This is a genomic window from Streptomyces sp. NPDC091416 (assembly GCF_044756845.1).
In the GTDB taxonomy this organism is placed as follows: domain Bacteria; phylum Actinomycetota; class Actinomycetes; order Streptomycetales; family Streptomycetaceae; genus Streptomyces.
In genome coordinates this window covers 560,176-616,207 of the sequence record NZ_JBIVTU010000004.1, presented here as the reverse complement: position 1 = coordinate 616,207, position 56,032 = coordinate 560,176, and the positions used below count along the sequence as shown (strand labels likewise).

General features: G+C 71.6%; 53 protein-coding genes, 1 pseudogene and 1 riboswitch (2 of these 55 running past the window's edge). Of the genes and pseudogenes, 18 read left to right on the top strand and 36 right to left on the bottom strand.

The annotated features are described in order from the left end of the window. From ACIQMX_RS16265 to ACIQMX_RS16250, 4 genes are all read left to right on the top strand, one after another. Positions 1-505, top strand: partial view of a LacI family DNA-binding transcriptional regulator gene (locus ACIQMX_RS16265; RefSeq protein WP_363076300.1) — the final stretch only. Its footprint begins 590 nt before the window's first position; the window shows 505 of its 1,095 coding nt (coding positions 591-1,095); its start codon lies beyond the left edge, outside the window; the stop codon is at positions 503-505. 159 nt (positions 506-664) lie between these two features. Beyond that, positions 665-2,023 (top strand): M60 family metallopeptidase, encoded by a 1,359-nt coding sequence (locus tag ACIQMX_RS16260; RefSeq protein WP_402478440.1) that lies wholly within the window; start codon positions 665-667, stop codon positions 2,021-2,023. 23 nt (positions 2,024-2,046) lie between these two features. Beyond that, complete coding sequence (locus ACIQMX_RS16255; RefSeq protein ID WP_402478438.1) at positions 2,047-4,446, top strand: polysaccharide lyase 8 family protein; 2,400 nt, start codon at positions 2,047-2,049, stop codon at positions 4,444-4,446. A gap of 32 nt (positions 4,447-4,478) precedes the next feature. Further along, positions 4,479-6,416: a DUF2264 domain-containing protein gene (locus ACIQMX_RS16250; RefSeq protein WP_402478435.1), complete on the top strand. Its 1,938-nt coding sequence runs from the start codon at positions 4,479-4,481 to the stop codon at positions 6,414-6,416. Positions 6,417-6,438: 22 nt separating this feature from the next. Here the strand turns inward: ACIQMX_RS16250 and ACIQMX_RS16245 are convergent, their stop codons facing one another. From ACIQMX_RS16245 to ACIQMX_RS16200, 10 genes are all read right to left on the bottom strand, one after another. Next, the gene (locus tag ACIQMX_RS16245; protein WP_363076208.1) at positions 6,439-7,029 is read right to left on the bottom strand and encodes a GAF domain-containing protein; all 591 of its coding nucleotides are present in this window, start codon (positions 7,027-7,029) and stop codon (positions 6,439-6,441) included. Further along, the gene (locus ACIQMX_RS16240) at positions 7,026-7,595 is read right to left on the bottom strand and encodes an ATP/GTP-binding protein (RefSeq protein ID WP_363076298.1); all 570 of its coding nucleotides are present in this window, start codon (positions 7,593-7,595) and stop codon (positions 7,026-7,028) included. The genes ACIQMX_RS16245 and ACIQMX_RS16240 overlap by 4 nt, the downstream gene beginning before the upstream one ends. A gap of 208 nt (positions 7,596-7,803) precedes the next feature. Then, entirely contained in the window at positions 7,804-8,175 is a 372-nt protein-coding gene (locus ACIQMX_RS16235; RefSeq protein WP_363076206.1) for a DUF742 domain-containing protein, read from the bottom strand. Positions 8,176-8,177: 2 nt separating this feature from the next. After that, positions 8,178-8,612: a roadblock/LC7 domain-containing protein gene (locus ACIQMX_RS16230; protein ID WP_363076204.1), complete on the bottom strand. Its 435-nt coding sequence runs from the start codon at positions 8,610-8,612 to the stop codon at positions 8,178-8,180. Positions 8,613-8,619: 7 nt separating this feature from the next. Next, positions 8,620-10,536 carry an ATP-binding protein gene (locus ACIQMX_RS16225; RefSeq protein ID WP_402478430.1) on the bottom strand — a complete coding sequence of 639 codons (1,917 nt, stop codon included), beginning with the start codon at positions 10,534-10,536 and terminating at the stop codon, positions 8,620-8,622. Positions 10,537-10,947: 411 nt separating this feature from the next. Then, complete coding sequence (locus tag ACIQMX_RS16220) at positions 10,948-11,943, bottom strand: alpha/beta hydrolase (RefSeq protein ID WP_402478427.1); 996 nt, start codon at positions 11,941-11,943, stop codon at positions 10,948-10,950. Next, the gene (locus tag ACIQMX_RS16215; RefSeq protein WP_363076198.1) at positions 11,940-12,653 is read right to left on the bottom strand and encodes a C39 family peptidase; all 714 of its coding nucleotides are present in this window, start codon (positions 12,651-12,653) and stop codon (positions 11,940-11,942) included. The genes ACIQMX_RS16220 and ACIQMX_RS16215 overlap by 4 nt, the downstream gene beginning before the upstream one ends. Before the next feature lie 204 nt (positions 12,654-12,857). Continuing rightward, positions 12,858-13,886 carry a winged helix-turn-helix domain-containing protein gene (locus ACIQMX_RS16210; protein ID WP_363076196.1) on the bottom strand — a complete coding sequence of 343 codons (1,029 nt, stop codon included), beginning with the start codon at positions 13,884-13,886 and terminating at the stop codon, positions 12,858-12,860. A 341-nt stretch (positions 13,887-14,227) separates the two neighbouring features. Then, positions 14,228-15,487 carry an MBL fold metallo-hydrolase gene (locus ACIQMX_RS16205; RefSeq protein ID WP_363076194.1) on the bottom strand — a complete coding sequence of 420 codons (1,260 nt, stop codon included), beginning with the start codon at positions 15,485-15,487 and terminating at the stop codon, positions 14,228-14,230. Positions 15,488-15,586: 99 nt separating this feature from the next. Continuing rightward, positions 15,587-16,027, bottom strand: coding sequence for a PPOX class F420-dependent oxidoreductase (locus ACIQMX_RS16200; RefSeq protein WP_402478422.1), 441 nt, complete (start codon positions 16,025-16,027; stop codon positions 15,587-15,589). Positions 16,028-16,343: 316 nt separating this feature from the next. On the opposite strand from ACIQMX_RS16200, the gene ACIQMX_RS16195 reads away from it, so the two are divergent. Together ACIQMX_RS16195 and ACIQMX_RS16190 are read left to right on the top strand one after the other, a co-directional pair. Then, positions 16,344-17,552 (top strand): Glu/Leu/Phe/Val dehydrogenase dimerization domain-containing protein, encoded by a 1,209-nt coding sequence (locus tag ACIQMX_RS16195; protein WP_402478420.1) that lies wholly within the window; start codon positions 16,344-16,346, stop codon positions 17,550-17,552. A gap of 104 nt (positions 17,553-17,656) precedes the next feature. Beyond that, positions 17,657-18,253 (top strand): TetR/AcrR family transcriptional regulator, encoded by a 597-nt coding sequence (locus ACIQMX_RS16190; protein WP_363076296.1) that lies wholly within the window; start codon positions 17,657-17,659, stop codon positions 18,251-18,253. 113 nt (positions 18,254-18,366) lie between these two features. On the opposite strand, the gene ACIQMX_RS16185 is transcribed toward ACIQMX_RS16190, so the two are convergent. Further along, a complete protein-coding gene (locus ACIQMX_RS16185) occupies positions 18,367-19,368 on the bottom strand; it encodes a DUF6745 domain-containing protein (RefSeq protein WP_402478417.1) in 1,002 nt (333 codons plus the stop codon). 88 nt (positions 19,369-19,456) lie between these two features. Continuing rightward, positions 19,457-19,783 carry a hypothetical protein gene (locus tag ACIQMX_RS16180; protein WP_363076186.1) on the bottom strand — a complete coding sequence of 109 codons (327 nt, stop codon included), beginning with the start codon at positions 19,781-19,783 and terminating at the stop codon, positions 19,457-19,459. A 175-nt stretch (positions 19,784-19,958) separates the two neighbouring features. Here ACIQMX_RS16180 and ACIQMX_RS16175 point away from each other — a divergent pair, with 175 nt between their 5' ends. The 6 genes from ACIQMX_RS16175 to ACIQMX_RS16150 are packed head-to-tail and all read left to right on the top strand — an operon-like array spanning position 19,959 to position 25,397. Then, positions 19,959-20,912, top strand: coding sequence for an STM4015 family protein (locus ACIQMX_RS16175; protein ID WP_363076184.1), 954 nt, complete (start codon positions 19,959-19,961; stop codon positions 20,910-20,912). Positions 20,913-20,919: 7 nt separating this feature from the next. Next, complete coding sequence (locus ACIQMX_RS16170) at positions 20,920-21,171, top strand: hypothetical protein (protein ID WP_402478414.1); 252 nt, start codon at positions 20,920-20,922, stop codon at positions 21,169-21,171. Next, positions 21,152-22,297, top strand: a complete 1,146-nt coding sequence (locus ACIQMX_RS16165) for an STM4014 family protein (protein ID WP_402478412.1) — start codon at positions 21,152-21,154, stop codon at positions 22,295-22,297. The genes ACIQMX_RS16170 and ACIQMX_RS16165 overlap by 20 nt, the downstream gene beginning before the upstream one ends. A 28-nt stretch (positions 22,298-22,325) precedes the next feature. Continuing rightward, a complete protein-coding gene (locus tag ACIQMX_RS16160) occupies positions 22,326-23,141 on the top strand; it encodes an STM4013/SEN3800 family hydrolase (protein WP_402478501.1) in 816 nt (271 codons plus the stop codon). Next, complete coding sequence (locus ACIQMX_RS16155) at positions 23,138-24,502, top strand: STM4012 family radical SAM protein (RefSeq protein ID WP_402478409.1); 1,365 nt, start codon at positions 23,138-23,140, stop codon at positions 24,500-24,502. Before ACIQMX_RS16160 ends, ACIQMX_RS16155 begins: the two co-directional genes overlap by 4 nt. Before the next feature lie 7 nt (positions 24,503-24,509). Beyond that, positions 24,510-25,397, top strand: coding sequence for an STM4011 family radical SAM protein (locus tag ACIQMX_RS16150; protein ID WP_402478406.1), 888 nt, complete (start codon positions 24,510-24,512; stop codon positions 25,395-25,397). 14 nt (positions 25,398-25,411) lie between these two features. Here the strand turns inward: ACIQMX_RS16150 and ACIQMX_RS16145 are convergent, their stop codons facing one another. Both ACIQMX_RS16145 and ACIQMX_RS16140 read right to left on the bottom strand, forming a co-directional pair. Continuing rightward, positions 25,412-26,248 (bottom strand): SGNH/GDSL hydrolase family protein, encoded by an 837-nt coding sequence (locus ACIQMX_RS16145; protein WP_402478403.1) that lies wholly within the window; start codon positions 26,246-26,248, stop codon positions 25,412-25,414. A 247-nt stretch (positions 26,249-26,495) separates the two neighbouring features. Further along, a complete protein-coding gene (locus ACIQMX_RS16140) occupies positions 26,496-27,437 on the bottom strand; it encodes a peptidoglycan DD-metalloendopeptidase family protein (RefSeq protein WP_402478400.1) in 942 nt (313 codons plus the stop codon). 5 nt (positions 27,438-27,442) lie between these two features. Further along, positions 27,443-27,595, bottom strand: a riboswitch (cyclic di-AMP (ydaO/yuaA leader). A 479-nt stretch (positions 27,596-28,074) separates the two neighbouring features. Here ACIQMX_RS16140 and ACIQMX_RS16135 point away from each other — a divergent pair. Beyond that, positions 28,075-28,887: a tyrosine-protein phosphatase gene (locus ACIQMX_RS16135; protein ID WP_363076170.1), complete on the top strand. Its 813-nt coding sequence runs from the start codon at positions 28,075-28,077 to the stop codon at positions 28,885-28,887. 41 nt (positions 28,888-28,928) lie between these two features. Here ACIQMX_RS16135 and ACIQMX_RS16130 read toward each other — a convergent pair whose 3' ends face one another. From ACIQMX_RS16130 to ACIQMX_RS16045, 18 genes are all read right to left on the bottom strand, one after another. After that, positions 28,929-29,105 carry a DUF6126 family protein gene (locus tag ACIQMX_RS16130; protein ID WP_168713529.1) on the bottom strand — a complete coding sequence of 59 codons (177 nt, stop codon included), beginning with the start codon at positions 29,103-29,105 and terminating at the stop codon, positions 28,929-28,931. A 47-nt stretch (positions 29,106-29,152) separates the two neighbouring features. Continuing rightward, positions 29,153-29,761: an XRE family transcriptional regulator gene (locus tag ACIQMX_RS16125; protein ID WP_363076168.1), complete on the bottom strand. Its 609-nt coding sequence runs from the start codon at positions 29,759-29,761 to the stop codon at positions 29,153-29,155. 68 nt (positions 29,762-29,829) lie between these two features. Further along, positions 29,830-31,227 (bottom strand): aspartate aminotransferase family protein, encoded by a 1,398-nt coding sequence (locus tag ACIQMX_RS16120; RefSeq protein ID WP_402478396.1) that lies wholly within the window; start codon positions 31,225-31,227, stop codon positions 29,830-29,832. Then, positions 31,224-33,149: a 1-deoxy-D-xylulose-5-phosphate synthase gene (gene dxs / locus ACIQMX_RS16115; RefSeq protein WP_402478393.1), complete on the bottom strand. Its 1,926-nt coding sequence runs from the start codon at positions 33,147-33,149 to the stop codon at positions 31,224-31,226. The genes ACIQMX_RS16120 and dxs overlap by 4 nt, the downstream gene beginning before the upstream one ends. A 175-nt stretch (positions 33,150-33,324) precedes the next feature. After that, the gene (gene hpnH / locus ACIQMX_RS16110; protein ID WP_363076162.1) at positions 33,325-34,344 is read right to left on the bottom strand and encodes an adenosyl-hopene transferase HpnH; all 1,020 of its coding nucleotides are present in this window, start codon (positions 34,342-34,344) and stop codon (positions 33,325-33,327) included. 5 nt (positions 34,345-34,349) lie between these two features. Continuing rightward, positions 34,350-35,009 (bottom strand): 1-hydroxy-2-methyl-2-butenyl 4-diphosphate reductase, encoded by a 660-nt coding sequence (locus ACIQMX_RS16105; protein WP_363076160.1) that lies wholly within the window; start codon positions 35,007-35,009, stop codon positions 34,350-34,352. Next, on the bottom strand, positions 35,009-37,012 hold the full coding sequence (shc, locus tag ACIQMX_RS16100) for a squalene--hopene cyclase (protein WP_402478389.1): 2,004 nt from the start codon (positions 37,010-37,012) through the stop codon (positions 35,009-35,011). The genes ACIQMX_RS16105 and shc overlap by 1 nt, the downstream gene beginning before the upstream one ends. A gap of 107 nt (positions 37,013-37,119) precedes the next feature. Next, positions 37,120-38,223: a polyprenyl synthetase family protein gene (locus ACIQMX_RS16095; RefSeq protein WP_363074439.1), complete on the bottom strand. Its 1,104-nt coding sequence runs from the start codon at positions 38,221-38,223 to the stop codon at positions 37,120-37,122. Beyond that, complete coding sequence (gene hpnE / locus ACIQMX_RS16090) at positions 38,220-39,608, bottom strand: hydroxysqualene dehydroxylase HpnE (RefSeq protein ID WP_402478386.1); 1,389 nt, start codon at positions 39,606-39,608, stop codon at positions 38,220-38,222. The genes ACIQMX_RS16095 and hpnE overlap by 4 nt, the downstream gene beginning before the upstream one ends. Positions 39,609-39,727: 119 nt before the next feature. After that, complete coding sequence (gene hpnD / locus ACIQMX_RS16085; protein ID WP_363074435.1) at positions 39,728-40,648, bottom strand: presqualene diphosphate synthase HpnD; 921 nt, start codon at positions 40,646-40,648, stop codon at positions 39,728-39,730. Between the two features lie 29 nt (positions 40,649-40,677). After that, positions 40,678-41,598 (bottom strand): squalene synthase HpnC, encoded by a 921-nt coding sequence (gene hpnC, locus ACIQMX_RS16080; protein WP_363074433.1) that lies wholly within the window; start codon positions 41,596-41,598, stop codon positions 40,678-40,680. Between the two features lie 428 nt (positions 41,599-42,026). Continuing rightward, positions 42,027-42,812, bottom strand: coding sequence for an ABC transporter ATP-binding protein (locus tag ACIQMX_RS16075; protein WP_363074431.1), 786 nt, complete (start codon positions 42,810-42,812; stop codon positions 42,027-42,029). Next, the gene (locus ACIQMX_RS16070) at positions 42,805-43,734 is read right to left on the bottom strand and encodes an ABC transporter permease (protein WP_363074429.1); all 930 of its coding nucleotides are present in this window, start codon (positions 43,732-43,734) and stop codon (positions 42,805-42,807) included. The genes ACIQMX_RS16075 and ACIQMX_RS16070 overlap by 8 nt, the downstream gene beginning before the upstream one ends. A gap of 108 nt (positions 43,735-43,842) precedes the next feature. Beyond that, positions 43,843-44,715, bottom strand: coding sequence for a glycosyltransferase family 2 protein (locus ACIQMX_RS16065; RefSeq protein ID WP_363074448.1), 873 nt, complete (start codon positions 44,713-44,715; stop codon positions 43,843-43,845). 8 nt (positions 44,716-44,723) lie between these two features. Next, complete coding sequence (locus tag ACIQMX_RS16060; RefSeq protein WP_363074427.1) at positions 44,724-45,503, bottom strand: CDP-alcohol phosphatidyltransferase family protein; 780 nt, start codon at positions 45,501-45,503, stop codon at positions 44,724-44,726. Then, positions 45,481-46,542 carry an iron-containing alcohol dehydrogenase family protein gene (locus tag ACIQMX_RS16055; RefSeq protein ID WP_363074425.1) on the bottom strand — a complete coding sequence of 354 codons (1,062 nt, stop codon included), beginning with the start codon at positions 46,540-46,542 and terminating at the stop codon, positions 45,481-45,483. Before ACIQMX_RS16055 ends, ACIQMX_RS16060 begins: the two co-directional genes overlap by 23 nt. Further along, positions 46,530-47,267 carry a sugar phosphate nucleotidyltransferase gene (locus tag ACIQMX_RS16050; RefSeq protein WP_402478379.1) on the bottom strand — a complete coding sequence of 246 codons (738 nt, stop codon included), beginning with the start codon at positions 47,265-47,267 and terminating at the stop codon, positions 46,530-46,532. The genes ACIQMX_RS16055 and ACIQMX_RS16050 overlap by 13 nt, the downstream gene beginning before the upstream one ends. Next, on the bottom strand, positions 47,264-49,039 hold the full coding sequence (locus ACIQMX_RS16045; RefSeq protein WP_402478498.1) for a DUF5941 domain-containing protein: 1,776 nt from the start codon (positions 49,037-49,039) through the stop codon (positions 47,264-47,266). Before ACIQMX_RS16045 ends, ACIQMX_RS16050 begins: the two co-directional genes overlap by 4 nt. Positions 49,040-49,367: 328 nt before the next feature. On the opposite strand from ACIQMX_RS16045, the gene galE reads away from it, so the two are divergent. The 4 genes and pseudogenes from galE to idi all read left to right on the top strand — a co-directional run bounded on the left by galE (position 49,368) and on the right by idi (position 52,870). Further along, positions 49,368-50,351: a UDP-glucose 4-epimerase GalE gene (gene galE / locus ACIQMX_RS16040; protein ID WP_402478377.1), complete on the top strand. Its 984-nt coding sequence runs from the start codon at positions 49,368-49,370 to the stop codon at positions 50,349-50,351. 166 nt (positions 50,352-50,517) lie between these two features. Further along, complete coding sequence (locus tag ACIQMX_RS16035) at positions 50,518-51,459, top strand: cation diffusion facilitator family transporter (protein WP_363074419.1); 942 nt, start codon at positions 50,518-50,520, stop codon at positions 51,457-51,459. Positions 51,460-51,615: 156 nt separating this feature from the next. Continuing rightward, positions 51,616-52,128: pseudogene (locus ACIQMX_RS16030) on the top strand (GNAT family N-acetyltransferase); the annotation flags it as partial. A 148-nt stretch (positions 52,129-52,276) separates the two neighbouring features. After that, positions 52,277-52,870, top strand: coding sequence for an isopentenyl-diphosphate Delta-isomerase (gene idi / locus ACIQMX_RS16025; protein ID WP_363074415.1), 594 nt, complete (start codon positions 52,277-52,279; stop codon positions 52,868-52,870). A 24-nt stretch (positions 52,871-52,894) separates the two neighbouring features. On the opposite strand, the gene ACIQMX_RS16020 is transcribed toward idi, so the two are convergent. After that, the gene (locus tag ACIQMX_RS16020) at positions 52,895-53,350 is read right to left on the bottom strand and encodes an ATP-binding protein (RefSeq protein ID WP_402478372.1); all 456 of its coding nucleotides are present in this window, start codon (positions 53,348-53,350) and stop codon (positions 52,895-52,897) included. A 133-nt stretch (positions 53,351-53,483) separates the two neighbouring features. Next, complete coding sequence (locus tag ACIQMX_RS16015) at positions 53,484-54,107, bottom strand: DUF308 domain-containing protein (protein ID WP_363074411.1); 624 nt, start codon at positions 54,105-54,107, stop codon at positions 53,484-53,486. Between the two features lie 80 nt (positions 54,108-54,187). Between ACIQMX_RS16015 and ACIQMX_RS16010 the strand changes: the two genes are divergently transcribed. Beyond that, positions 54,188-54,946, top strand: coding sequence for an enoyl-CoA hydratase/isomerase family protein (locus tag ACIQMX_RS16010; RefSeq protein ID WP_402478369.1), 759 nt, complete (start codon positions 54,188-54,190; stop codon positions 54,944-54,946). 15 nt (positions 54,947-54,961) lie between these two features. Here the strand turns inward: ACIQMX_RS16010 and ACIQMX_RS16005 are convergent, their stop codons facing one another. Both ACIQMX_RS16005 and ACIQMX_RS16000 read right to left on the bottom strand, forming a co-directional pair. Continuing rightward, positions 54,962-55,600 carry a DJ-1/PfpI family protein gene (locus ACIQMX_RS16005; RefSeq protein WP_363074407.1) on the bottom strand — a complete coding sequence of 213 codons (639 nt, stop codon included), beginning with the start codon at positions 55,598-55,600 and terminating at the stop codon, positions 54,962-54,964. A 20-nt stretch (positions 55,601-55,620) separates the two neighbouring features. Continuing rightward, on the bottom strand, positions 55,621-56,032 hold the 3' portion of the coding sequence (locus ACIQMX_RS16000; RefSeq protein ID WP_363074405.1) for a GlxA family transcriptional regulator. Its footprint extends 581 nt past the window's final position; 412 of the gene's 993 nt are visible here — the last part of the coding sequence; its start codon lies off the right edge, out of view; its stop codon occupies positions 55,621-55,623.

Below are 56,032 nucleotides of genomic sequence, written 5' to 3'. Positions count from 1 at the left end.
CCACGAGCGGATCCTCTACCTCGGCGGCCCGCCCAAGCTCTCCACCACCCGTGACCGGCTGGCCGGCCACCGGCGGGCCCTGGAACTCCGCGGGATCCCGATGGATCCCGACCTGGCCCAGCCCGGCGCCTTCAGCCGCAGCTTCGGCTATCGGCGGATGGCCGAACTCCTGCGGGACGGACCTGAGTTCACCGCCGTCTTCGCGGCCAACGACGTGGTCGCCGCTGGTGCCGCCCAGGCGCTGGAGGAGGCGGGCCTGCGCGTGCCCAAGGACATCTCCCTGGTGGGGTACGACGACATTCCCGTCGCCCAGGAACTGCGCCCCCGGCTGACCACCGTCCACGTACCGCTGGAGGAGATGGGCCGCCAGGCCGTGCGGCTCGCCGTCTCGGGAGGGGACGAGGACGACTGGCGCGAGCCCACGACGGGCGTCCTGCGGCTCGGCACGCACATCGTGGTACGCGATTCCGTCGCGCCCCGAGCCGGCAGGTCCAGCCGTATGTGACCGGTTACTACCCCCCTGTCCACAGTCGGCCATAGAAAATCACAGTAACTTCGCGACTCCCCTTGCGACTCGACAGCAACCGCTTACATGCTGGCGACACGCCCCACCCCCGCTCCGCACGCTTCCGCCCCTCATTCGTTTCTGCAGGGAGAGTTCCGCATGCGTAAGTTCAGCTCCTCCAGCCCGGTTTCCTCCTCCATCGGCCGGCGTGCCGTGCTCGCCGCGGGTGCGGGGACGGTGGCCGCACTCGGCGCCGGCGCCGCCTCCGCGCAGGCCGCGCCCCCTCGCCCCGCCGTCCGGCCGGTGTGCCTGGCCGTCACCGCCCGTCCGGCCGCCGAGGCCGAGCGGCTGCGGCTGGCACAGGCCCTGCGGGGCTCGGAGTTCCAGCCCACCGGTCTGTACGTCCCCGCCGGCGTCCCGCTCTCGCTGACGGTCCGGCCGCACGACGGCCTGCTGCCCACGCTCTGGATCGGCGCCTGGGACTACTACGGGGAGGTCACCGAGCCGCGCAGCCACCCGCTCACCGCGGGCGCCAACACCGTGACCGACCCGTACGGCGGCCCCGTCTATCTGACGCTCACCGGACAGGGCGAACGGGCGGACGTGCTGTTCCGCTCCGGCACCGTACCCATGCCGGTCTTCACCCTGGGGAGCACCACGGAGGCCGCGTACCAGCACCAGCTCGACACCCTGACCGCCTCGCCGTGGGTGGAGCTGCACGGCCCGAACACCCTCATGACGCTGACCCGCGAGGGCGCGCTGCTGTACCGGGACGAGGACCATGCCGCGCTGCTCCGGCTGGTCGAGACGATCATCGACTCGCATGCCCGGATCAGCGGGCTGGACGGTTCGAAGCCGGTGCACCGGCGCAAGGCGGGGCCGTACCACTTCACCGAGGTCAGCAAGGTGCCCACGGGCGTCGGGGCCTACGCCACGCACGGCTACAACGGATTCCCGCGGGCCTATCTCGACCGGGCCACCACGGTGGAGGGACTGCGCACGCGCGGCTGGGGGCTCTACCACGAACTCGGCCACCTGCACCAGCAGATGGCGTACAAGCCGGGCGGGCTCACCGAGGTCACCGTGAACATCTACTCGCTGGCCGCCCAGCGCACCCTCGGCCGGCCGTCCAACCTGCTGACCGCCGACCCGGTGACCGGCCTCACCGCCTTCCAGACCTCGCGGGCGAAGTTCGGCACGGCCGGACTGACGTACGAGAAGTCCTTCGGCGCGTACGAGAAACTCGTACCGCTGCGCCAGCTGGAGCTCGCCTTCGGGGAGGACTTCTGGCCCCGGCTGCACCGGCTGGTGCGCGAGGAGAACCCGCAGTCGGACTACACGGAGAACGCCAAGCGGTACCGCGCACTGGCCACTTACTCCAGCCGCGTCGCGGGCTACGACCTCACCGGCTTCTTCGTGAACACCTGGGCGTTCCCGATCGACGCCGTCGGCAAGGCCGAACTGGCGGCACTGGGCCTGCCGCAGCCGCCCGTCGACCCGAGCACCCTCACCGACTGACCCGGCACGGCGAAGGAGTGACCATGCAGTGGAGCAGAAGGACCCTTCTGGCCGCCGGCGGAGCCACGGTGTCCGGAGTCCTGACCGCGGGCCCGTCCCGGGCCGCGGAGCCGGAACGCGCGGCGTGGAGCGCCGAAGAGGATGTCGACGGCCTGCTGGACCGCGCCGAGACCTTGCTGACCGGGGGCGGGTTCGACCCGTCGGACCCCGACTTCGCCGCCGGTGTCGCCGCCCTGGACAGCACGGCGAAGGGACTCTGGGACAGCCTGGACCGCACCGCGGACCGCACCGCGCTGTGGAGCGATCTCGCACCCCTGACCGCACCGGGGAACTTCGGGCAGAGCTACACCCGGCTGCGCGCGCTCGCCACCGCGTGGGCCACTCCCGGCACCTCGCTGAACCGCAGCGCGGAGACGGCGGACGCCCTGCTGTCCGCGCTGCGGTTCACCTACGACACCGCCTACCATCCGGCGGCCCGGGAGAGCGGCAACTGGTGGTTCTGGGAGATCGGCGCGCCGCGCGCGCTGATGGACACCTGTGTCCTGCTGCGCGGGCGGCTGCCGGCCGCCGACCTCGCGGACTATCTCGCGGTCGTCGACCGCTTCTGTCCGGACGCCGACCGCCGCACCAACTCCCCCACCCTGTCCGAGACCGGCGCCAACCGCACCGACAAGGCCGTGATCGTCGCGCTGCGCGGACTGCTCGGCAAGGACGCCGGCAAGCTGGCGTCCGCCCGCGACGCGCTCTCCGACGTACGCGACTCCGGACGCAACAGCCTTTTCAGGTACACGAGTTCGGGGGACGGGTTCTACGAGGACGGCTCTTTCGTCCAGCATGATGCGGTCGCGTACACCGGCTCGTACGGCACCGTGCTGCTCGGCGGCGCCGCCTGCCTGCTGACCCTCCTCGCCGGATCTCCCTGGGCCGTCACCGACCCGCAGGTCTCAGTGATGTACGACGCCGTGGAGCGGAGCTTCGCCCCGGTGATCTTCGACGGACTGATGATGGACGCGGTGCGCGGGCGCGCCGTGTCACGGGAACGCGCGGGCGACCACCGGGACGGCGCGGCGGCCGTCGCGGCGATCCTGCTCCTGGCATCGGGCGCTCCGGCGGACCGGGCGGACCGGTGGCGGGCGCTGGCCAAGGGCTGGCTGACCCGCAATCGCGCAACCCCGTTCGCCTCCCTGGCCACGCTCCCCCAACTGGCCCTGGCCAAAGCCGTACTGGACGATCCGGCGGTCCCGTCCGGAGCCCGTACGACGGGCAGTTTCGTCTTCGCCGACATGGACCGGGTGGTGCACCGCCGCCCCGGCTGGGCGTTCGCTCTGTCGCTCTCCTCCAGGCGCATCGCCGCGTACGAGGCGGGCAACGGGGAGAACCTCCACGGCTGGTACACCGGCGACGCAATGACGTACCTGTACGACGGTGACGACCTCGGTCAGTTCAACGACGGCTTCTGGCCGACCGTCGATCCGTACCGTCTCCCCGGCACCACGGTCGATTCCCGCGAGCGCGCCGACCTCGGAACGGACGGCGGGACCTCCACCTACCGCCCGGCGAACGCCGTCGCGGGCGGTGCGGTGCTGGACGGCCGGCACACGGCCGCCGCGATGGAGGTGGTGGGCGCCGAGGGCAGCACCCTGCGGGCCAGGAAGTCGTGGTTCCTCCTCGACAACGCGGTGGTCGCGCTGGGAGCCGGCATCACGGCGAGCGACGGCCGGCGGGTCGAGACCGTCGTGGAGAACCGCAACCTCGGCACGGACGGCCGCGACCGGCTGCTGGTGGACGGGGTGGAGCGGGGTACAGGCGCGGCCGTCTCCCGCGCGCAGTGGGCGCATCTCGACGGTACCGGCGGCTACGTCTTCCCCGGCGCGACCGCGCTGAACGTCCTGCGCGAGGAGCGCAGCGGTACCTGGCGGGCGATCAACACCGGTGCGGACACCGGGGGAAGTGCCGACCCCGTGACACGTCGCTACGCCACGATGTGGCTGGACCACGGGATCTCCCCCACCGACGCGGGCTACGCCTATGTGCTGCTGCCCGGCGCGTCGGCGGCGGCCACCGCGGTGTGGTCGCGTTCGCGGCCGGTACGGATCGTGGCGAACGACACTACCGCGCAGGCCGTGGAGGACCGCAGGCTGGGGCTGACCGCCGTGCACTTCTGGGGCGCCGGTTCGGTGGCCGGGATCAGCGCGTCCGGCCCGGTGACGCTTCTCGTACGGCGACGGGGCGCCCAGGTGTCCGTCGCGGTCGCCGACCCGGGCCGTACCGAGGACGTGGCCTCGGTCGAACTCCCCTTCCGCGTCCGGTCGGTGGCCGCGGCCGACGACACCGTGACCGTCACCCCGGGGGCCCGTGCGGTCCTCACCGTCGCCGTCGGCGGTTCACGGGGCCACACCCACCGCGCCGAACTCGTCCGGTAACCACTCCACCGATTCCTGGGAGCAGCACCACCATGTCCGTCGCCCCGCACCTTCACCTGCCGCCTACCGACCGGGTCCTGTCCTCACGTACCGGCTGGACCCGGGCGCACTGGGAGGCGGCCGCCGACCGGATGCTGGAGGCCCTGACGCCGTACGCGACCCCGGGGTTCGCCCAGTACCGGCTGCCGGGCCGCGGCAGCTGGTCCGGGGTCGTGTCCGACGGGCTGGAGGGGTTCGCCCGGTCGTTCCTGCTCGCCGCGTGCCGGATCGCCGGCGCGGGCGGGGCGGTCGACCCTGCCCTGACCGAGCGGTACGCGGCGGGTCTCGCGGCGGGCACGGACACCGCGAGCGGGGAGGCGTGGCCACGGCTGACGGACTGTTCGCAGCAGATGGTGGAGGCCGCGTCCGTCGCGGTCGCGCTGCACGAGACCAGGCCGTGGATCTGGGACCGGCTGGACGCGAAGGTTCAGGAGCGGGTCGTCGACTGGTTCTCCGGTTTCGTCGGCGGCCGCACCTGGGACAACAACTGGCGCCTCTTCCAAGTGGTCTCCGAGCAGTTCCTCGCCTCGGTGGGTGCCCCGTACAGCGCCTCGGACATCGAGGAGGGGCTGGACAGGATCGAGGACTGGTACGTCGGCGACGGCTGGTACACGGACGGGGACGGCCGCAACTTCGACTACTACATCGGCTGGGTCATGCATCTGTACCCGCTCCTGTGGGCACGGATCGCCGGCCCCGGCGGCGACGGTGGCCGGAGCGCCGTCCACCGGCAGCGCCTGCACCGGTTCCTGGAGGACTACCCGCACTTCTTCGGCGCCGACGGGGCCCCGGTCCACCAGGGCCGATCCCTCTCCTACCGGTTCGCCTCGCTCGCTCCCGTGTGGATGGGCGCGCTGGCCGACTGCACGCCGCTCGCCCCCGGCCTGACCCGCCGCCTGGCCTCCGGCGCACTGCGGCATTTCGCCGAGCGCGGGGTGCCGGACGAGCGGGGGCTGCTGACCCTCGGCTGGTACGACACCTTCCTGCCGTCCACCCAGCCCTACTCCGGCCCCGCTTCGCCCTACTGGGCGAGCAAGGGCTTCCTCGGCCTGCTCCTTCCTCCCGACCACGAGGTGTGGACCGCGCGCGAACTCCCTCTGCCCGTCGAGGAGTCCGACACGTACACCGCGCTTCCCGCTCCCGGCTGGCTGCTGCACGGCACCCGGCACGACGGAATCGTCCGCCTCGTCAACCACGGCAGCGACCACAACCCGCCCGTGCCGGATCCCACGGCCGCCGAAGCCGCGGGGGACCCGGACCGGGGGGCGGGCGAGGACGATCCGCACTATGCGAAGCTCGCGTACTCCACGGCGACGGCTCCGGAGTCCGCTCCGCACGCCCTGGTCCGCGATATCGACGGCCATCTGGCGCTGCTCGCCCCGGACGGCACTCCGTCGCGGCGGCGCCGGATCCATCCGCTGCGCTGCGAGGACCGTCTCGCCTCCTCCTGGTCGGCGGCGCGGCTGCCCGGTGACGAGCGCGCGTACCGCATCGAGACGACGAGTGTGCTGCACGGCCCGTGGGAGATCCGGGTGCACCGGGTCGAGGCGCCCGAGGGAGCGGTGGTCCGCGAGGGCGGCCACGCGGTCGCGCACGCGCAGAGCCCGTTCGCCTCGTCGGCGCCCGACTGGGCGCTCGCGCGCACGGCCGACGGGCTGTGCAGCGCGCTGGTCGCGCTGCACGGGTGGGACGGAGGCGTGGGCGGCGCCGCCGTGGCACGCGATGTCGAGTCCAATGCGTTCGGCCCGCACTCGGCGGTGCCGTATCTGCGCAGCGCACCGCATGCGGGCGGCCGGAGCGTGCATGTCTCGCTCGTCGTGCTGTCCCGCGACAGCATCCATCCCGAGGCGTTGCGCACGGCCGTGCGGGTGCGGGTGGACGGGGACGCGGTGGTGCTCACGTTCCTGGACGGCCGCACGGTGGAGGCCTGACGGCACGGCCCCGGTCCGGGGCTCAGATGCCGAAGATGTTCTCCTCCCGCTGGTGGATGTGGCCGACCAGCTCCTGCGCCAGGGACTTGATCGTGTCGAGCCCGGCCCGTCCCCACGGGCGGGGCACGATGTCGACGGCGCAGACGGCCCCCAGGGCGATGCCCGTACGGTCGATGAGCGGCGCTCCCAGGTAGGAGCGGACGCCTATGTCGTCGATGACCGGATTCCCGGCGAACCGCGGGTAGTCGCACACGTCCTCCAGGACGAGTGCCTTGCGCCGGACGACGACATGCGGGCAGAAGCCGTGGTCGAGCGCCACATAGCGCTCCCCGCGGCCGCTGCCCGCCGCCGCTGCCCCCAGGTCGGAGCCCTTCCAGGTACCCGCCGGGGTGTGCAGTCCGGCATGGAACTGGCGGTTGCCGTCGATGAAGTTGACCATCGAGTACGGCACCTCGGCCACTTCGGCCACCCGGTCGGCGAAGGCGTCGAAGTTGTCGAACGAGGCATCGGACCGCTCCCCCAGGCCGAGGCTGCGCAGCCGCTGCGTCCGCACGTCGGCATCCTTGTCGACGGGCGTCAGCAGCAGCCGTCCCAGGGCGTGCGGGGTCGTCACGGATGGGCTCCGAAGCTCCCGTGGCCGGTCAGCGGGGCGGGTTCGGCGGAGGCGTTGATGAGGTGCTGGACCAGCGTGACCAGCGCGCCGGTGCCCGAACTCGCGATGCGGGCGTCGCAGAGGACGACCGGAACGGCCGGCGCGAGATCGAGGGCCGCCCGTACCTCCTCGGGGCCGTAGCGGAAAGCACCGTCGAACTCGTTGACCGCGACGATGAAGCCGATCCCGCGCCGTTCGAAGAAGTCGACGGCGGCGAAGCACTCCTCCAGTCTCCGGGTGTCGGCGATCACGACCGCTCCGAGCGCGCCCTGGGAGAGTTCGTCCCACATGAACCAGAAGCGCTCCTGCCCCGGGGTCCCGAACAGATAGAGCACATGCTGCTCGTCCAGCGTGATGCGTCCGAAGTCCATCGCCACGGTGGTGGAGGTCTTGGACTCGATGCCTTCGAGGCTGTCCGTCGCCGCGCTGATCTGGGTCAGCAGCTCCTCCGTGCTCAGTGGCGCGATCTCGCTGACCGCGCCGACGAACGTCGTCTTGCCGACGCCGAAACCTCCCGCCACCAGCACCTTGAGCGCGACGGGGAAGCCCTCGGGGCTGCCGGGGGCCTCCTCGTAGCGCGACGCGCCGGTGCCGTCCTCGTAGCCGGACGCGCCGGTGCCGTGGTCGTACCCGGTGTGGCCCGGCGGAGCCGCGTACCCGCCGCCCGGGGCGTCCGCGTAGCCGACGTGTCCGGGGCTCGCGGTCCCCGCGTACGGGGCGGAGCCGTCGAAACCGTCAGAGCTGTCGTCGTAAGCCATCGAGCACTGCCTCCAGCAGGGATCGGTCGGTGGGCATGTCGTAGAAGGCCGGCGGGTGTGCGGTGACCGCGCCGCAGTCGACCAGGTCCGAGAGCAGGACCTTGGTGACGACGGCGGGCAGCCGCAGATGTGCGGCGATCTCGGCCACCGAGGTGGGACCGCCGCACAGCCCGAGCGCCACGGAGTGCTCGGGTCCCAGGTGGGTCTGCGGAACGGTCCCGGTGGCCATCACCAGGGAGAGCAGATCGAGCACGGTCGTGGGACGGGTGCGCCCGTTGCTCACGGTGTAGGGGCGGATGAGGCGGCCTGCCGCATCGTCGAGCAACGGCCCGTCCTGCGTGGCCGGCATGGTCATAGTCCCGAGGCGCCCGGCACCCCGGCGGCTTGTCTCGTCGGCGTCATCAGATACGGCCGGACGCTCTTGACCAGCATCGTCATCTCGTAGCCGAGAACGGCGGCGTCGGCGTTCCGCCCGGCGAGCACCGCCAGACAGGTGCCGGAGCCGGCGGTGGCGACGAAGAGGAGCGTCGAGTCGAGCTCCACCACGACTTGGCGGACCTCCCCGTTGTCCCCGAACCGGGCCCCGGCACTGCGGCCGAGCGAGTACAGGCCTGCGGCCAGCGCGGCCATGTGGTCGGCGCTGTCGGAGTCCATGCCGTGGAGGGATTTCACCAGCCCGTCGGCGGAGAGCAGGACCGCGCTGCGCGTGTACGGCACGCGCTGGACCAGCCCGCTCAGCAGCCAGTCGAGGTCCGAGACCTGACCGGACGGCATATCGGTCGCCATGGTGCATCTACTCCTTGGTCGTGTTCGCGTTCGCTTCGAGTGGGTCTTGGTCGCTGGGGTACGAGCCGGCCCTGAGCAGTTCCACGGGGACGGCGCCGCGGACCGGAAGCGGCTCCAGCGGTGCCCTGACCGGCGCCGGGCCTGCCCGGCCGGTCCGCGGGTCCGCGGCCGAGTCGGCGTCCGGTGCGGGATCCGCCTCGGACTCCTGACGTGCCTCGGCGAGGTCGATCCCGCGCCGGAAGGCCGCCACCAGCCCCGGGTCGTGCAGGGTGGGCTCCTCCTCGGAGCGCGGCGCGGGCGCCTCCCTGAGCTGCGGGACCAGGTGTTCCTGGTTGGCCCGCCTGGGGAGCTGGGGCCGGCCCATGGTGCCGCGCACGACTCCGGTCTCCGGCGGCAGGGCGGGGATCGCCTCGTCCGTGGTGCGCAGGACGGAGGGTGTGTCGGCGGGGGCGGGCCGGTCGAGGCGCTCAGCCCGCAGCGGGAGCGGAGGGCCCTCGCCCTGACGCGGCGTCTGCTGCGGTGCCTGATGCAGCCGCAGTTGCTGCTGCTGCGGTACGTAGGGGCGCCGCTGCGGTTCGGGGGCGGGGGTGAGGCGTGCGGTGGAGTCCTCCGGGGGCGGTGGGCGGTGGACGGGGCCGAGGGGTGGGGCGGGTGCGCCGGCGGCCTCGGCGTGCTCGTCCTCGTCGGCACCGAGCAGGGACTGCGGGAGGACGAGGACGGCCTGGGTGCCGCCGTAGATGTTGCTCTGGAGACGTACGGCGATGCCGTGCCTGCGGGCCAGCGACGCCACCACGAACAGGCCGATCCGGCCGTCCTGGAGCAGGCGGGCGACGTTGACCTGGTCGGGGTCGGCCAGCAGGGCGTTCATCCGCTTCTGCTCGTCGCCCGGCATGCCGAGACCCCGGTCCTCCACCTCCAGGGCGAGGCCCGCGGTGACGCGCTGGGCGCGGAGCAGGACCTGGGTCTGCGGGGCGGAGAACACGGTGGCGTTCTCCACGAGTTCGGCCAGCAGGTGGATCACGTCGGCGACGGCGTGCCCGCGGAGCGTGCCGCCGATCGGCGGCACGAGTTTGACGCGCGGGTACTGCTCGACCTCGGCGATCGCCGAGCGCAGCACCTCGGTCATGGTGACCGGGTTGCTCCACTGCCGCCGGGAGACGGCGCCGCCGAGGACGGCGAGGTTCTCGGCGTGCCGGCGGATGCGTGTGGCCAGGTGGTCGACGTGGAAGAGGCCCTTGAGCAGATCGGGGTCCTCGACCTGGTGCTCCAGCTCGTCGAGCAGCTGGATCTCGCGGTGCACGAGCGACTGCAGCCGGCGGGCGAGATTGACGAAGACCTCGACCTTCTGGTCCTCACCGGTGTGTTCGACCGGGCGGGACAGCCGGGAGGCCTGGACGGCGGCGGCCACGGCTCCCTCCTGCTGGCGGCCGAGCTCCTGCGCGAGCAGCTCGAAGGGGTCGCTGCCGGGTGCGACGGGCTGCGGGGAGCGCCGCGCGGGCACGGGTTCGCCGTTCCGGAGCTGCTCCACCACCCGTTGCAGATCGGCCTGGCCCTGGACGCTGGCCCGGCGCAGGGCCAGGCAGCGTCCGAGGACGGTGGTGGCGACCCGGTTGGCGGCCAGGAAGGCAGCGACCATCGCGGCGGCCGCCAGCGTGCCCGCGGCGCCGAGCGCCGTCCAGAGCTCCCTGGACGGGCGGACGCCGCCGGAGCGGGCGGTGAAGATGACGGCCGCGGTGCCCGCCAGCGCGACGGCAACCGCCGGCAGCACCGCGGTGCGCAGGAGTTGAGGGCGTATGCGCGCCTCGGGAGACGGCCGGGCAGCACGCGGCCTGGCCGCGGCCGAGTGGGATCGGGGACCCGGTCGGCCGTGCCGCCCGCCCTCTCGTCGTTCCGGTCGCGCGTCGGGTGCGCGAAGTTGAGACATCAGCGTCCTCGGTACGTGGGGCCCCGGCGTTCATGTGGTGGCACCTACGGTGGTCGGTCATTCTCGGGTCATCGGCCGGGCAGGCCCGGAGAATATGAGCCCACCGTTGATCACCGGGCACACACGGTAGTCGCCAGGTGCGAGGGCGCGACGGGCAGTTGTGGAACTTGCCCGCCATCCGTCCCGCTCTGGTATGACCTCTCGCACGAGCGACCGATTCCGCCGGGCGAATTCCCGGTGGGCCGACACCTGATCGGCGGTGGCGCGGCGCGGAGAAGCCCTCCCGCCGCGCTCGTCCGGGGACGCGGCAAGCCCCCTCGATCGCAGCCGAGGGGGCTTGCCGGGTGTCCGAGGACGCGACGCCTCGCGCTGTACGGGAGGGCGCTGAGCCGTACGGAGCGCGCGGGGTCGCTACGCCTTCCGGAGTCTGGCGATGATCCCGTCGAGGTCGCGCCGGAACATGTAGTCGCGGAAGACGTGCCCGCCGGGCTCCTCGTGCCACTCGTGCGGGATGCCGGCGGCGCCGAGGAGCGCGCGGAACTCCCGCTGTCCGGCAAGCACCTGGTTCTCGTTGACCTGGTCGAACCAGTTCACCGGGTCGGGGCTGGTGCCCGCGACCAGGAAGACCCGCTTGTTCCGGTAGCTCTCGATCCGCTCGACCGGATTGTCGGCGCTGACCCGGGCCTCGTCCCACAGCGGAACGCCGTAGACCGTGCCGCCGGCCAGTTCCACGGCGGCCGAGGAGGCGTTGGCCCAGTGGCCCACGAGGCCCGCGTCACGGCGCAGGCTGGCGGGACCGGAGTGGGCGCTCACCGAGGCGAAGTGGCCGTAGTACTTGGCCGCGTACTTCAGGGCGCCGAAGCCGCCCATCGAGAACCCGGCCACGGCGCGGCCGTCGTACTCGGCGTACGTACGGAAGTTGGCGTCGATCCAGGGCAGCAGCTGGGCGATGTGGAACGTCTCCCAGTTCCGGGGACCGGCGTTGGAGCTGACGGGGTTGGAGTACCAGCCCGCGTGTCCGCCGTCGGGCATCACGACGATGACCGGCCTGCCCGCCGTCCATGCCCGGATGCCCGCGCGGTCGAACGTGATGAAGTCCTGGTCCGTGCCGCCCCCGTGCAGCAGGTAGAGCACGGGGTAGCGGCGGCCGGCGGTGTGGTAGCCGTCGGGGAGCAGGACGTTGACCGCCGGGTCCCAGCCGACCGCGTCGGTCGCGAAGCGGTAGTAGCGCATGCGGGGGTCGCCCTCGGCGCGGTCCACGATGCGCAGTCCGAAGCCGTCGCCCGCGGCACTGGCGGACGTTGCCGTGGCGAGGACGCCCCCGGCGCCCAGCGCCATGGCGGCGGAGAGGCCGCCGGCGGCCCTGATGACGCTTCTGCGCGTGGGACGGTACTCGTGGGCGCTCATGCGGAGTAGCCCTTCGGCGGGATCAGCGTCGCGAGCTGGTCGAAGGAGATCCAGTAGATCTGGTTGCCGCTGAAGGACGCGGGGTCGGCGATGAGAACCGTGCGGTCCACCTCGTCGTACCCGAAGACGGTGAAGTAGTGGTAGATCGTCTGGTCCGACGGGTAGCCGGGCGGCTGGTTGCCGGGCGGAGCCACGATGTTGGCCACCAGCGGGTAGTTGCGGTCGATGTCGAAGACGATGTCGTACCAGAGCAGGTCCCGCTGGGCCTGCGTGGGCGGGTCGTTCGGCATCTCCTTGGTCTCGTACCAGCCGCCGCCGAGGTTCGAGTTGAGCACGTTCGTGACCTGGCCGATGTGATCGGTGCCGTTCTGGGTGGTCCCGAGCTGCCAGGCCAGGTCACCCTGACTGGGCGGCGCCATCCGGGCCGAGAGCGCGATGCGGGTCGCCGCCGGACCGCACCAGTAGCCGGTCTCCTGGACCTGGTAGTCGATCTGCAGCCAGTGGGCGCTCTGCGTACGGCCGGCGGCGACCTCCAGCCGCGTGCCCGGTTCGTTCCGTCCGCTGACGACGGCCGTACCGGCCTTCGAGCCGTGTGCGAGCACGGACACGGACGCGGGGTGCGGTACGGGGGTTGCCAGGGCCAGTGTGGGCTGGAGGAGGGCTCCGGCGGCGGCGACGGCTATCGCGGTGGACACAAGTCTCTTGCGCATGAAGGCTCCTGAGGAGGGTGGGGGTGGCCTTGCGGGCAGAAACGCATTCGGGAAGTGCCCGGCTGTGCGGGGCAGCGGGATTCAGCGTCGCCGTTGTCGCACGACGGGCGCAAGCGGCGAAAGTTCTGGCTTACGCCGGTGTTTGATTGCCCGTCATATCGCGACGCCGCCGCCCACCGGTTTCCACGCCCCCGCCTGCCCTCTTCAGGCCCCCGACTTCGCGTCGCGATCCGGCGAGCCGCCGGCCCGCTCCTCCGCGGCCAGCAGCGCCCGGCCCTCGGCGGTCGCGATGTGGAAGGAACGTCCGGCCTTGCGCACCGTGGCGACCAGCCCGGCCGCCCGCAGCACGTTCAGGTGCTGACTGACCGCGGGGTGGGTCACGGCCAGGAGGCGGGCGGCCTCTACGGTGGAGCATCCGCTGCGGGTGGCGCGCAGGATGCCCGCACGGGTCTGCCCGAGCAGCGGCCCCAGGGGCCCGGTGCCGTCGGTGGAACGGGACCCGGCGGGGGCAGGTCCGGCCCAGTCCTCTGCATGGTGGATGGGATAGACGAGAACGGGTGGCAAATCCCCGTCGGCCAGCGTGATCGGCGTCGGCCAGCAGAAGAACGAAGGCTGGAGCACGAGACCGCGTCCGCTCAGGCGCAGTTGCTGATCGACGGGATACGCCACTTCCAGGACGGGCGCGCGCCAGCGGAACTGCGGTCCGAGCCCCGTCAGCAGACCCTCAGTCCCCCCGTCGAGCAGGCTGTGCAGCCGGACGGCGCGATCCGCGTCGATGTGGGCGTGGACGCGCTGCCAGTACGGAGCGAGGGCCTCACGCTGGTAGGTACCCAGCGCCCCGCCCAGCCGCCGGAGCGTATCGGTGTCTCCTCCGGCCAGCGACCCCACCCAGCTCGGAAGGTGGAAGGAGGCCGCCAAGTGGGTCAGATCGCTCCGCAGCCGTGGCCGCGGGGTGCTCATCAAGGTGTCGAGGGCGCCCTGCAGCGTGGCACGGTCGCCGGTCGTGGGGGTGAGGAAATCGGGCGAGTAGCCACGCGGGGGCAGCAGCGAGGAGAGCAGCCGGGGGGTGTCGGAGAGCCGCGGCCGGACCCAGCGGCGCCATGCGCCGAACACCCTCTCGCCGTCGCGTCGTTGAAGGGTCTGGACGCTGTTGCTGATCTCCCAGAGGAAGTCCGGCCCGGGGGCCACCCTGACCCTCGCCAGATCCTCGGACGTGAAGTGCACCCGCAGCATGGCCGCTCCCCCGGATGTGAGCTCCTCCGGGCGCAGCGTACCGCCGTTCGACCACCGCCCACCCTGTACGGACCCATGGCACCGGCCGGCCCGCTCCCCCGCCCACCTCGTACGGGCGCCGTCACACCGGCCGGCCTGCGGCCCTCTCCGGTACGGACACCACCACGCGGCCGCCCCGCAGCCCTCTCAGGTACGGAGGCCACCGCCTCCCCTGACGCACGGACGCCACCGCACCGGCCGCGCCATGGCCCCCGCGCAGCGTACGGACACCACCGCACCGGCCGTCCCCGCGCATCGCCACCACGGGGGAGGCGGTCAGCGGGGCGGCCGGTGCGTCCGGCTCATGCCTGGGGAGCCCGGTCGAGGTCGGGGGTGGCCGCTGCCTTGGTCCCGCCGGGAAGCTGGACGTGCACCGGGGGCCAGTTTCCCCAGCCCGGTGCCGGTTCGGCGGCCACACCGCGCCACCAGGGCTCGACCGCCGGCGTATCGGCGGGCTCGAACGGCTGGCCCGGTCGCGGGGCCGCCATCGTCACACCGGCGAACTGCGTGGCACGCATGGACCATTCGGCGGGTTCGGCCCAGGGGTGGAGGGCGAGGTTGAACGTACCCCAGTGGATCGGCAGCATGACGCCCGCCGACGGGTCGTCGCCCTGGAGGTCGAGATGGGCCCGGACGCCCTCGTCGGGGCTCATGTGGATGTCCGGCCAGGCGCCGGGCTCCGGCCTGCTGTCCGTCCGGTCCTTCGGCCAGTACTGGCTGTACGCGCCGATCTGGATCATGGTCGCGTCGAAGGGTCCGTGCTCGGCGCCGATCTCCCTGAATCCGGGGAAGTAGCCGGTGTCGCCGCTGTGGTAGATCCGGTGTTCGGGTCCCGCGACGGCCCAGGACGCCCAGAGGGTGTGCTGCTGGTTGCGCAGGCCCCGGCCGCAGAAGTGCCGGGCGGGAGTGGCGGTCAGGCTGATTCCGGCGACGGTCGTGGACTCGTTCCAGTCGAGCTCGTGGATGCGGTCCGGGGAGACGCCCCAGCGCTCCAGGTGCGCCCCCACACCGAGCGGCACCGCGAAGACGGTGGCGGTGTCCGCGAGGGAGCGGATCGTCGGCAGGTCGAGGTGGTCGTAGTGGTCGTGCGAGATGACCACCACGTCGACCGGGCCGAGAGTGCCGAGCGGCACCGGCGCGGGATGCACCCGCTTGGGCCCGGCGAAGGCGAAGGGTGAGCAGCGGTCGCCCCAGACCGGGTCGAAGAGCACGCGTCGTCCGTCGATCTCGGCGAGCACGCTGGAATGCCCCATCCAGGTGAGCCGCAGGCCGGAGGCGGGCGGCTCGGCAAGGTCGGCGAGCGTCGTGGCGTGCACGGGCACGGTTCCGGTCGGTGCCCTGAGGACCCGCTCCTCCTTGCGGAAATAGACCTTCGCGAACTCCACGGCAGACCCGGAGGGCCTGATCCTCGCCCCCACCGGGTTCTGGAAGGTCCCGTCGGCGAAGTTGGGGGAACGACGGATGCGCTCCATGCGTGCGCCGTCCGGGTCGGCCCCGAAGGCTGCGGGACGCAGCGCACGCAGTCTGGTGCGGAGCGGAAGCTTGGAGTCAGCGCCGGTCACAAGGTCTCCTGAGGGAGTCGGTATCGTCTCATTATGGACAAGGGGGACGACTGTGCGAGAGCAGAGCGCCCAACGGGATGGCGCTCCGGATGGACCCGTTCAGCCACGCCGCTGCCCGTACACGTGCTCGACGCGCAGGCGCAGGACGATCCGGCGGTCCCTGACCATGGCCTTGCGGTAGTCGTCCCAGTCGGGGTGCTCGCCCTGGACGTCGCGGTAGAGCGCGATCAGCTCCTCCACGGTGGCGTCGTCCGGATCGGCGGCCACCGGGCTCAGCTCGGCCGTGCCGTCCACGACCGTCCAGGCCCAGCGGTCCTGGCTGGTCACGTGGTAGCTCGCCCGCGGGTCGCGCGCCAGGTTCCGGGTCTTCGCCCGGCCCTCGGTGACCGAGACCCGGACGATGCGCTCCTCGGGGTAGTAGAAGTGATTGACGTTGGAGAGCTGGGGTCTGCCGTCCCGCCTGAGCGTCACCAGCACGCCACCGTCCTCCTCGGCGACCAGCCGGAGCAGTGCCTGCTGCTGTGCATCGAATCCCGTCATGCCGAATCCAACGTCCGGTCCGCCCGCAGGATTCCGCATCCGGTGGCGGCGCGTTCCGCACACATCGGGATCCGGCCATCGCCACGCCAGGCCGGCACCCCCGCCGGAAGGCGCCCGGCGCCTGTCCCGCAGGCGGACTCCGGCCACCGCGCGGCCGCGCGGCGCAGGCCGCATTGACAGTGCGCTCCCGGCTCCCAATACTGACTGGCGATTCAGTAGAAGCTCGTTGGCCGGCCTCGGGGCGACGGGGCGGCTCCCCAGGTTCCCGGGCGCCGGCCCGGTCCCGTCCCGACCGCCGTGACCGAGGAGAGCCCCCATGACGACACCACCGGTGTCCCCACCCGCCCCGTTGATCTCACTGACCTGGACCGACCACGTCACGGGCCGCCAGGGGCACCTGGTGGTCGACCGGCTGGTGCGCGGGGTGTCGAGCGGCGGACTGCGCATGCGGGCGGGCTGCACCCTGGACGAGGTGGCCGGGCTGGCCCGCGGCATGACCATGAAGGAAGCGCTCCACTTCGACGCGGAGCGGACCGGAGCCCGCTACATACCGCTCGGCGGCGCGAAGGGCGGCATCGACTGCGACCCCCGCGATCCGGCCGCGTACGGCATCCTGGTCCGCTACCTGCGGGCGGTGCGTCCCTACGTGGAGAGCGTCTGGACGACCGGCGAGGACCTCGGGCTCACCCAGGATCTGGTCGACCGGGCCGCCGCGGAGGCCGGACTCGTCTCCACCGTCCAGGCGGTCTATCCGCTGCTCGACGACGAGGCCGGGGCGCGCCGGAGGCTGGCCGACGCCTTCGCCGTCGAGGTGGACGGCATCGGCCTGGACGAGCTGGCCGGCGGCTGCGGAGTCGCCGAGTCGGTCCTCGCCGCACTGGACGGAGCGGGGATCGCGTACGGCGAGGCGCGGGTCTCCGTCCAGGGGCTCGGCACGATGGGCGGGGCGACCGCCCGGTTCCTGTCCCGGGCCGGCGTGCGGGTGGTCGCCGTCGCGGACGTCAAGGGGACGATCGCGAATCAGGCGGGTCTCGACGTCGAGGCGCTCCTGAGCGCCCGGGACGTGTACGGCACGGTGGACCGCGGGGTGCTGCGCGGCACCGACCGGGAACTGCCCGCCGACGCCTGGCTGGACCAGGACGTGGACGTGCTCGTACCCGCCGCCGTCTCCTATGCCGTCGACCTGACGAATCAGGACCGGATCACGGCGCGCTGGGTCGTCGAGGCGGCCAACATGCCGGTCCTGCCCGAAGCGGAGGCGCTGCTCACCGGGCGCGGGATCACGGTGCTTCCCGATGTGGTCGTCAACTCCGGTACCAACGCCTGGTGGTGGTGGACCCTGTTCGGGGACATCGGAGCCGACGCGGACGAGGCATTCGCCCACATCCGGCACTCCATGCGCTCCCTCATCGAGCTCGTGCTGGACCGCGCCGCGGCGGACGGCTGCACTCCGCGTGCGGCGGCGCACGCCGTCGTCGCCGACCGGCTGCCGGTGATGGCCGACCGTTTCGGCTGGTTCCGCTGACCCCGCGACGACGGTGACCGGTCCGGGGTCCCGTCCCCCGGACCGCCCCGCCTGCCCGGAGCGGGCATTGGTTAGGGTGAGCCGTGGCCAGAGTGCGGTTGGGTGTGGCGGAGCGGCGCGAGGAGTTGCTGCGCGCTGCCGTCGAGCAGATCGAGGTACGGGGCGTCGCCGCCGTACGGATCGCCGATGTGGCGTCCGTGCTCGGTGTGAGCAACGCCCTGGTGCTCTACCACTTCTCCACGAAGGAGAAGCTGGTCGCAGCCGCGTTCGCGCACGCCGCCGAAGCCGATCTCGCCCATCTGCGCAAGCTCCTGAGCCGGCGCACCACCGCGGTCCGCAGACTGCGCGCCGCCGTGCGCTGGTACGCGCCGACGGGCCAGGCCAAGGGCTGGCGACTGTGGATCGAGGGCTGGGCTGCGTCCCTCCGCGACCCGGCACTGCGCAATGTCGCGGGCGATCTCGACCAGCAGTGGAAGGCAGAACTGGCCGAGGTCATCGAAGAGGGCGCGGCGGCGGGCGAGTTCCACTGCGACGACCCGATGTCCGTGGCCTGGCGGCTGACCGCGCTGCTGGACGGCCTGGCGGTGCAGATGACGTCGTACGCGGGTCCGCTGTCCCGGGCCACGATGCTGGAGTGGTCCGAGGAGGCCCTCGCCCGCGAACTGGGCATCGACCACGCCACCCTGACGGACCGCCCGTAGTCCGACGACGGCCCGGCGGTCGCTCGACCACGGATCGCCGGAGGCTCGACCGCAGCGCATCGGCAGCTCCCCCACGCATCGTCCAAGGACCGGCGGCGGCCCGCGGACACCCGTCAGGTCTGACGCAGAGGCGCGTAGGTGTCGCCCTGGAGCCCGAACGTCCACGCGACGCCCTCCTTCGCGGTCCTGGTGCGCGGTGGCACCCGCAGCCAGTACGTGCGATGCGTCCCGTCCGGCTCCGGAGTGGAGTTGACGACCTCCACCATGACCACGTCCTCGTCGCCGTCGAGCGGAATCCGCCAGAGAACGCCCGTCTCGTCCCGGTGCACCGGCTCGGCCCCCGACTCGGTGAGATAGCGGTCGTACCCGTAGAACTCCAGCATCACGCGGCGCAGTTCGGCGTTGTCCTCGGCACGGATCCGCTCGGGAGTCAGTGCGCCCAGCTCCGCGAGGAATTCGGCGGGCACGGGCATGCCGCGCCAGGCGTACAGGGCGAAACCGTCGCGGTAGGCGAGTGCGGGGCCGGCTCCGCTGTCCAGCCGGCCCGCCTCGTCGCGGTGCAGCGTATCGGGGCGTTCGCTCATCACCACGGCGCGCTCGTAGGGCCACCACCAGCCCGCGTTCCTCGCCACGGCCGCGAGGCCGTCGAGCCGCTCGCCCCTGCCGTCGAAGGCGGCGAGCCAGGCGGCGTCGTGCTGGCCCAGCACGGCGTCCAGGAGCACCAGCCGGACATCCGACGCGTCCTCGGGCCTCACGGCGAGGTCCGCCACGATCCCCGCCCGTATGCGGTCGGCGAGCGCCGACGTGGTCTCCCAGAGCTGGGCGCCGGTGGCGGACCACAGCGCGGACCAGCCGGCCGGACCCAACTCGTCGTACATACGGCGTCGTTCCTCCGCCCAGGGCCGTGTCCGCACGTCGTCCCGGACCGACCTTCCCGCGTCCGCCAGCTTCTCCACCGCCTCGACGGCGGCCCTGGGCGAATCGGCCCAGACGAACTCGGCCGGCTCGGCCAGCCCCGCGCCGCGGCAGGCGAGCCGGACCCCGTCCTCGGCCGCCGCCCGGTCCGCCGCACCGGTCGCCGCCGCCACGGCCCGCCATGAGTCCACGTACTCCATCGTTCTCCCCGTCCCCTGCTCCCTGTGTCCCGTGATCACCCGATCACGGGAGCCTGATGGTCCTGAACCGCTGGAGGCCCGCGGCCCCTCAGTCGGCGACGATCCGGACGGCCCCCGGTGCGTACTCGCGCTGGCGCACCACACGGAACCAGCCCTTCGGCAGCGATATCACCGCGTGTTCCTCATGCACCACGCGTCCGCCGTCGGGGAGGTGGAGCAGCATCGGGCCGAACACACCGCCCTCCCTGATCAGCCGGCCCGGACCCGGCACCGCGTGCGCGTGTCCGGTGACCTCGCCGAGCGCGAGCACCAGCCGGCCGCGTCCGTCGCGCAGTTCGCCCGGTGCCTCCACGAGGTTCGCGGGCACCGCGGACTCCTCCAGCGCCATGATCAGTACGTCGCCCTGCCGGTACACAGACGTCTCCCCTCCGCTCCGGCACCCGCTGTGCCGGCCATGTGGAAAACGCTACGACGGGGGTCTGACAATCGGCCGTCGAGCGCGGACGGCGGGGCCCGGCCGTTCCGTTGTCAGTGGGTCTTGATAGACCTTGCGGACATCAATCCGTTGCCGTCATCAGGAGCCCGGAGCCATGTCCGACGCGGACCACCTGCACGAGCTGCTCGGCCTTCCGGCCGTCGATTTCCAGTCCGGGACGAACGACCGCTCCCGGCCCGCCGCCGACGCGGCGGCCTGGCGCGTCTCGATCGAGCCGTACGAGGACGAGGACCGTACCTGGGAACAGGAGTTCACGGCGTTCCTGGACGAGGTCGACCCGGCCGGTGTCCGCGCGCTGATCATCGGGCAGTGGGGCGAGTCGTACGAGGAGAGGTCCTCGTATCCGATCGGTCTCGTCATCGCGGCTGCCGAGCGGCTGACCTCGCTGGAAGCGGTGTTCGTCGGCGATCTGACGTCCGAGGAGGCGGAGATCTCCTGGATCGAGCAGAGTGATGTCACCACGCTGCTCACCGCGTTCCCCGCGCTGGTGGAGCTGGGGGTGCGCGGCGGAACGAAGCTCGTCTTCCCGGCCACGAAGCACGAGAGGCTGCGCTCGCTGACCATTGAGGCCGGCGGACTTCCGGTGGAGGTGGTGCGAGGGGTGCTGGACAGCGAACTGCCGTCGCTGGAGCGGCTCGACCTGTGGCTGGGTGTCTCCGAGTACGGAGGCGACGCCGATGTCGCGGATCTGGCGCCGCTCCTGTCGGGGACACGCTTCCCGGCCCTGCACCATCTCGGTCTGCGCAACAGCGAAGTGGAGAACGAGATCGCGGCCGCTGTCGCCTCGGCCCCGCTCGTGGCCCGGCTGCGCACCCTCGATCTGTCCTGCGGCACCCTCGGCGACGAGGGCGCGGCAGCTCTGCTGGAGGGCCAGCCGCTCACGCATCTCGACGCTCTCGACCTGCACCACCACTTCCTCACGGAGCCGATGGAGCGCCGGGTCGAGGAAGCCCTGGAACCGCACGGCGTACGGGTCGACCTGTCGGAGCGCCGGGAGCCGTGGGGCGACCGCGGCGCGGCCGGCCGGTACGTCACGGTGTCGGAGTGACGGCGCGATGACGGACATCGAAGACCCCGGTACGTTCCGCGGCCTCCCCGGCCTCACCCTGCCGCCACCGGAGAAGGGCGGCGCGGACCCGGCGGTTCGGCCCCGGGCGGACTCCGTGGCCCGGCGGCCGGGCTGCGCCTGGGAGGGGCCCTCGTTCCCGGGGATGCGCGCCCGGGAGGGTGTTCACGTCGATCCCGACGCGGGCGACTACGGGGATCCCGAGGACGACGAGCACCGTCATGTCGCCGTCGGCGAGTAGCGGCCCGCCGCGTCTGGCGGTCGTCGGCAATCCCGGCAGCCGCCGGACCGGCCTCTTCCAGGACGCCGTGCGCGCCGCCGGGCTGCCGCGGGCCAGGACGCTGCCGTGGCTCGACGTGCTGAAGGGCAGGGCCGACTTCCTGCCCGGGGAGACCGTGCGCATCGAGTCGCCCGGCGAGGATGCCGAGGTCGACCGCCTGCTGCGCGGGACCGACGACCCGGCGCGGGTGGAGGGCTCCGCCCTCTGGTTCGCCCGGTTCACCTCGGCCGTACGGGACGTGTCACGGGCTGCGACCGCCGCCGGCGCGCTCCTGCTGGACGCCCCCGGTGACATCGCGGTGTTGTTCGACAAGCGCAGGTGCCACGGTGTTCTGGACGCCGCGGGCGTTCCGGTGCCCGCCTCGCCGACGTCGGGGCCCGGCGCGCGTCCGGTGCGGGGCTGGACCGATGTCCGGGCGCTCATGGCGGACCACGGCTTGCCGCGGGTGTTCGTGAAGCCGGCTCACGGGTCGTCCGCCTCCGGGGTGATGGCCGTGGAGACGGCCGGTCCCGGCCGGATCCGGGCGGCCACGTCGGTCGAGCGGGACCCGGCCGGCCGGCTCTACAACTCGCTGCGGGTCCGACGCCTCACGACCGAGCGCGAGGTCGCGGCGATCGTCGACGCACTCGCGCCGGACGGTCTGCACATCGAACGCTGGCTGCCGAAGGCCTCGCAGCGGGGCCGGGCCGCGGATCTGCGGGTCGTGGTGATCGACGGCCGTGCGACGCACGCCGTCGTGCGCACCAGCCGCTCCCCGATGACCAACCTGCACCTCGGCGGCGCGCGCGGCGATCTCGACGAGGTGCGGGCCGCCGTCGAAGCGGCGGGCGGCAGCTGGGCCGAGGCGCTGGCTGTGTGCGAGCGGGCAGCCGCCGCGTTCCCCGACACGCTGTGCGTGGGCGTCGATCTGCTGCCCGCCACCGGCTGGCGGCGCTTCGCCGTCGGCGAGGTCAACGCCTTCGGTGATCTGCTGCCGGGACTGACCGGTCTGCCGGGCAGCGGCGCCGAAGGCCTGGACACCTACGCGGCGCAGGTCGCCGCCGTACTGAACCGAGCAAGGAACCACCGTGTCAGCCCAACACCCTGAATCCTCCCCCGCCGGCAACGACCCCGACATGAACGAGGTCGTGGGCAGCCACGATCTGCTGCTCGTCACCCTGGACACGCTGCGGTACGACGTCGCGGTGGAGCTCGCGGCCGCCGGACGCATCCCGAATCTGGCCCGGCATCTGCCGGGCGGCGTCTGGGAGGAGCGACATGCCCCGGGCAGCTTCACGTACGCCTCCCACCAGGCGATCTTCGCGGGGTTCCTGCCCACGCCGGCCGCTCCCGGGCCGCACCCCCGGCTGTTCGCCGCACGCTTCGCCGGCAGTGAGACCACGGCGGAGCGCACGTTCGTCTTCGATACGCCCGACCTGGTCGCGGCGCTCGCGAGGGCGGGATACCGCACGGTGTGCATCGGCGGCGTCGGGTTCTTCAACGGGCAGGCGCCGCTCGGCTCGGTGCTCCCCGGACTGTTCCAGGAGGCGCACTGGGAGCCTGAGTTCGGCGTGGCCTCGCCCACGTCGTTCGAGGCGCAGGTGTCCCGCGCGGAGCAGGTCGTCCGGGAACTTCCGGCCGGCCGAAGGCTGTTCCTCTTCGTCAACGTGTCGGCTCTGCACCAGCCGAACTGGTTCCACCGGCCGGGGGCGACCCGCGAGGCGGGCGACAGCCGCGCCACCCACGCGGCCGCGCTCGAGTACGTGGACGCCCACATCGGGCGCCTCTTCGCCGCCGCGAGCAGCCGCCGCCGCGCCTTCGCCATCGTCTGCTCCGACCACGGCACGGCGTACGGCGACGACGGCTACACCGGTCACCGGCTCGGTCACGAGTCGGTCTGGACCGTTCCGTACGCGCATTTCTTCCTGGAACCTGGAGCCACCGCACGATGACCAGTCCGCACACCACCCGCCCGTACCAGAGCTACGTCTACGCCTATCCGCACAAGACGGCCTACGGCAGGCTCGCCGGGCGTCCGGGCGGGAAGCCCGCGCTGAGCGACGTGTGGGCGGGCGAGAGCAAGGAAGCGCTCTCGCTCTATCTCCACATACCCTTCTGCGAGGTCCGCTGCGGCTTCTGCAACCTCTTCACGCGCATCGGCGCGCCCGACGAGCTGACCACGCGCTACCTCGACGCGCTGGACCGCCAGGCGACCGCCGTACGGGATGCGCTGGGCGACACGGAACCGGTGCGCTTCGCCGCCGCCGCGTTCGGCGGCGGCACGCCGACGTTCCTGACCGCGGGCGAGCTGGAGCGGCTGTGCGACATCGCGGAGAAGCGGATGGGCGCCGACCTGCGGTCCGTGCCGCTGTCCGTCGAGACCTCGCCGTCGACCGCGACCCCCGACCGGCTGGCCGTCCTCGCGGACCGGGGGACGACCAGGATCAGCATCGGTGTGCAGAGCTTCGTCGAGGCCGAGGCCCGGGCGGCAGTCCGTCCGCAGCGGCGCGCCGACGTGGAGAGCGCCCTGGGCCTGATCAGGGACAGCCGCATCCCGGTCCTGAACATCGACCTGATCTACGGCATCGACGGCCAGACCGAGCGGAGCTGGCGCACCTCGCTGGACGCCGCGCTCCAGTGGCGGCCGGAGGAGCTGTACCTCTACCCCCTCTACGTCCGTCCGCTGACCGGGCTGGGTCGGCTCGGAGCCGCTGACGAGGCCGCGGCGGACGCGGTCTGGGACGAGCAGCGGCTGCGGCTGTACCGGGCCGGCCGCGACCATCTCCTCGCCCACGGCTACGAGCAGGTGTCCATGCGGATGTTCCGCCGCGCCGGCGCGCCGCGGGCCGAGGGCCCCGACGACTACGCCTGTCAGACCGACGGCATGATCGGCCTGGGCTGCGGCGCCCGCTCGTACACGTCCGGGCTGCACTACTCCTTCGACTACGCGGTGGAGATGCGCGAGGTGCGGGCCATCATCGACGGCTACACGGCCACCGAGGACTTCTCGCACGCCGAGGTCGGCCGGTTCACCGACGGCGACGAGGCACGCCGCCGCCATCTCCTGCAGTCCGTGCTGCAGGCCGAGGGACTGCGCGTGTCCGAGTACCGCGAGCGGTTCGGTACGGACCCGGACGAGGACTTCCCCGAGGAGCTCGCCCGGTTCGATGCCCGGGGCTGGCTCGACCGCGGCGCGTCGGCCGCCGGACTGCTGCGCCTGACCCCCGAGGGACTCGCCCACTCCGACGCGCTGGGCCCCGACCTCTTCTCCCCTGCCGTGCGGGCCGCGATGGCCGCGTACGAGCTGAAGTGAGCCCCGCATGGACCTGACGATCCTCTACCGCGGCCCGCTCGCGTCGTGCGATTACGACTGCCCTTACTGTCCGTTCGCCAAGCGCCGGGACAGCCGGGAACAGCTGCGGGCCGACCGGGCCGCGCTGGAGCGCTTCACGGCGTGGGCGGCGGCGCAGACCGGCGACCGGATCTCCGTGCTGTTCACCCCGTGGGGCGAGGGTCTGGTCCGTTCCTGGTACCGCCGGGCGGTGGTCGAGCTGGCCCGGCTGCCGCACGTCCGACGGGTGGCGGTCCAGACGAACCTCAGCGGCCGTACCCAGTGGCTGGCCTCGGCGGGTGCCGCCGGACGCGACAAGATCGCGCTCTGGTGCACGTACCATCCGGGCCAGACACCGTACGAGCGCTTCCTCGGACGGTGCGGGGAGCTGGTGGCCCTGGGGATCCGCCACAGCGTGGGCGTCGTTGGTCTGGAGGGCCACCTCGGCGAGGCGCGCCGGCTGCGGGCCGCCCTGCCCGAGGAGGTCTACCTCTGGGTCAACGCCGCCGAGGGGCACACCTACACCGACGAGGAGGCGGACCGGTGGACGGCGATCGACCCGCTGTTCCCGTACAGCCGGCACCCGCACCGCTCGGCGGGGCTGCCCTGCCGGACCGGTGAGTCGGTGATCTCGGTGGACGGCGACGGCACGGTGCGCCGCTGCCACTTCGTGCGCGCGGAGCTCGGAAACCTCTACGACGGCAGCTACCGCGCGGCGCTGGGCCCCCGGGCCTGTCCGCTGTCCGTCTGCGACTGCCACATCGGCTATGTGCACCTGGAGACGCTGCCGCTGTACGACGTCTTCGCCGGCGGGGTCCTGGAGCGCATACCCGCACCGCCGCTGTCCCCGGTCGCCCCGTTCGCCCGGGGCGACTGAGAACCACGGACCCCTCAGAGCGGCAGCAGGTCGGGCCGCTTGGCCTCCACGTGGTCACCCGAGGACTCACCGCGCAGTCGCCTTCCGATCCACGGGACCAGGTACTCACGCGCCCAGTGGATGTCGTCGCGCCGTACTTCGAGGGCTCCGCGCTGGGCCTGCGGCGGCCATTCCTGGTCCGGATCGGCGGGCACATCGAGGCCGAGGACCTGCGCGGCGCGCAGCGCGACCCGGGTGTGGCCCTCGGGCGACAGGTGCAGCCGGTCGTTGTCCCAGGCACGCCGGTCCTGGACCGAGCGCAGGGACCACAGGTCGAGGACCGGGCAGTCGTAGCGGTCGGCGATGGACCGTACATGTGCGGTGTAGGTGGCGATCTTGCCGCGCAGATGCCGCAGTACGGGAACGTTGCGGGTGTCGAAGCCGGTGGTGACCATGACGGTGCCGACCGACCGGGTCAGGTCGGCGACCGCGCGCTCGAAGCGCTCGGCCACGTCGTCGGGATCGGTGCCCGGCCGGATGATGTCGTTGCCGCCGGCGCAAAAGCTCACCAGATCGGGGGCGAGTTCCTTGGCGCGCGGCACCTGCTCCTCGACGATCTGGTCGAGGAGGCGTCCTCGTACGGCGAGATTGGCGTACCTGAAGTCTCCGTGAGCGGCGCCCGTCGCCGCGCCGGGGTCCGGGAGCTGGTCCGCGAGGAGGACCGCGAACCGGTCCGCCCAGCCGACGAAGGTTCCGTCCGGGCCGGGGTCACCGACTCCCTCGGTGAAGCTGTCGCCAATCGCCGCGTACGACCCGATGGCGCCCTGTCGGTTGATGACGCCCTGCTGGATGTTGTTCGAATCGTCTGCCACAAGGGCATATCCTGCACCGCCGAATGTGACCTACGCGACCGTAATAAGGGGTTGACGGGTGGTGAGATAGACCACCCGGTCAGTTTTTGGTAAAGGGGGAATAAGGACGGCCACGCCGATGGCCGCCACCACGGACCGCGTACCGGTTCCGAGTGCGGGCGGCCAACGACAAAGGGGCGGTGCGCCGCCGCGCACCGCCCCTCCGTGTACTGCTCAGGTCCGGCTCACCGGACCGGTGCTGCCCGGATCAGACGTTGATCCCGTGCGACGCCAGGTAGGCGATCGGGTCGATGTCCGAGCCGTACGCCGGGCCCGTGCGGACCTCGAAGTGGAGGTGCGGGCCGGTGGCGTTGCCGGTGGAACCGGACAGGCCGACCTGCTGGCCCGCGGTCACGGTCTGGCCGGCCGAGACGGAGAGCGAGGACATGTGGCCGTACTGCGAGTAGTGGCCGTCGGCGTGCTTGATGACGACCTCGTTGCCGTAGGCGCCGCCCCAGCCGGCGGTGACGACGGTGCCGGAGGTGATCGCCTTCACGCTCGTGCCGGTGGACACGGGGAAGTCGATGCCGGTGTGGCTGCCGCTGGACCAGTTGGCGCCGGAGGCGCGGTAGGCGGTGGTGTGGTTGCCCGGGACCGGGTGGACGTAGCCGGAGCCGTTGCTCTGGGTGGCCGGGGCCGAGGTCTCCTTGGACGACGAGTCGTCGGAGGACGAGGAGTCCGAGGTCGTGGAGGCCTTCGTCTCGGTCTTGGCCGGGGCCTTCGAGGGGGCCTTCGACGGCGTGGTGGAGCCCGTGGAGGTGGTCGAGGCGTGGCCCCAGGCCTTGCCGCCGAGGGTCAGCTTCATGCCCGGGAAGATCAGGCTCGGGTCGTCGCCGACGACCTTGCGGTTGTCCTGGTACAGCTTCTCCCAGCCGCCCTTGAGCTTGTGCTCGGCAGCGATCTTCGACAGGTAGTCGCCGGAGACCACGGAGTAGGTCGTGGTGCCGGCCTGCTTCTTCGCGACCGGCTGGGCCGGGGTGGCGTGAGCGGCGGCCGACTTCGAGGCGGCCGGAGCGGACTGCTCCGCGGCGTGGGCACCGGTGGCGCCGAGCAGCGGAAGCGCGATGACGGCTCCGCCGGCGCTCGCGGCGACGACGCCACGGGCGATGGTGCTGGACTTGGGACGACGGTGCTTACCCGATATGGGCATGAAGGTTTTCCTCTCCGGCGCCTACGAGGTGAGCTGTCGGGTTCGGACTGGAGATGTCCGGTCGCGACGGGCGCGACTTCACCCCGAGCCGTCCGGTTTCCCGGTCGGCGGCTTACCTGGGTCCCCCGCTCCTGCCACGCGGTGAGTGGGTGCGAATTCCGGGCGGCGGCAGGATTAGGCGGTCCGTCCGGATTGCAGTGAACGTAAGCGAGCCGGGACGGCGGAAACAAGCCACGGGTTCCGTACGGGATTCCGTGCGGGAAATTCGGCGCGGAATTCCGGTCACACTCCGTGGATTACGGATCTTGGATTTCCGCGCCGCGCATGGAGTACCCAGCCGCCCCGCCGCCACACACCGTCACGGATATGATCCCGCTCACGAGAGGGTGTTCATCTCCCGTAGAAGCAGGGCATGTTCGACTAAAAGCCCTAATACGGACATGTCATGCCCACCGTCTGGCCGTCCACGCGGATCCGGACCCTCGTCCGCCGACGAGGAGACCTGTCGGGCGGACCCGCCGCACAGGCCCGAAGTGCGGGTACGACCAAGATGATTGCCTGAGGAATCAATGTCGTATCGTCACGAGAGTGGACCCGCGGGCGACACGCGCCGGCGGCAGAGCCTCCAGGAGTGACCGTGACGCAGCAGCTGCCGCAGACCCCGTCGACGGAGCCCGAGCTGGCGGGTGTCCGCAATTTCCGTGACGTGGGCGGCCTGCCCACCTCGGACGGCCGCCGGGTGCGGTACGGACGGCTCTACCGCAGCGGCCACCTGGCACACGCCACGGCCGAGGACGCCGCGTTCCTCACCGGTCTCGGCCTGCACACCGTCTTCGACTTCCGCAACGGCGCCGACCACAAGCTCGACGGCCTGGACGTGGAGCTGCCGGGCGTGCGCAATGTGAGCATCCCGCTCAGCGACCCGGCAGACGGCGCGGAGTTCTGGCGCATGGTGCGCGACGGCAACATGGACGAGCTGCGGTCGATCCTGGCCGACGGCAAGGGGACGCACCGCATGGTCGCTTCCTATCGCCGGATCATCCTGGACCGCACGGCCGAACACAGCCGGGTGCTGCACGCCCTGGCCGAGGACAGCGTGCCCGCGCTGATGCACTGCGCCGCGGGCAAGGACCGCGCGGGGCTCTCGATCGCGGTGTCGCTGCTCGCCGTCGGCGTCGAGCGCGAGGCCATCGAGGCCGACTACCTCAAGTCCAACGACGCGCACCGCCGCTACAAGGTCCGCCGCACCGACACCTCGGCCGCCGGGATGTCCCCCGAGGTGATGGAGCTGCTCAATCCGCTCTTCGGCGCCCACCCCGACTATCTCGCCGCCGCCTTCGCCACCATCGACGAGACCTGGGGCGGCACCGACCGCTACCTCGCCGACGGCCTCGGGATCACACCGCAGACGCGGGAGCGGCTGCGCGAGCGCCTGCTCGACGAGGGCTGACCACCCGGGCGGACAGCCGCGACGGCTGTCCGCCCGCCCGCCTACTGGTTGTGCATCCCCACGGCGAACAGCAGATAGAGGAAGCCCGCGATGACGTGTCCGGCCACCAGGTAGGCGAACAGCCTGATGACGAGCCCGCGGGGCATCTTCTTCTCCTGCGGGTCGTAGTTCTTCGGCCGGCCCGGGCCGAGCGGGTCGTAGTTCTCGGAATCGGACATGACAGGTCCTCTCTGGCGACCGGCGGACCGGCGGCGGGGACAGCGCCTCAGCGACGGTGGATCCCGCTGCCGAGACACAGCTCGGCGGCGGGGCTCTGCAGCAGGGTGTGGACGAAGAGCAGCTCGGCACCGTCACGGTCCACGGCCGCGATCCGGTGCGGAGTGAGCGAATCGAAGTGCGCGCTGTCGCCGGGGGCGAGGTCGTGGACCGTTTCCCCGAGCGTCACCCTGAGGTGCCCGGCCAGGACGTACAGCCACTCCTCGCCGGGGTGCACGCGCACCAGGTCGCCCTGGGCGCCGTGCGGGACCCGGACGCGCAGGGCCTGCATCGCCCGGCCCGGACCGCCGGCCTGCTGGTACATCCAGCCGTCGGCCTCGGCGCCCTCGAACCTGCGGCCCCGGACGATCGCGTCACGTTCCGGGGGGATCTCGCCGAGAAGCTCGGAGACCGTCGTACCGTAGATTCTGGCGAGTCCGAGCAGCATCGGCAGCGAGGGCTGGCGCCGGCCCGTTTCGAGCCGGGACAGGTGGGCGGGCGAGAGTCCGGCCCGCTGGGCGGCGGTCTCCAGGGTGAGACCACGGCTGCGGCGCAGTTCACGCAGGCGCGGTGCGACCCCGGGCAGCTCGTCGGCCGCCCCTCCTTCTGGAGGATTCATGCCTCCATTGGGCCAGGACCTTTCCTCGGAGGCAAATTTCTTGCCTCCGAGGCAAATCTCTGCGGACGTCAGCGGTTGGCGACGGCCTGCTTCACCAGGGTCCGCCCGAAGTCCCACATGAGTCCGCCGCCGCTGTGCGCGTCGTCCATCACGGCCGTGAACGCGGTGACGAAGCGGTCCACATCCGCCTCGTCGATCACCAGCGGCGGAATCAGCTTGATCACTTCGAGGTGGTCTCCGGAGACCTGTGTCAGGATCCGGTGCTTCTGGAGCAGCGGCACGACCACCATCTGCGCGAAGAGTCCCTTGCGGGCCGCCTGCAGCATGGTCCAGCGGCTGCGCAGCTTCAGCGAGGACGGCCGGCCGAACTCGATACCGATCATCAGCCCGCGCCCCCGCACCTCGTGCAGCAGCTCGTACTGCCCGACGAGTGCGGCCAGCCGTGCGCGGAGCAGGTCACCCATGCGGCGCGCGTGCGCCACCGTCTCCTCGTCCTCCATCACGGCCAGGACCGCGAGTCCGGCCGCCATCGCCTGGGCGTTGGAGCCGAAGCTCGCGGAGTGGACCAGGACCCGGTCCATCGAGGAGTAGACCCGTTTGAAGATCCAGTCCTTGCCGAGCGTCGCCCCGACGGGTACGTAGCCGCCGGAGAGCGCCTTGGCGACGCACACCAGGTCGGGTTCCACGCCTTCCTCGTGCTGGTACGCGTAGAAGTCCCCGGTCCTGCCCAGGCCGGTCTGCACCTCGTCGGCAATGAGCAGGGCCTTGTGCTTGTGCAGCAGATCCTGCGCCTGGCGCAGGAAACCGGGCGGCGAGGCGTGCACGCCCTTGCCCTGGACCGGTTCGACGACGAGGCCGGCCACATCGCCCCGCTTCAGCTCGCGGCGCAACGCGTCGAGGTCACCGAGCTCGATGGCGGTGTCGGGCAGCAGCGGGGCGAAGCCGTCGCGGAAGCCGGCCTCGCCGTTGACCGAGAGCGAGCCGGTGGTGAGCCCGTGGAAGGCGTGCGCGCAGTACAGGATCCTCGGCTTCCCGGTGGCGTACCGGGCGAACTTGAGGGCCGTCTCCACCGCCTCCGTGCCGCTGTTGCCGAAGAAGACCCGGTCCAGTTGCGGACTGTGCGTGAGCAGCTTCTCGGCCAGCAGCCCCGGCAGCGGCTGGCAGTCGAACCTGGTGAGGTCGGCCAGCGAGGCGTCCAGGACGTCGTGCAGAGCCTTGCGGACGACAGGGTGGTGCCGGCCGAGCCCCATCACCCCGAATCCGGCGAGCATGTCGAGGTAGTCGTTGCCGTCCGCATCCCAGAAGTGAGCGCCCTCGGCCCGTTCGTAGACCTTGTCGAAGCCGATGGTGTGCAGCATGCGCGGGAGCTGGTGGTTGAGGTACTTGGTGTGCAGCTCGTAGCGCTCGGCGCCGCGCTCCGCGAGGAGCCGCGCCACATCGAAGCCCTTGGGCCCGTCGTCCTTCATGCCCCGCTCTCCTTGTTCCCGTTGCCCGGGACGTGGTGTCCCCTGCCGGTGGCCGCGTCCCCGGTGGCCAGCGCGGCGCTGATCCGGCCCGCGATCTCGACCGGCGTGAGTCCGATGTCGGCCAGGATCTCGGCCCGTTTCCCATGGGCGAGGAACTGGTCGGGAATGCCGAAGGTCCGCAGCGGTACGTCGACCCCGGCGTCCCGCAACGCCTGTCCCACGGCCCAGCCGACGCCGCCGGCCCGGCTGTTGTCCTCCACGACGGCGACGAGCCGGTGCTGCGCGGCAAGCGGCGCGAGCTGTTCGTCGACCGGCTTGACCCAGCAGGGGTCGACCACGGTGCAGCGGATGCGGGCGCCCGTCAGCAGATCGGCGGCCCGCAGGCAGACGGGGGCCATCACGCCGACCGCGACGAGCAGCACGTGGGCGTCCTCGGCGCGGTGCAGGACGTCCATGCCGCCGATGGTGCCGATCGCGGGCACCGGCTCCCCCACCGGTTCCTTGGGGAACCGGATCAGGGTCGGCGCGTCGTCGACGTCGACGGCCTCGCGCAGTGCGGCGCGCAGCCGGTCGGCGTCGCGCGGCGCGGCGATCCGCAGGCCGGGCACGACCTGGAGCAGGGACATGTCCCACATGCCGTTGTGGGAGGCCCCGTCGGGCCCGGTGACCCCGGCCCGGTCGAGCACGAACGTGACACCGCACCGGTGCAGGGCGACGTCCATCAGCAGCTGGTCGAAGGCCCGGTTCAGGAAGGTGGCGTACACGGCGACGACCGGATGCAGTCCCCCGGTCGCCAGTCCCGCAGCAGAGACCGTCGCGTGCTGCTCGGCGATCCCGACGTCCCAGATCCGGCCGGGAAACGCCTCGGCGAACTTCGTCAGCCCGACCGGATGCAGCATGGCCGCCGTGAGGGCCACGACGTCGGGACGCTCCGCGCCGATCGACGCGATCTCGTCCCCGAACACGGAGGTCCAGGACGGGCCGGCCGCGGGCGCGAGCGGGGCGCAGGTCAGCGGGTCCATCGCGCCGACGGTGTGGAAGCGGTCGGCCTCGTCCCGGAGGGCGGGAAGGTAGCCGCGGCCCTTCTCGGTGATGCAGTGCACGAGGACGGGGCCGTGAAAGCGTTTCGCGCGGTGGAGTGCGGACTCGACGGCGGCGGTGTCGTGGCCGTCGACCGGTCCGACGTACTTCAGGCCGAGGTCCTCGAACAGGCCCTGCGGGGCGAAGGTGTCCTTGAACCCCTTCTTGGCGCCGTGCAGCGACTCGTACAGCGGCTGCCCGATGACGGGCGTCTGCTGCAGAACGCCCTTGCCCCACGAGAGGAAGCGCTCGTACCCGTCGGTGGTACGCAGGGTGGCGAGGTGGTTGGCGAGGCCGCCGATCGTCGGGGCGTAGGAGCGCTCGTTGTCGTTGACCACGATGATCAGCGGGCGGTCCGCGGCGGCGATGTTGTTCAGCGCCTCCCAGGCCATCCCGCCGGTGAGCGCCCCGTCGCCGATGACCGCGACGACGTGGTCGGGACGGCCGAGGAGTTCGTTCGCCTTGGCGAGACCGTCGGCCCAGCCGAGCACGGTGGAGGCGTGGGAGTTCTCGATGACGTCGTGCTCGGACTCGGCGCGCGAGGGGTAGCCGGAGAGGCCGCCCTTGCCGCGCAGCTTGGAGAAGTCCTGACGCCCGGTCAGGAGCTTGTGTACGTAGCTCTGATGGCCGGTGTCCCACAGAATCCGGTCCGCCGGCGAGTCGAAGACCCGGTGCAGGGCGAGGGAGAGCTCCACCACCCCGAGGTTGGGACCGAGATGGCCACCGGTCCTGGCCACTGCCTGGACGAGGAACTTCCTGATGTCCTCGGCGAGTTCGCCGAGCTCTGCTTCGTTCAGTGCCTTGAGATCGTGTGGCCCCCGGATGGACTGAAGCAGCGTCATGCCCGGGCCCCCTCTCTGGTCCTGTTGTCGGCTCACGATGACGGCTGGGACCCCCCGGTGCGTGTACCCGCCGACTGCCGCCGGCCCGGATGCGCCGCACGGGGCGGCGTCCCGGGAACCACCGGGCCGGCGGAACGGGAGAGCCGGTGCGGCCGGCTCTCCCGCGGTCATCACGTCACCGGTTGCCGCCGACCGTCTCCCGCGCCGCCCGCAGGGATTCCTTCAGCGACCCCATGGTGGCGAGGACGGCGGTGGGCTCGTAGCCGCAGTGCGCCATGCAGTTGGCGCAGCGCGGGTCCTTGCCGCGGCCGTACTTGTCCCAGTCCGTCTCCTCGATGAGCTGCCGGTACGTCGGCACGTACCCGTCGCTCATCAGGTAGCAGGGCCGCTGCCAGCCGAACAGGGAGTAGTTCGGAATGGCCCACGCCGTGCACGGGAAGTCCGCCTTGCCCTCCAGGAAGTCCAGGAACAGCGGCGAGTGGTTCAGGCGCCATCTGCGCCGGTTGCCGCCCGCGAAGGTCTTCTTGAACAGCTCACGGGTCTGCTCGACGCCGAGGAAGTGCTCCTGGTCGGGCGCCTTCTCGTAGGCGTAGGCGGGCGAGATCATCATCTCGTCGACCTTCAGGTCGTCGTTGAGGTAGTTGAGGACCTCGATGATGGTCTGGGGCGTGTCGGTGTTGAAGAACGTGGAGTTGGTCGTGACCCGGAAGCCGCGCCGCTTGGCCTCCTTGATCGCCGCGACCGCCTCGTCGAACACCCCTTCCTTGGCGACCGATTCGTCGTGGCGCTCACGCAGCCCGTCGATGTGGACGGCGAACGCGAAATAGGGCGAGGGCGTGAACTTCTCGATCTTCTTCCGCAGCAGCATCGCGTTGGTGCAGAGGAAGACGTACTTCCGCTTCGCCACCAGCTGGCGGACGATCTCGTCGATCTGCGGATGCATCAGCGGCTCGCCGCCGGCGATGGAGACCATCGGGGCGCCGGACTCGAGCACGGCGCCGACGGCCTGGGCCACCGGCATGCGCTGCTTGAGGACTCCGGCCGGGTGCTGGATCTTCCCGCAGCCCTCGCAGGCGAGGTTGCAGGCGAACAACGGCTCAAGCTCGACAATCAGCGGGAACTTCTCCCGCTTCCGGAGCTTCTGTTCAATGAGGTACGTCGCAACCTTGATGGACTGACGGAGCGGCATGGCCATCTAGCTCACCTCCTGGGGAGCAGCAGAGATCGGTGCCATTCATAGAAAGCCGGCAGGACGGCACGGAGAACACGGAATGCCGATATTCCACCGCGGACCGTGCCGATGCGGACGAGCTCATGCTCCGGAGCGTCCACGACCACCCGTACGGCCGCAACCGGGCGTGGCCCGGACCGCAGGGCGGTGCGCAGGGTCGCGGCGGACTCCATGTCCACCGCGATCGCTCCGGTGGCCCGCAGCTCGGCCCGCTCATGCCCTCGTACGACATGGTCGGAGCCGGTCAGCGGACCGGTGTGGACGGTGCGTCCGGGTACGGCCCTGGCGAGTGCGTCGGCGAGGATCTCGGTGCCGGTGCAGGCGTCCGACTGCCCGGCTGTCCGGGTCTCGTCGGCCACCACCAGGTCGCCGGGGTGCATTCCGGGTGCGAGCCCGGCGCAGAATCCCGAGGCGATGACGGCGGCGCCGAGCGCCCGGCTCTCGCCGAGCGCCTTCGCCACGGCCGTTTCGGCCGCCTTCGGCCCCATGCCCGTACGGAGTACGGTCACAGCGCCCGGGGCGGTGCCCGCCCCGGCCCTGCCGGTGCGCAGGGCCAGGTGCTCGATGCCCAGCGCGCAGGCGATGAGCAGCGGGGCGGTGGGGCCGGGCGGCCCCGGGGTATCACCCATCAGGCCCCCTCGCGGACCGCCGTGCGGCCGGCGAACGGGTCGCCGTGCACGTACCGTCCGAGTGCGGTCAGGGGGAAGACCTGCCGGTAGAGGTGGTAGTTGATGGAGAAGTCCCAGGGGAAGCCGGTCCCGGTGAAGTACGGCTCGTCCCAGGAGCCGTCGGCCTGCTGGGTCTCGGTCAGCCAGGCGATGCCCCGTGAGACGGCCACGGTGTCGCGCCGGTCGGCCGCGAGGAGCGCGAGCAGGGCCCAGGCGGTCTGGGACGCCGTCGAGGCTCCGTGGCCGATCCACTTGTCCTCGCTGTAGGAGCGCAGGTCCTCGCCCCAGCCGCCGTCGTCGTTCTGGACGGATTCCAGCCAGCCGACCGCGCGCCGGATGGAGGGGTGCGAGGCGGACAGTCCGGCGGCGACCAGGGCGGGCACCACCGACCCGGTCCCGTAGACGTAGTTGACGCCCCAGCGGCCGAACCAGCCGCCCGCCGCGTCCTGTTCGGCGAGGAGCCACTCGATTCCGCGCCGGGTCGCCGGGTGGCCGGAGTGGCCCTCGATGGCGAGCATCTCCACCACGTGCCCGGTGACGTCGGCGGACGGGGGGTCGATGACCTCGCCGAAGTCGCAGAACGGCAGCCGGTTGGGAAACGCGCTGGTGTTGTCGGCGTCGAAGGCGCCCCAGGCGCCGTTGCGGGACTGCATCCCGACGTTCCACCGCACGCCGCGCTCGATGGCGGCCTCCACCCGCGCCTGGTCCGGGTGGCGGACCCGGCGCAGCGCGAGGACCACCTCCGCGGTGTCGTCGATATCGGGGTAGTTGTCGTTGTGGAACTCGAACGCCCAGCCGCCCGGGGCCAGTTGGGGTCTGCGTACCGACCAGTCGCCGGGCCTGGCGATCTCTTCGCCGAGCATCCAGTCGGCCGCCTTCACCAACGCGGGGTGGTCGGCGGCGACCCCTGCGTCGGCGAGTGCGATGGTGGCGAGGCAGGTGTCCCAGACCGGGGACTGGCAGGCCTCGATCATGCGGGCGCCGTCCTCGCGCCAGACGGCGAACCGGTCCAGGGACTCGAGTCCGGCCCGCATCACCGGGTGGTCGAGGTCGTAGCCGAGCAGATGCAGTGCGATGACGGAGTACACGGCGGGTGGCTGGATGCCGCCCCAGCAGCCGTCGTTCTCCTGGCGTTCGATGATCCAGCGGGCGGCCGCGTTCATGGCGACCCGGCGCAGTCGGCGCGGGGCGATCCGGTGATAGACGTGCAGCGCCTTGTCGAGGCGCTGGAAGACGCCGTCCCAGCTGGCGGCCGGGGCGGGGCGGCGGGGCGGGTTCGGCTCGTCCGGGTCGGTGTGCAGCTCGTCCAGGGCGAAGGGAGCGGGCCTGACCGGCCGCTTCGCGGAGACGACGGTGAGCGGCACGATGGTCTGGCGGGCCCAGCAGCCGAAGTCGTAGATGTTGAGCGGGACCCACTTGGGAAAGAACATCAGCTCGGGCGGGAGCTCCGGCAGGTCGTCCCATTTCCACCAGCCGAAGAGGGCCAGCCAGATGCGGGTGAAGACGCGGCTCGCCGCGATGCCGCCCTGTTCCCTGACCCATCCCGCGGCGCGGGCCATGTGCGGTTCGTCCGGCCGGTCCCCCGCCAGACGCAGCGCCACGTACGCCTCGATGGTGGCGGAGAGGTCCCCGGGACCGCCGTGGAAGGTGGCCCAGGTGCCGTCGCCGAGCTGTTCACCGCGGATGAAGCGGCCGGCCGCCCGGACCGTGGCGGGATCCTGGATTCCGAGGAACTGCCGGAGCAGAAGGTCCTCGGCGTCCATGGTGACGTTGGTGGCGAGGTCGCCCTTCCACCAGCCCTGTTCGTCCTGCCTGCCGAGAAGGTGCTCCACCGAGCGTTCCGCGGCCCGCCGCGCGGCGGCGAGCACGTCGTCCGCGGCGATGGTTGATTCGGTTGCCGGATTACTGGCCGAGGCTGCTCGGGGGTCCACAGCCCCGGTGCTTCCGTCGGTCGTCGCTGTCATGGCTTCCCCTTCGTGCAGTTGGTCCTCTGCTGTGCTGGGGTCTCCGTCGGCCGGCGCCCGTGAGGGACGCCGGCCGGCGACTGCGAGTCATATGGAGCAGATGGTCATCATCTCTTTCGTACGACGACGAAGTCCGCGAGCGCCGTGAGCTGCGCCCGCACGGTTTCGGGCATGTCCACACCATGCAACGCCTCGATGGCGACCGCATGCTGACGACGGGCCTCCTGGGCGGTCCACTCGCGGCCGCCCGCCTCCTCGATGAGCGCCGCACGGGCGGCGAACTCCTCTTCGGAGAAGCTGTCGAAGTCGTTGCTCTTCGCGTCGGCGGCGAGCAGTTCGCCCAGGCGCTCCGAGGCCGGTCCGCCCGCGGCGAGCGCGGCGACGACCGGCAGGGACTTCTTGCGCTGGCGCAGATCGCTCCAGGTCTGCTTGCCCGTGGACTCCGGGTCGCCCCAGATCCCGAGCAGGTCGTCGACCGCCTGGAAGGCGAGGCCGAGGTGGTAGCCGTACGCCTCCAGGATGTCGGCGGTGCGGTCATCGGCACCGCCGAGCACCGCGCCGATGGAGCAGGCGCAGGCGAGCAGGGCGCCCGTCTTGTTGCCCTCCATCTCCAGGCACTCCTCGACGGTGACCCGCTCGCGGTGCTCGTAGGAGATGTCCTGGGCCTGCCCGTCGATGAGCTTGCGGGTGGCCGAGGTCAGCCGGCGGGCCGCGCGGCCCGCCTCGACGGTGCCGAGCTCCAGCAGGATCTCGTTGGCCAGGGCGAACAGCGCGTCGCCGACGAGGATCGCCTGCGCGGGGCCGTGCACCTTCCACACCGTGTCGCGGTGGCGCCGCTGCTCGTCGCCGTCCATCAGGTCGTCGTGCAGCAGCGAGAAGTTGTGCACGAGTTCGACGGCCACCGCGCCGGGGATGCCGGCCTCGGCGGCGGCGCCGGCCGCCTCCGCGGACAGCAGGGCCAGCGCCGGACGGACGGCCTTGCCGCCGTCGCCGTCGGCGGGCCTGCCCTGGGCATCGATCCAGCCGAAGTGATAGGCGGCCACGGTGTCCATGGGCGGTGCGAGCCGGTCAACGGCGGCCCGGAGCACCGGCGCGGAAAGGGCCCGTCCGCGCTCCAGAAGCGCGGTGACGTCCGTGGTCTCCGCCACGGTGTCGGAAGCCGGATTCGCCGGGGTCACTGACTCTCCTCTTGTTCCGGTGGTACTGCTCATGCCGCCTCCTGCAGCGGATGTTCGTGGGGGCTGCCGAGCGCCAGGAGTGCGGCGTCCGCGGCGCCGGCACCGCTGCGGACGGCGCCCTCCATGGTGGCGGGCCAGCCGGTGGCGGTCCATGCGCCGGCCAGGAAGAGGCCGGGGGCGCGGGTACGCGGCCCCGGCCGCAGCCGGCCGACGCCGGGCGCGGGTGCGAAGGTCGCCGTGCGCTCCCGGGTGACGAAGAAGTCCCTGATCCCGGCCCCGCGGGCGGCGGGCAGCAGCCGCTCCAGCTCGGGCAGGTATCGCGCGCGGAGCTCGGCGACGGGCAGCTCGATCTCCTCGTGGGCGGCGGACTGGGAGACCGCGAGGTACTGGCCCGGACCGGTGAGCCCTGAGGCCTCGGTCCGGTCGAAGACCCACTGCACCGGCGAGCCGAGCGCGGCGAAGAACGGCTGCCTGAGCACCTTGCGGTCGTAGACCACGTGCACGTTCAGGATCGGCGAGGTGCCGATCTCCAGCAGCCGCTCCGGTGCGTCGAGCGCGCCCTCGGGCAGCAGGTCATGGGCCTCGCGCTGCGGTACGGCCAGCACGACGGTGTCCGCCTCGATCCGCTCGGCGCCGGTCTCCACCACCCAGCGTCCGTCGTCGGTACGGGTGAGCGCGCCGGCCTTCGTCCGCAGTTCGGTACGGACGCCGGCGGAGTCGAGGGCCTTGCGGCTGAGGGTGTCGTGGACGTCCCCGAGCGGCACGGAGGCCCAGCCGATGTCGGCTGCGCCGGGCTCGGAGAGAAGGCCGGTCTTGAAGACCTTCGCGGCGAGCGCGAGCGAGGAGTTCGGTGCGGTGGCGTTGAGCGTGGCCACGCCGACGAGGTCCCAGAGTGCCTCGACGGTGCGGGGCGACTGGCCGTGCCGGGCGAGCCAGCTGCCGAAGTCGATGTCGTCGAGTGCGGGGTCGTCAGGGTCCAGGCGGCCGAGGGCCAGCGCGGCCCGCCCGACGCTCGCGCGCTCGGCGAGCGAGAGGTGCGGGTAGGCGGCGAGGCCGGCGGCGAGGTGGAGCGGGACCGGGAGGCTGTTGCGGCGCAGTCGGCCCAGGCGGGGGCCCGCGAGCCGCCCCACGTCGAGAACGGGCACGTCCAAACGGTTTTGCAGCGGCGCGAGCGCCGCCCCGTCGACCCGGTCGAGGAACCAGCGGTAGGCGGTGCAGCAGCGCAGATAGACGTGCTGGCCGTTGTCGACCGTCAGCTCGCCGCGCCGGAAGGAGAAGGCGAGGCCACCGAGCCGGGGCCGTCCTTCGAGCAGGGTCACGTCAAGTCCGGCGTCGGCCAGTCGCAGGGCCGCCGTCACTCCGGCGAGCCCGCCCCCGATCACGACCGCGCGCGAGGAGCGCAGGGCGTCGTCCGTCATGCGTCCCCCTCTCGCCAGGTCTTTTCAGTCAGGGACGCATGCGCGCGGCAGAGGGTTGCCCGCCGCGCGGAGTGATCATCCATGATGCACATGGTGCGTGAGATGTCCGTCTGACGCATTCAGACACGCCCCCTGAGCGTGCGGCGGGACATGTGGCGCGCGTCGAGGCCCGACAGCCCGCGCACCGCCACGAACGCCTTCTCATGGCCCGGGAGCGAGACACGGCCGCGCAGCACCGCCTCGGGGTCGCGCTCGATCCGGTCGAGGAGCCGGCGGTAGATGCCGGCCATGGCCGCCACGCAGGCCCCGCTGCGCCGGTCGAGCATCGGCAGCAGGCGGTACCCCTCGGCGAAGAGGGCCCGGGCGCGCCGGACCTCGAAGTGGACGAGCCCGGCGAAGTCGGAACCGGGCGGCGGGGTGGCCCGGTGGAAGCCGGCGGAGCAGCCGAACTTGGCGAGGTCGTCGGCGGGGAGGTAGGTGCGCCCGTTGCCCGCGTCCTCGCGCACGTCGCGCAGGATGTTCGTCAGCTGGAGCGCGAGGCCGAGGGTGTCGGCGTACTCGGCGGCGCGCTCGGTGCCCGGGGCGCCGGGTTCCGTACCGAAGACGCCCAGGCTGAGGCGGCCGATGGCGCCCGCGACGCACCGGCAGTAGATCTTGAGGTCGTCCCACGTCTCGTAGGTCGCGCCGCGCACGTCCATCAGCACGCCGTCGATGAGCTCGTCGAGCCCTTCGAGCGGCAGCGGGAAGCGGCGGGCGGCATCGGCGAGCGCGACGGCCACCGGGTCGGTGTCGTCCTCGTCGACCGCGCCCTTCCGGATCCGGTCCAGCACCGCGCGGGTGCTCTCCAGGCGGACGCGCTTGGTCTCCGGCTCCAGTTCGCCGTCACCGATGTCGTCGACCCGCCGGGAGAACGCGTACAGCGCCGACATGGCCTGCCGCTTCTCGACGGGCAGCAGCCTGATGCCGTACGCGAAGTTACGCGCCTGCTGTCCGGTGACCGCCTCGCAGTAACTGTATGCGGCCTGTACCGGTGCCGACATGTACGTCGTCTGTCCCTCCACGGTCCGGCTCACCCCTCTCTACGCGCTCTTCGCAAAACAACTCCCACCTCGCGCAGCAGGCTGGGCTTGGTGGGTTTCGGGGGTCCGGGCAGTACGTCGAACCCGGCGGCCGCGATCGCGGTGAGGGCGGCACGCCCCCCTCCCACGAATCCGGCGAGAAGCAGCTTGAGCCTGCCGTGGACGCTACCCACCAGAGGGGTGCCTTCATTCAGCAGATCTCCGGCGCGTTCGGCTTCGTACGCGATCAGTGCCCGCACCGATGCGCTCCCGGAGGGCGCCGCCAGGTCGGATTCGGTGACATGGAACCTGGCCATGTCGTCGGCCGGCAGATAGATCCGGTCACGGCCGAGGTCCTCGGTGACGTCCTGCAGGTGCTCGACGATCTGCAGTGCGGTGCAGACGGCGTCGGAGCGGCGGACGCGCTCGGGGCTCGCGGTGCCGGTCAGCTGGAGGACCAGGCGGCCGACGGGGTTCGCGGAGAGCTCGCAGTAGGCGAGGAGCTCCTCGTACGTCCCGTAGCGGCGGATCTTCTGGTCCTGCCGGTTGGCCTCGATGAGGCCGAGGAAGGGTTCGGGGGTGAGTGCGCGGCGTCGCACGGTGGGTCGCAGCGCCCGAAGGAGGGGGTGGTGCGGGGTTCCGCCGGTGGTGGCGAAAATCCTTCGCAGGTCCGTTTCGAGCGCGTCGAGCATCGCGAGCCGGTCCTCGCCCTCGGCCGGGTCCAGACCGAGGTGCCGGGCGTCGGCGCCGCCGGGGGCGAGGTCGCCGTCACCGATGTCGTCGACGAGCCGGGCGAAGCCGTAGACAGCCATCAGGTCGTCCCGCCAGGCGCGCGGCAGGAAGAAGGGGGCCACCGGAAAATTCTCGTCGGCGGCCTTGTCAAGGGTTCCGGGTACGGCGGAATCAAGCCGCGTCTGCGGGGTACGGGTCACTGCGGACCGCCCTGCGCGAGGACGGCGTGAGTACCTCGGAGCTGGAGATCGTCCGTCATAGCCGTCACATCTCCCGTTCTACACTGCTGACCCAAAACATCCCATTCCGGACACGCCGCCCGCTCTCCCGAGTGCGGAGGACGGCTACGAGCCGTCTTCCCAGGCGGTATCGCCCCACTTGCCACGAATCAGCACCGGTACAGCTTACGTTGTACAACGCTCATCCATACGCCGGGGTGCGGGGCACACCGCGCCTGCGCGCTTCGCCCTGTCAACTTTCCCCTTGCGCAAGGAAATTGACGTCATCCGGCGGGAGGAGATCTTGCCACGCCCCGTACGACGAGCCGTGGATGCCCCGGAGGCAGCGCAGCGGCCCCTGCCGGAATGCTCCGGCAGGGGCCGCTGAGTTACGGGACTTCGGTGACGCCCTACTTGCCCGTCTCGCGCTCGTACGCCTTCAGGACCTCGTCGGTCGGACCGTCCATCAGCAGTTCGCCCTTTTCCAGCCACAGCACCCGGTCGCAGGTGTCCCTGATCGACTTGTTGCTGTGACTGACGAGGAAGACGGTGCCGGCCTCCTTGCGGAGCTCCCGGATGCGCTCCTCGGAGCGGATCTGGAACTTGCGGTCACCGGTCGCCAGCGCCTCATCGATCATGAGGACGTCGTGGTTCTTGGCGGCGGCGATGGAGAAGCGCAGCCGGGCCGCCATGCCGGAGGAGTACGTCCGCATCGGCAGGGTGATGAAGTCGCCCTTCTCGTTGATGCCGGAGAAGTCGACGATGTCCTGGTACCGCTCGCGGATCTCCTCGCGGCTCATTCCCATGGCGAGCCCGCCGAGCACGACGTTGCGCTCGCCCGTCAGGTCGCTCATCAGCGCCGCGTTCACGCCGAGCAGCGAGGGCTGTCCGTCCGTGTACACCTTGCCGCTCTCGGTCGGCAGCAGTCCGGCGATGGCCCGCAGCAGGGTGGACTTGCCGGAGCCGTTCGTACCGATGAGCCCGATGGCCTCGCCGCGGTAGGAGGTGAAGGAGACGCCACGCACGGCGTGCACCTTGCGGACACCCCGCTCCTCGCCCTTGCCGCGGCGCAGTATCCGGCTCAGTGCCGCGGTGGCGCCACCCTTGCCACCGCCGCCGCCGTTGACGCGGTACACGATGTGCACGTTGTCGGCGATCACGGTGGGGATGCGCCCCGCGGTGTTGTCCTCAGCCACGGCCGTACCGCTCCTCTGCCTTCCAGAAGTACACAAAGCCCGCCACGCCCACCAGGAGCGCCCAGGCGAGACCCACGACCCAGACATGCGCCGGCAGGTTCTCGGAGCCGTAGCCGTCGATCATCGCGAACCGGATCAGGTCCATGTAGATGGCCGCCGGGTTGTACTGCAGCACATCGGCGATCCAGGCCGGCTTGTCGGCGAGCATCACCGGGATGGAGAACATCACGCCGGAGGCGTACATCCACGTCCGCATGATGAAGGGCATCAGCTGGGCCAGGTCGGGCGTCCTGGCCCCGAGCCTCGCCATGATCAGCGCCAGGCCGGTGTTGAAGAAGAACTGCAGGGCCAGCGCGGGAATCACCAGCAGCCAGGACAGCCGCGGATAACTGCCGAATCCGGCGGTCACCGCGACCAGCACGATCATCGAGTACAGCAGCTGCTGGAGCTGCTGGAGCGAGAACGAGATGGGCAGCGAGGCACGCGGGAAGTGCAGCGCCCGCACCAGGCCGAGGTTGCCGGAGATCGCTCGGACCCCGGCCATCACCGAGCTCTGGGTGAAGGTGAAGACGAAGACGCCGGTCACCAGGAAGGGGATGAAGACCTCGGGCTCCATTCCCTTCTTCGTACCGAGGATCAGGCCGAAGATGACGAAGTACACCGCGGCGTTCAGGAGCGGGGTGGCCACCTGCCACAGCTGCCCCAGTTTGGCCTGACTGTACTGGGCGGTCAGCTTGGCCCGGGAGAACGCCATGATGAAGTGGCGTCGCCCGCGGAGCTGGCGCACGTACTCGAAGAGCCCGGGCCGGGCGCCGCTGACCGTCAGGCCGTACTTCGTGGCCAGATCGGCTGGGCTCAGGCCGTCATCGGCCGAGGGCGGGGTGCTCAACGCAACAGCACCGTCATGGGTTGTGTCACTCACCAGATGAAACTCTCGTATTCAAAACGCGCAGCCAGTCGCGGGCGCGGCTCAGGGCGGACAGGTCCCGACAAGAAAATTTACGCCTCATGCTCCCAGAGGCGAACCCTCTCAGATCACCGGAGGCCGGCCGAGTCTGGTCAGCCGCCACACCGTACGCCACTTCATGGGGCGACGCGGTCCGCAGGGTGTCGACCAGCCTTCCCGGAAGCCTCCGAACCATGCTTTCAGCGCCGGGCCCGAGGGCTTGCGCAGCAGGGTCAGCAGGAGCCACACGCCGAGATACACGGGGACCAGGGGGGCGGGCAGGTTGCGCCGCGCCAGCCAGACCCGGTTCCGCGCGACCATGCGGTGGTAGACGGCATGGCGGGACGGCGCGGTCGTGGGGTGGTTGAGGACCATGTCCGCGCGGTAGTCGATCAGCCACCCGGCGTCCAGCGCCCGCCAGGCGAGGTCGGTCTCCTCGTGCGCGTAGAAGAAGTCGCCCGGCAGCGGGCCGACCTCGGCGATGACCCGGGTGCGTACGGCGTTGGCGCCGCCGAGGAAGGTCGTCACCCGTGACGAGCGCATCGGGTCGGCGGCGCGCAGCCGGGGCACATGGCGGCGCTGGGTCTCGCCCGTGTCGGGGTCGGCGATCCGGAAACTGATGATGCCGAGCTTCGGGTCGGCCTCGAACGCCTGCCGGCACAGCTCGGCGGTGTCCGTGAGCGGCAGATGCCCGTCGTCGTCGAGGAAGAGCAGGGCGTCGACGTCGGCACCGGACGGGCCGAACGCCTCGATGCCCACGTTGCGGCCGCCGGGGATGCCCAGGTTCTCGGGCAGCTCGACGGTCCGCACGCCCGCGGGGACCTCCGGGACGGCGGAGCCGTTGCCGACGACGACCACCTCGATCCGGTCGCCGTCCTGCTGGGCGACCGAATCGAGCAGGGCGCGCAGCTCGGCCGGGCGGTTGCCCATCGTGATGATGACCGCGCCGAGTTTCATGGGGGAGCTCACTTCAGCCTGCTCGATGCCAGGACCGACACGAGGTGGAGGAGGGTCTGCAGCAGAGCGATGCCGGCCAGCACCGCGACCGCGAGGCGGCTGAAGAAGAGGTCGTCGCGGACCGCGTCCAGGACGGCCGCGACCAGGATGACCAGCGACGCCTCGACGCACAGGATCAGCCGGTGGAACTTGAGCGCGCCGGCGGCCCGGCGGGCGAACGCCATGCCGGAGGAGCGCGGCTCGGAGGCGGACTCCTTGACCGGCGGCAGCCCGCCCTGGTGGCGTGCGACCCCGACCAGGTCGGTCTCGGCCTTGATCAGGATGGCGCCGAGTGCGGCGAGCGTGCCCAGGAAGGCCCAGAGCCAGTCGATCCGTCCCGAACCCCACAGGTCCGCGGCGCGCAGGCCGAACCCGACCAGGACGGCGGCGTCACAGAGATAGGCACCGACCCGGTCCAGGTAGACCCCGCCCAGGGAGAACTGCTTCTTCCAGCGGGCGAGCTCGCCGTCGACGCAGTCCAGCAGCAGGTAGAGCTGGACCATGAGGACGCCGAGCAGCGCGCCGGGGATGCCCGGAACGAGCAGGGCCGGAGCGGCGAGCACACCGGCGACGGTCATCAGGTAGGTCAGCTGGTTGGGCGTCACCTTGGTGTTCACCAGGTACCGGTCCACACGCAGCGAGACCTCGCGCATGTATATCCGGCCCGCCCAGTGTTCGCCGCTGCGCCGGTCCTTGACGCCCGGGGGGTGAACGACAGGACGGAGTTCAGCTACTGATGGTCTTGGCATAGTCGGCGTACGCGTCCCTGATCTGGTCGGTGGACAGGTTGAGGTGTTCCAGGACCGTGAAGCGTCCCGGACGGGTCTGCGGGGCGTAGTCGACGGCCTGGACGAACTCGTCGACCGTGAAGCCGATCTCCTCGGGCAGGACCGGCAGACCGTGCCGGCGCAGGACCTCGGCGAAGAGCCCGGACTCCTCACGTGCGCCGCGCAGGTGCATGGCGAAGGCGGCGCCGAGGCCGACCTGCTCGCCGTGGCTGGCAGCACGCTTGGGGAAGAGCAGGTCGAAGGCGTGGCTGATCTCGTGGCAGGCGCCGGACGAGGGGCGGGTGTCGCCGCTGATCGAGATGGCGATGCCGGAGAGCACCAGCGACTCGGCCAGGACCGTGAGGAACTCGTCGTCGGCGACGGTGCCGGGGTGGCGCAGGACGGCTTCGCCGGCCGTACGGGCCATGGCGGCGGCCAGTCCGTCGATCTGCTCGTTGTTGACCTGGTGCGAGAGCTCCCAGTCGGCGATCGCGGAGATGTTGGAGATCGCGTCGCCGACGCCGGAGCGCACGAAGCGGTCCGGTGCCTGGCGGATCACCGAGAGGTCGATGACCATCGCGATCGGCATCGGGACCCCGTAGGAGCCCCGGCCGTTGTCGTTGTCCAGGGTGGCGACGGGCGAGCAGAGACCGTCGTGGGCGAGGTTCGTGGCGACCGAGACGAGCGGCAGGCCGACCCGCGCCGCGGCGTACTTCGCCACGTCGATGATCTTGCCGCCGCCGAGGCCGACCACGGCGTCGTAGCGCTTGCCCTTGATGTCGTCGGCCAGCTGCACGGCGGCGTCGATGTTGCCGCCGGCGACGCAGTACCAGTCGGCGCCCGGGAGGGCCGGGGCGAGCGTCTCGCGCAGGGCCTGGCCGGAGCCGCCGCTGATGGCGATCGCGAGCTTGCCGGATGCGGAGATCCGCTGGTCGACGAGGAGACCGGCCAGGTCGTCCATGGCGCCCCGGCTGATGTCGACGAAGACCGGGGAGGGGATGAGTCGGGTCAGTACCGGCACGCGATCTCCCTGCCCTTCGCAAGGTCGTCGTGGTTGTCGATCTCGACCCAGGTCACGTCGCCGATGGGGGCCACGTCGACGGTGAAGCCGCGGTTGACGAGCTCCTGGTAGCCGTCCTCGTAGTAGAGGTCGGGGTCCCGCTCGAAGGTGGCCTTGAGCGCGTCGGCGAGCTCTTCGGCGGCCTCGGCCTCGATGAGGGTGACGCCGATGTACTCGCCGGTGGCGGTGGCCGGGTCCATCAGCTTCGTGATCCGCCGCACACCCTTGTCACCGTCCGTGATGACCTTCATCTCCTCGTCGGCGAGGTTCTTCACCGTGTCGAGGGCGAGGATGATCTTCTGGCCCTTGCCGCGTGCGTCCAGCAGCGTCCGCTCGACGGAGACGGGGTGGACGGTGTCGCCGTTGGCGAGGATCACACCGCGCTTGAGGACCTCACGGGCGCACCACAGCGAGTAGGCGTTGTTCCACTCCTCGGCCTTGTCGTTGTCGACGAGGGTGAGCTTCAGGCCGTACTTCGCCTCCAGCTCCTCCTTGCGGTCGTAGACGGCTTCCTTGCGGTAGCCGACGACGATCGCGACCTCGGTGAGCCCGATCTCGGCGAAGTTGGCCAGCGTGAGGTCCAGGACCGTCTTCTCGCCGTCCACCGGCACGAGGGCCTTGGGGAGCGTGTCGGTGTAGGGGCGCAGGCGCCGTCCTGCGCCGGCTGCCAGTACGAGGCCGATCATGCGGGTTCTCCTTCGTCGTGAACGGCGGGCGCCCCGGAGGACACCCAGAAACGGATGGATTCCACGAGCACGACCAGTGCCACGGCAACCGCGAGGGCGGTGAGGGCCACGGTGAAGTCGGAGGCCCCCGTGAGTACGGCGGCGAGTACGGTCACCACCAGGGTCCGGCCCTCGTGACCGCCGATCGTGCGCACCAGCCACTTCGGCGGGGCGCCGGTGCCGCCTCGGATGCGGTACACCGTGTCGTAGTGATGGTAGGCGACCGCCGAAACCAGGCCGAAGGCCGCGGGGAGCGCACCGTCGATGTCGCTGCGCGCGGCCAGGATGAGGATCGTGCAGTACTCCGCCGCCCGGAAGACGGGGGGCACGAGCCAGTCGAGTGCGCCCTTGAGCGGGCGGGCGACGGCTATGCCGGAGCAGATCGCGTAGAAGACAGCGGCGGTGATCATCTGCCGGCTGCCGAAGGGCTGCTGAAGTGCGGCGGCGATCAGCGCGCCCGTCCCGACGAGCGCCACCACCGGGGCGCTCCAGGCGCCGGGGATCCGGGGGCCGCGCGCCGCCACGAGTTCGGCGAGCGGGCCGGAGTCGGCGAGGTCGGCGAGGGCCTGGGCGGCGCGGTCGGTGCGGCGGGCCTTGCGGGTCAGGGACCGCAGCAGCCGGCCGGCGGTGGTGTAGCAGGCCGCGAAGGTGCAGCCGACGAGGAGTGCGTAGAAGACGATCCGCGGGGTGGTCAGCGCGGTCAGTACGGCGATCATCGCCCAGCGCTCACCGATCGGGAGCACGATCATGCGGCGCACCCAGACCGTCCAGCCGACGCTGTCGAGCTTGTCGGAGAGGGCGGCCGTCGGGCTGGAGTTCGCGACCGCGTCGTGGTTCGCCTCGTTGAACGAGAAGTCGATCACGTGGCGGCAGGACTGGAGCACCATCGCGCCCAGGGCCAGCGCCCAGACGTCGTCACCGCCGCGTGCCGCGCCGAGGGCGAGACCCGCGTAGTAGGCGTACTCCTTGGCCCGGTCGAAGGTGGCGTCGAGCCAGGCGCCCATCGTCGAGTACTGCAGCGAGTAGCGGGCGAGCTGCCCGTCGGTGCAGTCGAGCACGAAGGAGAAGAGGAGGAGCAGCCCGGCGGCGACGTATCCGCCGCGGGTGCCGGTGGCGGCGCAGCCTGCCGCGATCAGCGCGGTCAGCAGGGACGCGGTGGTGACCTGGTTGGGGGTGAAGCCGCGGCGCGCGCACCAGCGGGCGATGTAGCGCGAGTACGGGCTGATGCAGTACGTGGTGAAGAAGCCGTCGCGGGCCTTCACAGCGCCGCGCAGCCGGACCGCCTCGTCGTCCACGGCGGCGACACCGGACTGCGCGGTGGCGCGTGCGGCCTCGTCCGATGGGACGGTGGCGACGAGCGAGCCGAGTTCCGGGCGCTGGACCGCGGTGCCTTCGGCGTCCATGGTGGCGGCGAGCCGGCCGGGCACGGTGCGGTCGGTGACCGTGGCGGTGGAGCCGGGCGGGCCTGCGGGGACTCCGGCACCGACCGCCTCGGTGGTGGTGCGCAGGGCGCGGACCAGGGCGGGACGCGCCTCGGGTTGCGCGGTCAGCGCTCCGGGAACGGCGGCGGCGGGGAAGCGGGGGTCGGTCAGTCCGAGCCGTAGGGCGTGAACATGACCAACGAAGCGGGGGTCGACGAGGGCGACGCGGCGCTCGGCCGGCACCGCGGACAGCAACCGGGCCGCCTCGGTGACGTCGGCGGCGGTCTGTACGTCGAAGCCCAGTGACCTCAGATCGTCCTGGAGCGAGGATCCGGGTACCGGAGCACCTGTGAGAATGGCGGTCGACAGACGAACTCACTCCTTGGTGCTGACACGGGTCGGCGCGCGACAGTGCGGCCCTGGATACGGCCGGCGGCATGTCGGCAGAGGCTATCGGATGAACAGAAGCGGGAGTTCACTGCCCGTTTGTGCTCCGTTCCGGGAGGACCGGCAGCATCCGGCCCCGTCCGCGATCATCATCGTCGATGGCCGCCCCGCCTGACAAAACACGGGTCCCGCGTCACAGCGGCCGGGCATGCGACGCCGCGCCCCCGTCGCCGGACCCTCTAACCTGGCCGCCATGACATGGCTGATCACCGGCGGAGCCGGATACATCGGGGCCCACGTGGTGCGGGCGATGCGGGAGGCCGGAGAGCGGGTGGTCGTGCTCGACGACCTCTCGACGGGAAATCCGGACCGGCTGGCGGACGACGTCCCGCTGGTCCGGGGCTCCGCGGCCGACCGCGAGCTGCTGGACCGGGTGCTCGCGGAGCACGAAGTGACCGGTGTGGTGCATCTCGCAGCGAAGAAGCAGGTAGGCGAATCCGTCGAGAAGCCGCTTCTGTACTACCGGGAGAACGTCACCGGGCTGAACGTCCTCCTGGAGGCCGTCGCGGCAGCCGGCGTGCGGCGCTTCCTGTTCTCGTCGTCGGCCGCGGTCTACGGCGTCCCCGAGGCGGAACTGATCACCGAGGCGGCCCCCTGCGTCCCGATCAGTCCGTACGGCGAGACCAAGCTCGCCGGCGAGTGGCTGGTGCGGGCGGCCGGGAAGGCCCATGGGCTGTCCACCGGCTGTCTGCGCTACTTCAACGTGGCGGGCGCCGCCGAGCCGAAGCTGTCGGACACGGGCATCTTCAACGTGATCCCGATGTTCTTCGACCGGCTGACCCGTGGCGAGGCCCCGCGGATCTTCGGCGACGACTACGCCACACCGGACGGCACCTGCATCCGCGACTACATCCACGTGGCCGATCTGGCCGACGCGCATCTGGCCGTGGCCCGGCAGCTGGCCGCGCAGGACGGGCCCGGGGACCTGACCGTCAACATCGGCCGCGGCGAGGGCGTCTCGGTGCGCGAGCTCGCCGATCTCGTGGCGGAGGTCACCGGCCACGATCTGAAGCCGGAGATCGAGCCGCGCCGCGCCGGGGACGCCGCGAAGGCGGTCGCCTCGTGCGAGCGGATGTCCGGCGAGCTGGGCTGGACGGCCGGGCGCGGGGTGCGCGAGATGGTCGAGTCGGCCTGGCGGGGCTGGCAGCTGCACCATGCCGGCACGGTGGCCGGATAAGGGGCCGAACGGGTGGTCAGCCGCTCTGACCTGCAAGCATTTCCGCAGGTCAGAGCAGTTGACAACGGTGTTCAGTGCCGTGTTGCCCGATACCCCCCACCCGTAGTTCACTGACAGGGTCCGGGCCGTTCGCGCCCGGGCCCGCAGACGACCGGGAGGCGTCCCCATGGGGGCAGGGCACGATCACGGACATGCGCACGGAGGGCCGGCGCCCACCGGCACGGCGGCCGCCGCGTACAAGGGGCGGCTGAGGATCGCGCTGGGCATCACGCTCGCCGTGGCGGTCATGGAGGTCGTCGGCGGTGTGCTGTCGGGATCCCTCGCACTGATCGCCGACGCCGCCCACATGGCGACCGACGCCCTCGGGCTGGGCATGGCGCTGCTGGCGATCCACTTCGCGAACAAGCCTGCCGGGCCGAACCGGACCTTCGGCTACGCCCGTGCGGAGATCCTCGCCGCGCTGGCCAACTGTGTCCTGCTGCTCGGGGTGGGCGGCTATCTGCTGTTCGAGGCGGTGGAGCGCTTCATCACGCCGGCCGAGACCCGGGGCGGGCTGACGATCGCCTTCGCCGTGGTCGGCCTGGTCGCGAACATGGTGTCGCTGTCCCTGCTGATGCGCGGGCAGCAGGACAGCCTCAACGTGCGCGGCGCCTATCTGGAGGTGCTGGCGGACACCCTGGGCTCGGTGACCGTGCTGGTCTCGGCGGGCATCATCCTGGCGACGGGCTGGCAGGCCGCGGACCCGGTCGCCTCGCTGGTCATCGGGCTCATGATCGTCCCGCGCACGGTGAAGCTGCTCCGCGAGACGCTGAACGTCCTCCTGGAGTCGGCGCCGCCGGGGGTCGACATGGGCGAGGTGCGCGACCACATCACGGCGCTGCCCGGGGTGCTGGACGTCCATGACCTGCACGCCTGGACGATCACCTCGGGTATGCCGGTCCTCTCCGCCCATGTGGTGGTGCATCAGGAGTTCCTCGACTCGATCGGGCACGAGAAGCTCCTCCACGAACTGCAGGGCTGTCTCGGCGACCACTTCGACGTCGAGCACTGCACCTTCCAGCTGGAGCCGAGCGGCCATGCCGAGCACGAGGCGAGGCTCTGCCACTGACGCGGGGCGGGCGAACCTCCGGTGTAGGGTTTTCGCAGCGATGTACGAATCACTCAAGGGCTGCCCACGTTGACCGACGACGACCACTCCCTGAACGGCTCGCCTCCTCCTCCTTCGCCCTCATCCCCGCACGGCCGCGATCCGGGGCGTCCGTCCGCCGACGCCCGCTGGACCATCCGTCCCGAGACCGCCGGCGACATCGCCGCGGTGTACGCGGTCAACGCCGCCGCGTTCCCGACGGCGGCCGAGGCCGACCTGGTCGATGCCCTGCGTGAGGACCCGTCGGCCTGGCTGCCCGGGCTCTCCTACGTCGCCGAGGCGCCCGACGGGTCCCTCGCCGCGTGCGCCCTGCTGACCCGCTGCCGGGTCGGGGGCGTACCGGCACTCGCACTGGCCCCGGTGGCCACCGTCCCCGCACATCAGCGCCGCGGCGCGGGGCAGGCCGTCGTACGCGCCCTGCTCGATGCCGCACGTGTGCGCGGGGAGTCGCTGGTACTGGTGCTCGGTCATCCCGAGTACTACCCGAAGTTCGGCTTCGTGCCCGCGTCGCGGTACGGAATCCGTCCGGGTTTCGAGGTGCCCGACGAGGCGATGATGGCCCTGGTCCTCGACGGTTCCGCGGCCGTGGCGCAGGGCACGATCGAGTATCCGGCGGCGTTCGGGGTCTGACGCGCGGCCCGGGCCCGCCGCGCCCGGGTGGTGCGGCGGGCCCGGACATGCCAGCACCCGAAGTGCGGACAAGCCGCTTTTGTACGGCAGACTTGAGCAGACTCGACGGGACCGGCGCTCGGGGCCGAGTCCATAGCGAAGGATGGGTATGCCGACCACACCAGCCACCGCGGCGAAGAACTCGTCGAACGGCGCAGCAGAAGCGATCATGCTCGAACTGGTCGACGAGAACGGCACCACCATCGGCACGGCGGAGAAGCTCGCCGCCCACCAGGCACCGGGACAACTGCACCGGGCGTTCTCCGTGTTCCTCTTCGACGAGCAGGGCCGCCTGTTGCTCCAGCGCCGCGCACTCGGCAAGTACCACTCCCCCGGCGTCTGGTCCAACACCTGCTGCGGCCACCCCTACCCGGGTGAGGCGCCCTTCGCCGCCGCCGCCCGGCGGACGTACGAGGAGCTGGGCGTCTCGCCCTCGCTGCTGGCCGAGGCGGGCACGGTGCGCTACAACCACCCGGATCCCGCGTCGGGTCTGGTGGAGCAGGAGTTCAACCACCTCTTCGTGGGCATGGTGCAGGAGCAGCTGCGGCCGGATGCCGACGAGGTGGGCGAGACGGACTTCGTGACGGCCGGGGAGCTGGCCGAGCGCCATGCCCGGGCGCCGTTCTCCGCCTGGTTCATGACGGTGCTGGATGCCGCCCGTCCCGCGATCCGCGAGCTGACCGGGCCGGCCGCGGGCTGGTAGGTACGACCCGCCGGGGCGGAGGGGTCACAGCCGTGTGCTGAGCGGCAGGGCCGCCCAGATGACCTTTCCGCCGCCCGCGGTGTGCTCCACGTCGCAGGTGCCGCCCGCTTCCCGGGTGATCTCGCGCACGAGCAGGAGCCCGCGCCCGCCGGTCTGCGCGTAGTCCGTCTCCAGGGCCGTCGGCCGGTAGGGATGGTTGTCCTCCACGGAGACCCTGATCCACTCGGCGCCCACGGCGACCTCGACCGCGAGCTCCGGCGAGAGCAGTGCCGCGTGCTTCACGGCGTTGGTCGCCAGTTCGGAGACGATGAGCAGCAGGCCCTGGGCGATGTCGTCTTCCACGGGGATGCCCTGGCGCTTCAGCAGATCACGTACGGCGTGCCGGGCCCGGGGTACGGAGACGTCCGTGGCCGGAGCGGTGAACCGCCAGACCCCCTCGTACGACACGGGCCGGGCGGGGACACTCCCGCGGCTCTCCATTGTCCGATACCCGCTCTCCACTCGGTGTGACTGCACGTCGAGTACAGGGTGCGGGGCGTAGTCGGCTCGGTCCGTACCACTGAACAGAAGTCGACCTCAATCGACGGAACTTGACCAATTTCGCAAGGGTCCGTCAGCTTTCGGACCGTTTCTGGTCTTCTTCCGGGAGGCCGTCCACGCCGGTGCCGGGTGCCATCTGATCCGAGACCATCGACACGATCCGCCGCCCGCCGACCCCGATCGCGATGAGCCCCAGACCGTCGAAGAGCAGCGCGAGCGAGAAGAAGCAGCCGAGCACGTAGAGGCTGCTGTGCGGCCAGTCGAAGAGGACCAGCAGCCCGAGCAGCAGTCCGAACGCGCCCTGCAGCAGCGTCCAGCCGAACTGGGGCCCGCGCACCACGACGCTGCCGACGAGGCGGAACACTCCGCCCGTGAGGAACAGCAGCGCGGCGAACATGGTCAGCGCCTCGGCGGTGCCGTGGGGATGGCGGATGACGACGAGACCGGCGGCGATGTTCAGCGCCGCGACCACCACGCCCAGCCAGAAGTAGCTGGTGCCGCGCGACTGGATCGCGTGCAGCAGCCCGACCAGCCCGCCGATGAGAAGCAGCCAGCCGAAGAGGATCATCGAGGTGAGCGTCGCGACGCCCGTGTAGACGAGGCCGACCAGGCCGGCGATGACGAGCAGGGTGCCGAGCAGGGCCAGACCGCTGAAACTGCGGTGGAGCTTCCTGCCCTCTTTGACGGGATCGGCCACCAGTGACTCCTCAGGGTGCGTACCTGCTTCGCGACCCCTTCTTGATCATAGGTTCGAACGGCATGGATAGCATCCGGCGTATGGACCGTACGGAACCCCGGCTGGAGCACGCCGTCGCGGACGGCGTCGCCACCGTCGTCATCAGCAACCCCGCCAAGCGCAACGCGATGACGGCCGCGATGTGGCAGGCGCTGCCCGTGCTGCTCGAAGGGCTGGCCGACGATCCGTCGGTGCGCGCCCTGGTCCTGACCGGCGCCGGGGACACCTTCTGCGCCGGCGCGGACATCTCCTCGCTCCGCGACCCCTCGGGCGCCCCGCAGGGTCTCGCCGTGGCTGCGGAGGAGGCGCTGGCCGCCTTTCCCGGGCCGACGCTCGCCGCGGTGCGCGGCTACTGCGTGGGCGGGGGCAGCCAGCTGGCGGCCGCCTGCGATCTGCGGTTCGCACAGGAGGGTGCGTCGTTCGGCGTCACGCCGGCGAAGCTGGGCATCGTCTACCCCGCTTCGTCGACGCGGCGGCTGGTCGCGCTCACCGGGCCGGCGACCGCCAAGCACCTGCTGTTCTCCGGTGAGCTGATCGGGACGGACCGGGCGCTGCGGACCGGTCTGGTGGACGAGGTGCTGCCGGTGGGCGAACTGGACAAGCGGGTCGAGGCCTACGTACGGACGCTGGTGTCCCGATCCCGGCTGACCCAGGCGGCGGCGAAGGAGTTCGCCGCGGGGCGCGTGGACCGGGACGCGCACTGGGCTGAGCAGGCGCGGCACAGCGGCGACACCGCGGAGGGCGTCGCCGCTTTCCTGGAGCGCCGCCAGCCCCGTTTCACCTGGCCGGCCGGAGCGTAGGACCTCCTGCTCGCGCTACTGGAGGATGAAGCGGCTCCCGGCCCGCCACTGCTCGACCATGGCGGCCGGTGCCTTCTCGGGTGACCCCGTGTCGTAGGGCGGCTGCGGGTCGTACTCCGTGAGCAGTTGCACGGCCTGCGCGTACTCGTCACCGGCGATCCGGCCGAGCAGGGTGAGGCCCATGTCGATGCCCGACGAGACGCCCGCGGCGGTGACGTACTTGCCGTCGATGACCACACGTTCGCCGGCCGGCTCCACGTCGTACGTCTTCAGCGTGTCCAGCGCGAGCCAGTGCGAGGTGGCCCGCCGCCCGGTCAGGAGTCCCGCAGCCGCGAGCAGCAGCGATCCGGTGCAGACGGAGGTCGTCCAGGTGCTGGTGGCATCGGCCCGGCGCAACCAGCCGAGGAGGGTCTCGTTGTCCATCTGGGCACTCTGCCCGGGCCCACCGGGAACGATCACCAGGTCGGGGGCCGGGACGTCGGCCAGGGTCCGGTCGGCGACCAGCGCCAGGCTGCCGCCGCTGTCGTTGCGCACCGCGCCGGCCGACTCGGCGACGAACACGGTCTCGGCACCGGGCGCCCGGCTCAGGATCTCGTACGGTCCCACGGCGTCCAGCGCCGTGAAGCGGTCGAAGAGGACGATGGCGATCTGCATGGGTGATGCCTGCCTTCCGGTCAGTGGGCGAGCTGCTTCGCGGTGGTGGCGGGGTCGCCCGCCCGGTGGGAGCTGAACCTCCGCCGGTATTCGGCGGGTCCCGTACCCAGCGCCTTGAGGAACGCCCGGCGCATCGCCTCCGGGGTGCCGTAGCCGCAGGTGTGCGCGATCCCGGTGACGCCGTCGGTGGTGTCCTCCAGGAGCCGGCGCGCCTGTTCGAGGCGCACGCGGTCGACGTACCGGCCGGGCGTCATGCCGGTCTCCGCCTGGAACGCGCGGGCGAAGTGGCGGGGCGAGAGCCGGGCGCGGGCGGCGAGGGATTCGACGGAGAGGTCCTCGCCGGGATGCTCGGTGATCCAGTGCTGGACCTCGCGCAGCGGTTCGCGGCGGGCCGTCTGGGCGGTGAGCTGGGCGCTGAACTGCGACTGGTTC

Coding starts and splice junctions, on each gene's coding strand:
- ACIQMX_RS16260 (WP_402478440.1), top strand. CDS start 665: ATGCGTAAGTTCAGCTCCTCCAGCCCGGTTTCCTCCTCCATCGGCCGG.
- ACIQMX_RS16255 (WP_402478438.1), top strand. CDS start 2,047: ATGCAGTGGAGCAGAAGGACCCTTCTGGCCGCCGGCGGAGCCACGGTG.
- ACIQMX_RS16250 (WP_402478435.1), top strand. CDS start 4,479: ATGTCCGTCGCCCCGCACCTTCACCTGCCGCCTACCGACCGGGTCCTG.
- ACIQMX_RS16235 (WP_363076206.1), bottom strand. CDS start 8,175: ATGCCGGCCACGCAGGACGGGCCGTTGCTCGACGATGCGGCAGGCCGC.
- ACIQMX_RS16230 (WP_363076204.1), bottom strand. CDS start 8,612: ATGGCGACCGATATGCCGTCCGGTCAGGTCTCGGACCTCGACTGGCTG.
- ACIQMX_RS16225 (WP_402478430.1), bottom strand. CDS start 10,536: ATGTCTCAACTTCGCGCACCCGACGCGCGACCGGAACGACGAGAGGGC.
- ACIQMX_RS16220 (WP_402478427.1), bottom strand. CDS start 11,943: ATGAGCGCCCACGAGTACCGTCCCACGCGCAGAAGCGTCATCAGGGCC.
- ACIQMX_RS16215 (WP_363076198.1), bottom strand. CDS start 12,653: ATGCGCAAGAGACTTGTGTCCACCGCGATAGCCGTCGCCGCCGCCGGA.
- ACIQMX_RS16210 (WP_363076196.1), bottom strand. CDS start 13,886: ATGCTGCGGGTGCACTTCACGTCCGAGGATCTGGCGAGGGTCAGGGTG.
- ACIQMX_RS16200 (WP_402478422.1), bottom strand. CDS start 16,027: ATGACGGGATTCGATGCACAGCAGCAGGCACTGCTCCGGCTGGTCGCC.
- ACIQMX_RS16195 (WP_402478420.1), top strand. CDS start 16,344: ATGACGACACCACCGGTGTCCCCACCCGCCCCGTTGATCTCACTGACC.
- ACIQMX_RS16185 (WP_402478417.1), bottom strand. CDS start 19,368: ATGGAGTACGTGGACTCATGGCGGGCCGTGGCGGCGGCGACCGGTGCG.
- ACIQMX_RS16175 (WP_363076184.1), top strand. CDS start 19,959: ATGTCCGACGCGGACCACCTGCACGAGCTGCTCGGCCTTCCGGCCGTC.
- ACIQMX_RS16170 (WP_402478414.1), top strand. CDS start 20,920: ATGACGGACATCGAAGACCCCGGTACGTTCCGCGGCCTCCCCGGCCTC.
- ACIQMX_RS16165 (WP_402478412.1), top strand. CDS start 21,152: ATGTCGCCGTCGGCGAGTAGCGGCCCGCCGCGTCTGGCGGTCGTCGGC.
- ACIQMX_RS16160 (WP_402478501.1), top strand. CDS start 22,326: ATGAACGAGGTCGTGGGCAGCCACGATCTGCTGCTCGTCACCCTGGAC.
- ACIQMX_RS16155 (WP_402478409.1), top strand. CDS start 23,138: ATGACCAGTCCGCACACCACCCGCCCGTACCAGAGCTACGTCTACGCC.
- ACIQMX_RS16150 (WP_402478406.1), top strand. CDS start 24,510: ATGGACCTGACGATCCTCTACCGCGGCCCGCTCGCGTCGTGCGATTAC.
- ACIQMX_RS16140 (WP_402478400.1), bottom strand. CDS start 27,437: ATGCCCATATCGGGTAAGCACCGTCGTCCCAAGTCCAGCACCATCGCC.
- ACIQMX_RS16130 (WP_168713529.1), bottom strand. CDS start 29,105: ATGTCCGATTCCGAGAACTACGACCCGCTCGGCCCGGGCCGGCCGAAG.
- ACIQMX_RS16125 (WP_363076168.1), bottom strand. CDS start 29,761: ATGAATCCTCCAGAAGGAGGGGCGGCCGACGAGCTGCCCGGGGTCGCA.
- ACIQMX_RS16120 (WP_402478396.1), bottom strand. CDS start 31,227: ATGAAGGACGACGGGCCCAAGGGCTTCGATGTGGCGCGGCTCCTCGCG.
- dxs (WP_402478393.1), bottom strand. CDS start 33,149: ATGACGCTGCTTCAGTCCATCCGGGGGCCACACGATCTCAAGGCACTG.
- hpnH (WP_363076162.1), bottom strand. CDS start 34,344: ATGGCCATGCCGCTCCGTCAGTCCATCAAGGTTGCGACGTACCTCATT.
- ACIQMX_RS16105 (WP_363076160.1), bottom strand. CDS start 35,009: ATGGGTGATACCCCGGGGCCGCCCGGCCCCACCGCCCCGCTGCTCATC.
- shc (WP_402478389.1), bottom strand. CDS start 37,012: ATGACAGCGACGACCGACGGAAGCACCGGGGCTGTGGACCCCCGAGCA.
- ACIQMX_RS16095 (WP_363074439.1), bottom strand. CDS start 38,223: ATGAGCAGTACCACCGGAACAAGAGGAGAGTCAGTGACCCCGGCGAAT.
- hpnE (WP_402478386.1), bottom strand. CDS start 39,608: ATGACGGACGACGCCCTGCGCTCCTCGCGCGCGGTCGTGATCGGGGGC.
- hpnD (WP_363074435.1), bottom strand. CDS start 40,648: ATGTCGGCACCGGTACAGGCCGCATACAGTTACTGCGAGGCGGTCACC.
- ACIQMX_RS16065 (WP_363074448.1), bottom strand. CDS start 44,715: ATGAAACTCGGCGCGGTCATCATCACGATGGGCAACCGCCCGGCCGAG.
- ACIQMX_RS16060 (WP_363074427.1), bottom strand. CDS start 45,503: ATGCCAAGACCATCAGTAGCTGAACTCCGTCCTGTCGTTCACCCCCCG.
- ACIQMX_RS16050 (WP_402478379.1), bottom strand. CDS start 47,267: ATGATCGGCCTCGTACTGGCAGCCGGCGCAGGACGGCGCCTGCGCCCC.
- galE (WP_402478377.1), top strand. CDS start 49,368: ATGACATGGCTGATCACCGGCGGAGCCGGATACATCGGGGCCCACGTG.
- ACIQMX_RS16035 (WP_363074419.1), top strand. CDS start 50,518: ATGGGGGCAGGGCACGATCACGGACATGCGCACGGAGGGCCGGCGCCC.
- idi (WP_363074415.1), top strand. CDS start 52,277: ATGCCGACCACACCAGCCACCGCGGCGAAGAACTCGTCGAACGGCGCA.
- ACIQMX_RS16020 (WP_402478372.1), bottom strand. CDS start 53,350: ATGGAGAGCCGCGGGAGTGTCCCCGCCCGGCCCGTGTCGTACGAGGGG.
- ACIQMX_RS16010 (WP_402478369.1), top strand. CDS start 54,188: ATGGACCGTACGGAACCCCGGCTGGAGCACGCCGTCGCGGACGGCGTC.
- ACIQMX_RS16005 (WP_363074407.1), bottom strand. CDS start 55,600: ATGCAGATCGCCATCGTCCTCTTCGACCGCTTCACGGCGCTGGACGCC.